Annotated in this window: 57 protein-coding genes and 1 tRNA gene (2 of these 58 only partly in view); 32 read left to right on the forward strand and 26 right to left on the reverse strand. The window is 70.9% G+C overall.

Features of this window, described 5'->3' with window-relative positions; genetic code table 11:
• Window positions 1-156: the 3' portion of a signal recognition particle-docking protein FtsY gene (ftsY, locus tag ACWEQG_RS18360; protein ID WP_452286057.1), read on the forward strand. Its footprint begins 1,026 nt before the window's first position; only the last 156 of its 1,182 coding nucleotides appear in the window; its start codon lies beyond the left edge, outside the window; its stop codon occupies window positions 154-156.
• A 44-nt stretch (window positions 157-200) separates the two neighbouring features.
• Here the strand turns inward: ftsY and ACWEQG_RS18365 are convergent, their stop codons facing one another.
• On the reverse strand, window positions 201-1,271 hold the full coding sequence (locus ACWEQG_RS18365; protein WP_363462561.1) for a PLP-dependent cysteine synthase family protein: 1,071 nt from the start codon (window positions 1,269-1,271) through the stop codon (window positions 201-203).
• Between the two features lie 307 nt (window positions 1,272-1,578).
• On the opposite strand from ACWEQG_RS18365, the gene ACWEQG_RS18370 reads away from it, so the two are divergent.
• A complete protein-coding gene (locus tag ACWEQG_RS18370; protein WP_363462560.1) occupies window positions 1,579-2,172 on the forward strand; it encodes a sigma-70 family RNA polymerase sigma factor in 594 nt (197 codons plus the stop codon).
• A gap of 78 nt (window positions 2,173-2,250) precedes the next feature.
• Here ACWEQG_RS18370 and ACWEQG_RS18375 read toward each other — a convergent pair whose 3' ends face one another.
• Window positions 2,251-3,087, reverse strand: coding sequence for a DMT family transporter (locus tag ACWEQG_RS18375; RefSeq protein WP_363462559.1), 837 nt, complete (start codon window positions 3,085-3,087; stop codon window positions 2,251-2,253).
• Window positions 3,088-3,152: 65 nt separating this feature from the next.
• Between ACWEQG_RS18375 and ACWEQG_RS18380 the strand changes: the two genes are divergently transcribed.
• The 4 genes from ACWEQG_RS18380 to ACWEQG_RS18395 all read left to right on the forward strand — a co-directional run bounded on the left by ACWEQG_RS18380 (window position 3,153) and on the right by ACWEQG_RS18395 (window position 5,738).
• Complete coding sequence (locus ACWEQG_RS18380; RefSeq protein WP_452286060.1) at window positions 3,153-3,767, forward strand: helix-turn-helix domain-containing protein; 615 nt, start codon at window positions 3,153-3,155, stop codon at window positions 3,765-3,767.
• 121 nt (window positions 3,768-3,888) lie between these two features.
• Window positions 3,889-4,194 (forward strand): hypothetical protein, encoded by a 306-nt coding sequence (locus ACWEQG_RS18385; protein ID WP_169984171.1) that lies wholly within the window; start codon window positions 3,889-3,891, stop codon window positions 4,192-4,194.
• A 34-nt stretch (window positions 4,195-4,228) separates the two neighbouring features.
• Window positions 4,229-5,047: a polysaccharide deacetylase family protein gene (locus tag ACWEQG_RS18390; RefSeq protein ID WP_452286062.1), complete on the forward strand. Its 819-nt coding sequence runs from the start codon at window positions 4,229-4,231 to the stop codon at window positions 5,045-5,047.
• 64 nt (window positions 5,048-5,111) lie between these two features.
• On the forward strand, window positions 5,112-5,738 hold the full coding sequence (locus ACWEQG_RS18395; protein WP_452286064.1) for a DUF2461 domain-containing protein: 627 nt from the start codon (window positions 5,112-5,114) through the stop codon (window positions 5,736-5,738).
• 16 nt (window positions 5,739-5,754) lie between these two features.
• On the opposite strand, the gene ACWEQG_RS18400 is transcribed toward ACWEQG_RS18395, so the two are convergent.
• The gene (locus tag ACWEQG_RS18400; protein WP_452286066.1) at window positions 5,755-6,465 is read right to left on the reverse strand and encodes a superoxide dismutase family protein; all 711 of its coding nucleotides are present in this window, start codon (window positions 6,463-6,465) and stop codon (window positions 5,755-5,757) included.
• A gap of 289 nt (window positions 6,466-6,754) precedes the next feature.
• Entirely contained in the window at window positions 6,755-8,608 is a 1,854-nt protein-coding gene (typA, locus tag ACWEQG_RS18405; RefSeq protein WP_363462554.1) for a translational GTPase TypA, read from the reverse strand.
• A gap of 317 nt (window positions 8,609-8,925) precedes the next feature.
• On the opposite strand from typA, the gene ACWEQG_RS18410 reads away from it, so the two are divergent.
• The 4 genes from ACWEQG_RS18410 to ACWEQG_RS18425 are packed head-to-tail and all read left to right on the forward strand — an operon-like array spanning window position 8,926 to window position 12,254.
• Entirely contained in the window at window positions 8,926-9,369 is a 444-nt protein-coding gene (locus ACWEQG_RS18410; protein ID WP_452286068.1) for a hypothetical protein, read from the forward strand.
• The gene (locus tag ACWEQG_RS18415) at window positions 9,366-10,589 is read left to right on the forward strand and encodes an NRAMP family divalent metal transporter (RefSeq protein WP_452286070.1); all 1,224 of its coding nucleotides are present in this window, start codon (window positions 9,366-9,368) and stop codon (window positions 10,587-10,589) included. The genes ACWEQG_RS18410 and ACWEQG_RS18415 overlap by 4 nt, the downstream gene beginning before the upstream one ends.
• 28 nt (window positions 10,590-10,617) lie before the next feature.
• Window positions 10,618-11,448: a hypothetical protein gene (locus ACWEQG_RS18420; protein ID WP_452286072.1), complete on the forward strand. Its 831-nt coding sequence runs from the start codon at window positions 10,618-10,620 to the stop codon at window positions 11,446-11,448.
• A 50-nt stretch (window positions 11,449-11,498) separates the two neighbouring features.
• Window positions 11,499-12,254: an alpha/beta hydrolase gene (locus ACWEQG_RS18425; RefSeq protein WP_452286074.1), complete on the forward strand. Its 756-nt coding sequence runs from the start codon at window positions 11,499-11,501 to the stop codon at window positions 12,252-12,254.
• 377 nt (window positions 12,255-12,631) lie between these two features.
• On the opposite strand, the gene ACWEQG_RS18430 is transcribed toward ACWEQG_RS18425, so the two are convergent.
• Window positions 12,632-14,068, reverse strand: coding sequence for an aldehyde dehydrogenase (locus ACWEQG_RS18430; RefSeq protein ID WP_452286076.1), 1,437 nt, complete (start codon window positions 14,066-14,068; stop codon window positions 12,632-12,634).
• A 242-nt stretch (window positions 14,069-14,310) separates the two neighbouring features.
• Here ACWEQG_RS18430 and ACWEQG_RS18435 point away from each other — a divergent pair, with 242 nt between their 5' ends.
• The gene (locus tag ACWEQG_RS18435; RefSeq protein WP_452286078.1) at window positions 14,311-15,207 is read left to right on the forward strand and encodes a coiled-coil domain-containing protein; all 897 of its coding nucleotides are present in this window, start codon (window positions 14,311-14,313) and stop codon (window positions 15,205-15,207) included.
• Here the strand turns inward: ACWEQG_RS18435 and ACWEQG_RS18440 are convergent.
• The gene (locus ACWEQG_RS18440; protein ID WP_452286080.1) at window positions 15,189-16,469 is read right to left on the reverse strand and encodes a GH1 family beta-glucosidase; all 1,281 of its coding nucleotides are present in this window, start codon (window positions 16,467-16,469) and stop codon (window positions 15,189-15,191) included. The genes ACWEQG_RS18435 and ACWEQG_RS18440 overlap by 19 nt on opposite strands.
• A 76-nt stretch (window positions 16,470-16,545) precedes the next feature.
• Here ACWEQG_RS18440 and ACWEQG_RS18445 point away from each other — a divergent pair, with 76 nt between their 5' ends.
• The 3 genes from ACWEQG_RS18445 (at window position 16,546) to ACWEQG_RS18455 (ending at window position 17,946) form a co-directional block, all read left to right on the forward strand.
• Window positions 16,546-17,190 carry a TetR family transcriptional regulator gene (locus ACWEQG_RS18445; protein WP_452286082.1) on the forward strand — a complete coding sequence of 215 codons (645 nt, stop codon included), beginning with the start codon at window positions 16,546-16,548 and terminating at the stop codon, window positions 17,188-17,190.
• Between the two features lie 100 nt (window positions 17,191-17,290).
• Window positions 17,291-17,533, forward strand: a complete 243-nt coding sequence (locus ACWEQG_RS18450) for a type II toxin-antitoxin system VapB family antitoxin (protein WP_452286084.1) — start codon at window positions 17,291-17,293, stop codon at window positions 17,531-17,533.
• The gene (locus ACWEQG_RS18455; RefSeq protein ID WP_452286087.1) at window positions 17,530-17,946 is read left to right on the forward strand and encodes a PIN domain-containing protein; all 417 of its coding nucleotides are present in this window, start codon (window positions 17,530-17,532) and stop codon (window positions 17,944-17,946) included. The genes ACWEQG_RS18450 and ACWEQG_RS18455 overlap by 4 nt, the downstream gene beginning before the upstream one ends.
• A gap of 17 nt (window positions 17,947-17,963) precedes the next feature.
• Here the strand turns inward: ACWEQG_RS18455 and ACWEQG_RS18460 are convergent, their stop codons facing one another.
• The 5 genes from ACWEQG_RS18460 to ACWEQG_RS18480 all read right to left on the reverse strand — a co-directional run bounded on the left by ACWEQG_RS18460 (window position 17,964) and on the right by ACWEQG_RS18480 (window position 23,791).
• Window positions 17,964-19,700: a hypothetical protein gene (locus ACWEQG_RS18460; protein WP_452286089.1), complete on the reverse strand. Its 1,737-nt coding sequence runs from the start codon at window positions 19,698-19,700 to the stop codon at window positions 17,964-17,966.
• Entirely contained in the window at window positions 19,685-20,440 is a 756-nt protein-coding gene (locus ACWEQG_RS18465; protein WP_363462542.1) for an ABC transporter ATP-binding protein, read from the reverse strand. Before ACWEQG_RS18465 ends, ACWEQG_RS18460 begins: the two co-directional genes overlap by 16 nt.
• Window positions 20,437-21,027 carry a TetR/AcrR family transcriptional regulator gene (locus tag ACWEQG_RS18470; RefSeq protein ID WP_452286091.1) on the reverse strand — a complete coding sequence of 197 codons (591 nt, stop codon included), beginning with the start codon at window positions 21,025-21,027 and terminating at the stop codon, window positions 20,437-20,439. The genes ACWEQG_RS18465 and ACWEQG_RS18470 overlap by 4 nt, the downstream gene beginning before the upstream one ends.
• A gap of 115 nt (window positions 21,028-21,142) precedes the next feature.
• A complete protein-coding gene (locus tag ACWEQG_RS18475; RefSeq protein WP_452286093.1) occupies window positions 21,143-22,054 on the reverse strand; it encodes an aldo/keto reductase in 912 nt (303 codons plus the stop codon).
• A gap of 45 nt (window positions 22,055-22,099) precedes the next feature.
• Entirely contained in the window at window positions 22,100-23,791 is a 1,692-nt protein-coding gene (locus tag ACWEQG_RS18480) for a pentapeptide repeat-containing protein (RefSeq protein WP_452286095.1), read from the reverse strand.
• Window positions 23,792-23,952: 161 nt separating this feature from the next.
• Between ACWEQG_RS18480 and ACWEQG_RS18485 the strand changes: the two genes are divergently transcribed.
• A complete protein-coding gene (locus ACWEQG_RS18485) occupies window positions 23,953-24,345 on the forward strand; it encodes a MerR family transcriptional regulator (RefSeq protein ID WP_363462538.1) in 393 nt (130 codons plus the stop codon).
• 50 nt (window positions 24,346-24,395) lie between these two features.
• Here the strand turns inward: ACWEQG_RS18485 and ACWEQG_RS18490 are convergent, their stop codons facing one another.
• Window positions 24,396-26,300, reverse strand: a complete 1,905-nt coding sequence (locus tag ACWEQG_RS18490) for an ABC transporter ATP-binding protein (protein WP_452286097.1) — start codon at window positions 26,298-26,300, stop codon at window positions 24,396-24,398.
• Window positions 26,301-26,528: 228 nt separating this feature from the next.
• Between ACWEQG_RS18490 and ACWEQG_RS18495 the strand changes: the two genes are divergently transcribed.
• From ACWEQG_RS18495 to ACWEQG_RS18505, 3 genes are all read left to right on the forward strand, one after another.
• On the forward strand, window positions 26,529-27,815 hold the full coding sequence (locus ACWEQG_RS18495) for an ABC transporter substrate-binding protein (protein WP_452286099.1): 1,287 nt from the start codon (window positions 26,529-26,531) through the stop codon (window positions 27,813-27,815).
• A gap of 79 nt (window positions 27,816-27,894) precedes the next feature.
• Window positions 27,895-28,779 (forward strand): carbohydrate ABC transporter permease, encoded by an 885-nt coding sequence (locus ACWEQG_RS18500; protein WP_452286101.1) that lies wholly within the window; start codon window positions 27,895-27,897, stop codon window positions 28,777-28,779.
• A complete protein-coding gene (locus ACWEQG_RS18505) occupies window positions 28,776-29,666 on the forward strand; it encodes a carbohydrate ABC transporter permease (protein ID WP_363462534.1) in 891 nt (296 codons plus the stop codon). The genes ACWEQG_RS18500 and ACWEQG_RS18505 overlap by 4 nt, the downstream gene beginning before the upstream one ends.
• A gap of 35 nt (window positions 29,667-29,701) precedes the next feature.
• Here ACWEQG_RS18505 and ACWEQG_RS18510 read toward each other — a convergent pair whose 3' ends face one another.
• Together ACWEQG_RS18510 and ACWEQG_RS18515 are read right to left on the reverse strand one after the other, a co-directional pair.
• Complete coding sequence (locus ACWEQG_RS18510; RefSeq protein ID WP_452286103.1) at window positions 29,702-30,760, reverse strand: LacI family DNA-binding transcriptional regulator; 1,059 nt, start codon at window positions 30,758-30,760, stop codon at window positions 29,702-29,704.
• 89 nt (window positions 30,761-30,849) lie between these two features.
• A complete protein-coding gene (locus ACWEQG_RS18515; protein WP_452286106.1) occupies window positions 30,850-31,635 on the reverse strand; it encodes an IclR family transcriptional regulator in 786 nt (261 codons plus the stop codon).
• 74 nt (window positions 31,636-31,709) lie between these two features.
• On the opposite strand from ACWEQG_RS18515, the gene ACWEQG_RS18520 reads away from it, so the two are divergent.
• Window positions 31,710-33,005: an MFS transporter gene (locus ACWEQG_RS18520; RefSeq protein ID WP_452286108.1), complete on the forward strand. Its 1,296-nt coding sequence runs from the start codon at window positions 31,710-31,712 to the stop codon at window positions 33,003-33,005.
• Here ACWEQG_RS18520 and ACWEQG_RS18525 read toward each other — a convergent pair whose 3' ends face one another.
• The 4 genes from ACWEQG_RS18525 to ACWEQG_RS18540 form a co-directional block, all read right to left on the reverse strand.
• Complete coding sequence (locus ACWEQG_RS18525; protein WP_452286110.1) at window positions 33,006-33,608, reverse strand: Uma2 family endonuclease; 603 nt, start codon at window positions 33,606-33,608, stop codon at window positions 33,006-33,008.
• A gap of 50 nt (window positions 33,609-33,658) precedes the next feature.
• Entirely contained in the window at window positions 33,659-34,198 is a 540-nt protein-coding gene (locus ACWEQG_RS18530) for a cysteine dioxygenase (protein ID WP_452286112.1), read from the reverse strand.
• A complete protein-coding gene (locus ACWEQG_RS18535) occupies window positions 34,195-35,106 on the reverse strand; it encodes an amidohydrolase family protein (RefSeq protein WP_452286114.1) in 912 nt (303 codons plus the stop codon). Before ACWEQG_RS18535 ends, ACWEQG_RS18530 begins: the two co-directional genes overlap by 4 nt.
• A 99-nt stretch (window positions 35,107-35,205) precedes the next feature.
• On the reverse strand, window positions 35,206-35,577 hold the full coding sequence (locus ACWEQG_RS18540) for a phage holin family protein (RefSeq protein ID WP_452286116.1): 372 nt from the start codon (window positions 35,575-35,577) through the stop codon (window positions 35,206-35,208).
• Between the two features lie 185 nt (window positions 35,578-35,762).
• Between ACWEQG_RS18540 and ACWEQG_RS18545 the strand changes: the two genes are divergently transcribed.
• The 6 genes from ACWEQG_RS18545 (at window position 35,763) to ACWEQG_RS18570 (ending at window position 40,269) form a co-directional block, all read left to right on the forward strand.
• Entirely contained in the window at window positions 35,763-36,038 is a 276-nt protein-coding gene (locus ACWEQG_RS18545; protein ID WP_346224662.1) for a hypothetical protein, read from the forward strand.
• Between the two features lie 60 nt (window positions 36,039-36,098).
• A complete protein-coding gene (locus ACWEQG_RS18550) occupies window positions 36,099-36,800 on the forward strand; it encodes a response regulator transcription factor (protein WP_363462526.1) in 702 nt (233 codons plus the stop codon).
• Entirely contained in the window at window positions 36,797-37,861 is a 1,065-nt protein-coding gene (locus tag ACWEQG_RS18555) for a HAMP domain-containing sensor histidine kinase (protein ID WP_452286118.1), read from the forward strand. Before ACWEQG_RS18550 ends, ACWEQG_RS18555 begins: the two co-directional genes overlap by 4 nt.
• A gap of 4 nt (window positions 37,862-37,865) precedes the next feature.
• The gene (locus tag ACWEQG_RS18560; RefSeq protein WP_452286120.1) at window positions 37,866-38,252 is read left to right on the forward strand and encodes an OsmC family protein; all 387 of its coding nucleotides are present in this window, start codon (window positions 37,866-37,868) and stop codon (window positions 38,250-38,252) included.
• A 1,274-nt stretch (window positions 38,253-39,526) separates the two neighbouring features.
• Window positions 39,527-40,126 (forward strand): hypothetical protein, encoded by a 600-nt coding sequence (locus ACWEQG_RS18565; RefSeq protein WP_363462523.1) that lies wholly within the window; start codon window positions 39,527-39,529, stop codon window positions 40,124-40,126.
• Between the two features lie 69 nt (window positions 40,127-40,195).
• Window positions 40,196-40,269: transfer RNA gene (locus tag ACWEQG_RS18570), tRNA-Lys, on the forward strand.
• A 58-nt stretch (window positions 40,270-40,327) separates the two neighbouring features.
• Here ACWEQG_RS18570 and ACWEQG_RS18575 read toward each other — a convergent pair.
• Window positions 40,328-40,789: a GNAT family N-acetyltransferase gene (locus ACWEQG_RS18575; RefSeq protein ID WP_452286122.1), complete on the reverse strand. Its 462-nt coding sequence runs from the start codon at window positions 40,787-40,789 to the stop codon at window positions 40,328-40,330.
• A gap of 195 nt (window positions 40,790-40,984) precedes the next feature.
• Here ACWEQG_RS18575 and nhaA point away from each other — a divergent pair, with 195 nt between their 5' ends.
• Complete coding sequence (nhaA, locus tag ACWEQG_RS18580; protein ID WP_452286125.1) at window positions 40,985-42,343, forward strand: Na+/H+ antiporter NhaA; 1,359 nt, start codon at window positions 40,985-40,987, stop codon at window positions 42,341-42,343.
• An 18-nt stretch (window positions 42,344-42,361) separates the two neighbouring features.
• On the opposite strand, the gene ACWEQG_RS18585 is transcribed toward nhaA, so the two are convergent.
• The gene (locus ACWEQG_RS18585) at window positions 42,362-43,537 is read right to left on the reverse strand and encodes a cytochrome P450 (RefSeq protein WP_452286127.1); all 1,176 of its coding nucleotides are present in this window, start codon (window positions 43,535-43,537) and stop codon (window positions 42,362-42,364) included.
• Between the two features lie 358 nt (window positions 43,538-43,895).
• Between ACWEQG_RS18585 and ACWEQG_RS18590 the strand changes: the two genes are divergently transcribed.
• The 3 genes from ACWEQG_RS18590 to ACWEQG_RS18600 all read left to right on the forward strand — a co-directional run bounded on the left by ACWEQG_RS18590 (window position 43,896) and on the right by ACWEQG_RS18600 (window position 46,144).
• A complete protein-coding gene (locus tag ACWEQG_RS18590) occupies window positions 43,896-44,132 on the forward strand; it encodes a hypothetical protein (RefSeq protein WP_169984128.1) in 237 nt (78 codons plus the stop codon).
• Between the two features lie 242 nt (window positions 44,133-44,374).
• Window positions 44,375-45,319, forward strand: coding sequence for an aldose 1-epimerase family protein (locus tag ACWEQG_RS18595; RefSeq protein WP_452286129.1), 945 nt, complete (start codon window positions 44,375-44,377; stop codon window positions 45,317-45,319).
• Window positions 45,320-45,676: 357 nt separating this feature from the next.
• Window positions 45,677-46,144, forward strand: a complete 468-nt coding sequence (locus ACWEQG_RS18600) for an ATP-binding protein (RefSeq protein WP_363462517.1) — start codon at window positions 45,677-45,679, stop codon at window positions 46,142-46,144.
• A 29-nt stretch (window positions 46,145-46,173) separates the two neighbouring features.
• On the opposite strand, the gene ACWEQG_RS18605 is transcribed toward ACWEQG_RS18600, so the two are convergent.
• A complete protein-coding gene (locus ACWEQG_RS18605; protein WP_363462516.1) occupies window positions 46,174-46,695 on the reverse strand; it encodes a shikimate kinase in 522 nt (173 codons plus the stop codon).
• An 86-nt stretch (window positions 46,696-46,781) separates the two neighbouring features.
• Between ACWEQG_RS18605 and ACWEQG_RS18610 the strand changes: the two genes are divergently transcribed.
• Window positions 46,782-47,051: a DUF6458 family protein gene (locus ACWEQG_RS18610; protein ID WP_346224674.1), complete on the forward strand. Its 270-nt coding sequence runs from the start codon at window positions 46,782-46,784 to the stop codon at window positions 47,049-47,051.
• Window positions 47,052-47,095: 44 nt separating this feature from the next.
• Window positions 47,096-47,488: a ChaB family protein gene (locus ACWEQG_RS18615; RefSeq protein WP_452286131.1), complete on the forward strand. Its 393-nt coding sequence runs from the start codon at window positions 47,096-47,098 to the stop codon at window positions 47,486-47,488.
• 48 nt (window positions 47,489-47,536) lie between these two features.
• Here the strand turns inward: ACWEQG_RS18615 and ACWEQG_RS18620 are convergent, their stop codons facing one another.
• The gene (locus ACWEQG_RS18620; RefSeq protein WP_452286133.1) at window positions 47,537-48,517 is read right to left on the reverse strand and encodes a helix-turn-helix transcriptional regulator; all 981 of its coding nucleotides are present in this window, start codon (window positions 48,515-48,517) and stop codon (window positions 47,537-47,539) included.
• Window positions 48,518-48,579: 62 nt separating this feature from the next.
• On the opposite strand from ACWEQG_RS18620, the gene ACWEQG_RS18625 reads away from it, so the two are divergent.
• Window positions 48,580-50,835 carry an ATP-binding cassette domain-containing protein gene (locus ACWEQG_RS18625; RefSeq protein WP_452286135.1) on the forward strand — a complete coding sequence of 752 codons (2,256 nt, stop codon included), beginning with the start codon at window positions 48,580-48,582 and terminating at the stop codon, window positions 50,833-50,835.
• Between the two features lie 4 nt (window positions 50,836-50,839).
• Here ACWEQG_RS18625 and ACWEQG_RS18630 read toward each other — a convergent pair whose 3' ends face one another.
• From ACWEQG_RS18630 to rfaE2, 4 genes are all read right to left on the reverse strand, one after another.
• Window positions 50,840-52,666, reverse strand: a complete 1,827-nt coding sequence (locus tag ACWEQG_RS18630) for a transketolase (protein ID WP_452286137.1) — start codon at window positions 52,664-52,666, stop codon at window positions 50,840-50,842.
• A 538-nt stretch (window positions 52,667-53,204) separates the two neighbouring features.
• On the reverse strand, window positions 53,205-54,197 hold the full coding sequence (locus ACWEQG_RS18635) for an SDR family oxidoreductase (protein ID WP_452286326.1): 993 nt from the start codon (window positions 54,195-54,197) through the stop codon (window positions 53,205-53,207).
• 10 nt (window positions 54,198-54,207) lie between these two features.
• Window positions 54,208-54,456 carry a hypothetical protein gene (locus ACWEQG_RS18640; protein WP_452286139.1) on the reverse strand — a complete coding sequence of 83 codons (249 nt, stop codon included), beginning with the start codon at window positions 54,454-54,456 and terminating at the stop codon, window positions 54,208-54,210.
• A gap of 10 nt (window positions 54,457-54,466) precedes the next feature.
• Window positions 54,467-54,682, reverse strand: the final stretch of a protein-coding gene (rfaE2, locus tag ACWEQG_RS18645; protein ID WP_452286141.1) for a D-glycero-beta-D-manno-heptose 1-phosphate adenylyltransferase. The gene runs 1,230 nt beyond the window's last position; 216 of the gene's 1,446 nt are visible here — the last part of the coding sequence; its start codon lies off the right edge, out of view — the gene reads right to left on this strand; its stop codon occupies window positions 54,467-54,469.

Below are 54,682 nucleotides of genomic sequence, written 5' to 3' on the forward strand. Positions count from 1 at the left end.
CTGACCAAGCTGGACGGCACGGCCAAGGGCGGCATCGTGATCTCGGTCCAGCGCGAGCTGGGCGTGCCCGTGAAGCTCGTGGGTCTCGGTGAGGGGCCGGACGACCTCGCGCCGTTCGACCCCGAGGTCTTCGTCGACGCCCTGCTCGGCGACTGACAGACGGGAAGGCGGTCGGGCCGGTGCTCCCGGCCCGCCCGCCTTCAGTCGCGCAGGAAGGCGCGCAGCTCCTCCAGGTGCGGGGCGATGTCGATGCTCTGCCCGGACAGCCAGCGCGGGTCGCCGTAGGTGTCGCGGTAGCGCTCGGCGCCGTCGCAGATCAGCGTGACCACGCTGCCGCGCTCGCCTCGCTGCCGCATCTCCCGGATGATCTGGACCGCCGCCGCGATGTTGGTGCCGGTCGAGCCGCCGACCTCCCGGCGGGTGACCTCTCTGACCCAGTGCATGGCCGCGATCGACAGGGCGTCCGGGACCTGCGTCATCCGGTCGATGACCGTCGGCAGGAACGACGGCTCGACCCGCGGCCGGCCGATGCCCTCGATCCGCGATCCGGCGCCGCCGTGCTCCTCACCGGAGATCCAGGACGGGTAGAACGCCGAGCCCTCGGGATCGGCCACGCACAGCCGCGTCTGGTGCCGGCGGTAGCGGATGTAGCGGCCGATCGTCGCGGAGGTGCCGCCGGTGCCTGCGCCGACCACGATCCACGCGGGCTCCGGGTGCCGTTCGAGGGTCATCTGCTGGAAGATGCTCTCGGCGATGTTGTTGTTGCCCCGCCAGTCCGTCGCCCGCTCCGCGTAGGTGAACTGGTCCATGTAGTGCCCGCCGGTCTCGGCGGCGAGCCGGTGCGACTCGTCGTAGATCGCCCTGGGGTCGTCCACCAGGTGGCACTTGCCGCCGTAGAACTCGATGATCTCCCGCTTCTCCGGCGAGGTGCTCGCCGGGATCACAGCGATGAACGGCAGGCCGAGCAGGCGGGCGAAGTACGCCTCGCTCACGGCGGTGGACCCGCTGGACGCCTCGATGATCGTGGTGGTGGGCCCGATCCAGCCGTTGGCCAGGCCGTACAGGAAAAGGGAGCGGGCGAGCCGGTGCTTGAGTGAACCGGTCGGGTGCACCGACTCGTCTTTCAGATAGAGGTCGACACCCCAGTGCGAGGGGAGCGGGAAGGCATGCAGATGAGTGTCACAGCTTCGGTTGGCGTCGGCCTCGACGGCCTGGATGGCGTCGGCCACCCAGGCCCTCGTGACCGGATCATGCCGATCCAGGTGGTTCATGGCGCCACTCTGGCACGTTGTCCGGCATGAACACCAAAGGCCCCGGCTGCGCCGACAGACAGTGAAACTTGCCACATTTTACTCTCGATTGAGGCTCCAGTGTTACGCTAATGAGACTTGTTCGGCTTGCGCGTGACCTGGCCGCGCGGGCCTGGTCCCTACATCGACGGTGCTGACCAGGCCGGACGAATTAACAGCGTGCTTAGGCCCCGATCGGCACGATGTCCTTGGCACAACGATGAACGAGCGACCTCGCATGTGTTCCGGCCGGACGGGTAACGGGGGAGAAGTTCCGTAGGGGGAAGAGATGATCTCGACCGACGAGCAGCGGCAGGCATGGTTCGAGCGTGAGGTCGTGCCGGTGACGAGCCAGCTCTACGCGTCCGCGATGCGTCTGACGCGCAACCCCGCCGACGCCGAGGACCTGGTTCAGGAGACCGTGGCCAAGGCGTTCACGTCGTACCACCAGTTCCGTGAGGGCACGAACCTCAAGGCGTGGCTGCACCGCATCCTCACCAACAACTTCATCAACGACTACCGGAAGAAGCAGCGCTCGCCCAAGCTGTCGGCCGCCGAGGAGATCGAGGACTGGCAGCTGGCCGCGGCCGAGTCGCACACGTCGACCGGGCTGCGCTCGGCCGAGACCGAGGCGCTCGACCAGATCCCGGACAGCGTCGTGATGAACGCCCTGCGCGCTCTGCCGGAGGACTTCCGGGTGGCCGTCTACCTGGCCGACGTGGAGGGCTTCGCGTACAAGGAGATCGCCGACCGGATGGGCACGCCGATCGGCACCGTGATGTCCCGGCTGCATCGGGGCCGCCGGCAGCTCCGGGGCATGCTGGAGGGCTACGCCCGCGAGGAGGGCGTCGTACGCATTCCCGAGCAGGCCTGCGCGGCCTGACGGCAGGCGGCGGGCGGGCCCCGGCTCGGGCGGGGCTCATGCGGCGGTCAGGAGTGCTCGAGCGGTGATGCGGAGTGCTCAGGCGGCGGCGATGAGGGCGATCGCGCCGAGCGCGAACCCCACGCCGGTGATCTGCACGGGGCTCAGCCGTTCGCCCAGGACGTACCGCGCGAGCAGCAGCGTGCTCGCCGGGTAGAGCGACACCAGGACGGCGACCAGGGTGAGCATCCCCCGTTGCGCCGCGAGCAGATAGAGCACGTTGGCGGCCATGTCGAGCACCCCGGCCATGATCGTCACCGTCAGGCTGCCGGGCACCGGGCGCAGGCTCCTGCGCGTGGCGAGGGCCAGCAGCGCGACCAGTGTGATCGACGCGATCCTCGCCCCTAGGAGGGGCCATGTGCCGGAGTCGGCCGGGGCCAGCTTGAGCAGCACGAAGAACCCGCCGAAACCCGCTCCCGACACCAGGGCGGCGATGATCGGTCCCGCCTTCGGGCCGCTCGCGCCGCCGCTCGGCTCGCGGCTGACCAGCAGGACGGCGAGCAGGCCGAGCGCGACGCCCACCAGTGCCAGGGCGGACGGCCGATCGCCGGTGAGCAGGCCGAAGACCACGGGGACGGCCATCGCCGTCGTCGCCGTGGTGGGGGCGATCACGGACATCATGCCGGTGGCCAGGCCGCGGTAGAACAGCACGATGCCGAGGGCTCCGGCGATCCCGGAGGCCATCCCCCAGGCCAGCGCGGCCGGGCTCGCGTGGCCCGGCAGGATCGGGAGCAGGACGGCGATCAGCAGCAGGCCGCCGAGCTGGGAGAGCACGACGACGGCCAGCACCTTCGAACGCCTGGTGGCGAGCCCGCCGAAGAAGTCGGCCGTGCCGAAGATCACCGCGCATGCCGTCGCGAGCACTGCCGCCGTCACAGGTCCCCCAAGAGATTGCATCAATAGTGCAATGGATTGTACTCAGAGATCACTATTGTGGACCCATGGCTGATCCTGAGACGATCGCTGCGGCCATCGCCGCCAACGTACGGGGCCAGCGGGCCCACCGGGGGATGACCCTCGACGAGCTCGCGGCGCGGTCGAACGTGAGCCGCGGCATGCTCATCCAGATCGAGCAGGGCCGCACCAACCCGAGCGTCAACACGCTCACCCGCATCGCCGACGCGCTGGGCGTCACCCTCGCCCGGCTGGTGGAGGTCGCCGACACGCCGGTCGTACGGGTCGTGCACGAGTCCGAGGTGGTGACGTTCCGGCACTCCGGGGGAGGATCGGCCCGCCTGCTCGTGGGGACCGACGCGCCCGCGATCCTGGAGCTGTGGGACTGGCGGCTCGGGCCGGGCGAGCACCACGACGGCGACGCGCACCCCGCCGGCACCCGGGAGATGCTCACCGTTCTGGAGGGGCGGCTCACGCTGACCGTGTACGGCAGGAGCCACGTCGTGGGGTGCGGTGACGCCGTCGTGTTCAGCGCCGACCGGCCTCATCGCTACGCCAACGAGCACGACGAGCCGCTGCGCTTCGTGATGGTGGTCACCGAGCCGCCGGAGCCACCGGATGTCCGGGAGCCGGACGATGGCGGAGAACCTGCAGATGACTGACGAGTAAGGGCTGCGTGGTGACGCTTAGTAGCCGATGATTACAGAATGAATCCGCAAGCGCCGCTCCAAGGTTGGGTACATCCCTTTTTGTGCGTGTCTGCTGTGCAGGGGGCGGTGGCCGGTGAGTGAATCGCGAGTCGCGGTGGAAAAACTTCGCGCGGAACTCGCCGCGCTCGGGGTGGCCGACGCCTACGAGATCGGTGACGAGGCTACTCTCTCCGTCTGGATAGGCCTGGTCGTGACCTTCCGTGAGGGCTTTTACCGTTGGCGCGAGGGTGCCGTGAAGTGCCGGCACCTGGGTACGGACCCCGCAGGATGCGCCATCCGGGTGGCCCGCAGGTACGCCGAACTCAAGGCGGACGTGCCGCCCTGGTGGGAGGAACTGGAAAAGGTTCTGCGGGGGGGATCGGCCGGAGGCTATCCGTAGCGTTCGTGGCCCCCCGCCTGCTCCGGGGGGTCGTATGCGGATCGGATCCGTTCTGCTGTCGTTGCTGCTGATCGGCGGATGTGGCCAGGTCAGGACCGTACCGGCCGCCGGGGAGCGTCCCGTGGCGCCGCATCCGCGCTTCGGCACGCCGGGACGTTTCGACGCCGACCTGCTGCGCTTCCGGCTGGCGGGGTCGCAGCGGGGAGCGCCCGGACCGCGCCTGCCCGCGATCCCGCCGCCCCGGCACGTCGACTGCAGACAGCACAAGTGCGTGGCGCTGACGTTCGACGACGGGCCGGCCGAATACACCGGGCACGTCCTCGACCTGCTCGCCGCCCACCACGCCCGGGCCACGTTCTTCCTGCTCGGGCAGATGGTCACGGACGAGACACGGGACTTCGTGCGGCGGATGGCCTCCGAGGGCCACGAGATCGGCAACCACTCCTGGGACCACGCCTCCCTACCGGGGCTGTCGCCCGACGGCCTGCGCCGCGAGCTCGACCGGACCCAGGAGGCCGTGCGGAAGGTGACCGGCGTGCGGATGCGCCTCATGCGCCCGCCGTACGGCGCGACGAACCAGACGGTCGACAACGAGACCAGACAGGCGGGCCTCGCGCAGATCATGTGGGCGGTCGACACCCTCGACTGGCTCAACCGCAACCCCGCCGTGATCACCCAGCGCAGCGCCGCGGCGAAACCGGGTGACATCGTGCTCATGCACGACATCCACGCCACCACCGTGCAGGCACTGCCCCGGCTGCTCGACGAACTCGACCGCAAGGGCTTCACGTACGTGACCGTCTCGGAGCTGCTCGGCGCCACCACGCCCGGCAAGAAGTACACCAACCGGTAGAAGGGCCACGGCCCGCGCGGTCCCGGTCCCGGGACTGTCGGTGGGGCGTGCGAAGGTGGGTGGCATGGGTTTCAGCGGGTTCCCTGACGAGGCGCTCATCTTCTACGAGGGCCTCGTCGCCGACAATTCGAAGGCGTACTGGACGGCCCACAAGGAGTTGTACGAAACCGGGGTCCGGGCGCCGATGCTCGCGCTGATGGACGAGCTGGAGCCGGAGTTCGGGCCCGCCCACCTGTTCCGGCCGCACCGCGACGTGCGGTTCGCCAAGGACAAGTCGCCGTACAAGACGCACCAGGGGGCCTACTGCGGAGTGGGCGTGGATGGCGTCGGCTACTACGTCCAGGTGGACGCCGACGGCCTCTACGTGGCGGCGGGCTGGTGGATGCCGGGCGACCAGGTCTCGCGCTACCGCGAGGCCTTGGACGACGACACCGCCGGGCCCTTGCTGGAGGAGATCCTCGCGGCCCTGCCCGGCGATCTCACGGTCGGCGGCGAGCGGCTCAAGACCCGCCCTCGCGGCACGCCGGAGGACCACCCCCGGCTCGACCTCCTGCGGCACAAGACGCTGCACGCCGGGCGGCGGTTCGAGCCGGAGCCGTGGCTGCACACCCCCGAAACCCTCGACCGGGTCCGCTCGACCTGGCGGGCGCTCGTCCCGCTGGTCGACTGGCTGCGGCGCCACCTGTCCTGACCGCCCCCCCGCCCGGTCAGCCGCGGCGCTTGACGACGCCGCAGCCGATCCGGGCACCGGCGTCCCCGGTCTTGCGCGTGGTCGTGTCCGGCCCCACGGCGCCGGTGTCGTCGGGGCGGTGGAAGTACCGGTCCGGGATGTGGGCGAGATTGTCCGGTCCGGCGTGCACCACGAACGCGCTTCCGTTGGCGTCGGCCAGCTGCTCCGGGGTGAACCTGTCGGTCACGAAGGACGCGGAGGCGGTGCCGTCCGCGGCCGCCAGCAGCGGCGGCATGTCCCCGGCCGTGTCCCCGTGCGCTCCCGAGCCGAGGTGGCTTCCGGCGCTGGAGAACGCGCTGCCCGTCGCGCGGTCCACGGAGCGGGGATCGCAGACGCCGGCGGCGTGGACGTGGAAGCCGTGGAATCCGGGAGCGAGTCCCCGCATGCCGACGCTGACCCGCGACTTCTTCGCGTCGTACCGCTCGACGTGCACGGTGCCCAGGACACGTCCCGCGGTGTTCCTGATGACCGCGGTGATCGGCTCGCCGGGGCGGGTCCGCGGTGCGAAGGCCCCCGTGGTGGAGGCTGCTGTGGTGGTGGTCCCCGTGGTGGTCGCTGCCGTGGTGGTGGTTCCCGTGGTGGTGGCTGCCGTGGTGGTGGCGGACAGCACCGGCACGGCCGGGGCTGCCGCGGCGGCCAGTCCCAGGGCGAGCCCGGCGGCCATGGCGAGACGGGTTGTGCGGGGCATGATCGCTCCTCCTCAGACGCTGCACTGCCTGCGACAGCAGAGCACGGCCGGGTGGGAGGGGGAGCGCGAACGACGTCATCTGTGCCCGCCGTTTACCCGCTCTTGCCGTCGGAGCCTCTCGTCGGCGTCGCCGCCGAAGCTCTGGAGCACGCCGCCGACCGGCCGTGACGACCGGCGGCGGCATCGCCGGATGCGTGACGGCGCCCGCCTTCCTGCGGGCGGCAGGCCGAAGCCCCCGCCGACCGAATCGGCGAGGGCTTCGGGTGAAGGAGCCTTCAGGTGAAGACGTTCAGCTGCCGCGCTTGGCGCGGGCGGCGGCGCGTCCCCGGCTGGACGAGTCGAGGACCGTCTTGCGGATGCGCACGGTCTCCGAGGTGATCTCCACGCACTCGTCGTCGCGGATGAACTCCAGGGCCTGCTCCAGGGACAGGACGCGCGGCGGGATCACCTTCTCGGTCTCCTCGCTGGTGGAGGAGCGCATGTTGGTGAGCTTCTTCTCCTTGGTGATGTTCACGTCCATGTCGTCGGAGCGGGAGTTCTCCCCGATGATCATGCCCTCGTACACCTCGGTGCCGGGAGAGACGAACAGCGTGCCGCGCTCCTGCAGGTTGAGCATGGCGAACGCGGTGACCTGGCCCGCGCGGTCGGCGACCAGCGAGCCGTTGTTGCGGGTGCGCAGCTCGCCGAACCACGGCTCGTACGTCTCGAACACGTGGTGCACGAGGCCGGTGCCGCGGGTCTCGGTGAGGAACTCGGTGCGGAAGCCGATCAGGCCGCGCGCCGGCACCAGGAACTCCATGCGGATCCAGCCGGTGCCGTGATTGGTCATGTGCTCCATGCGGCCCTTGCGTACGGCCAGGAGCTGGGTGACGGCGCCCAGGTACTCCTCCGGGCAGTCGACCGTGAGGCGCTCGACCGGCTCGTGCACCTTGCCGTCGACGACCTTGGTCACGACCTGCGGCTTGCCGACCGTCAGCTCGTAGCCCTCGCGGCGCATCTGCTCCACGAGGATGGCCAGGGCCAGCTCACCTCGGCCCTGCACCTCCCAGGCGTCCGGGCTCTCGGTGGGCAGTACGCGCAGCGAGACGTTGCCGACCAGCTCCTTGTCGAGGCGGTCCTTCACGAGGCGGGCGGTGACCTTGGCGCCCTTGACCTTGCCGACCAGCGGGCTGGTGTTGGTGCCGATCGTCATGGAGATCGCCGGCTCGTCGACCGTGATCAGCGGCAGCGGGCGCGGGTCCTCGGGGTCGGCCAGCGTCTCACCGATCATGATGTCCGGGATGCCGGCGATCGCGATGATGTCACCGGGCCCGGCCTCCTCGGCGGGCTTGCGCTCCAGCGCCTCGGTCATCAGCAGCTCGGAGATCTTGACGCGCTGGACGCTGCCGTCGGTGCGGCACCACGCGACCTGCTGGCCCTTGCGGATCGTGCCCTGGTGGACACGGCACAGCGCGATACGGCCGAGGTAGCTGGACGCGTCGAGGTTGGTGACGTGAGCCTGGAGCGGCGCGGACGGGTCGTAGACCGGCGCCGGGATCGTGCTCTTGATCGTGTCGAACAGCGGCTCGAGGTCGGGGGAGTCCGGCATGCCGCCGTCGGCGGGGCGCTCCAGCGAGGCCCGCCCGGCCTTGGCCGAGGCGTACACGATCGGGAAGTCGATCTGCTCCTCGGTCGCGTCGAGGTCGATGAACAGCTCGTACACCTCGTCGACGACCTCGGCGATGCGGGCGTCCGGCCGGTCCACCTTGTTGATGCACAGGATCACCGGCATCTTCGCGGACAGCGCCTTGCGCAGCACGAAGCGGGTCTGCGGCAGCGGGCCCTCGGAAGCGTCCACCAGCAGCACGACGCCGTCCACCATCGACAGGCCGCGCTCGACCTCGCCGCCGAAGTCGGCGTGGCCGGGGGTGTCGATGATGTTGAGGGTCATGCCGCCGTGCCTGACCGCCGTGTTCTTCGCGAGAATGGTGATCCCCTTCTCGCGCTCGAGGTCGTTGGAGTCCATGACCCGCTCGTCCACGTCCTGGTTGGCCCGGAACGCGCCGGACTGCCATAGCATGGCGTCGACCAGCGTGGTCTTGCCGTGGTCGACGTGCGCGATGATCGCGATGTTCCGCAGGTCGTCGCGGGTGTTCATAGGCATAGTGAAGTCTCGCTCTGGATCGTCGGGGTGTCGTCCGCGTCCCGGGACTGAAGCGAGACGCACATCCGCCGCATGACACGGCCACGCCATTTTAGTTGATCCCGATCGCCACCACGTGCCGACGGCGTACGGAACCCTCGATGCAAACGCCCGCGCGGCGATCGGCATTCCTCGCCGGTGAAAGGCTCCGTCTAAAGGCTCTCCGTCAGGGCAGGTGAACCGGCTGTGACGGATGAAGGCCTCGTGCTGCTGATCGCCTGGGCGGAGTTCCTCGTGCCGATCCTCGTCCTCGCCTATTTCCTGCTGCGGCGGCGCACATGATCCCGCCGGCTCGGCGGGTGCCGCTCGCCCTGCTGACGGCACTTCTGTTGTCCGGGTGCGTCAGCCCCGCGTGGGACGACCACGACTACGCGCTCAAGGCCGGGAAGACGGCCGAGTCGGCCGCCTCGGCCGTGCGGTTCGCCCGTTCCGTCGTGGCGTACCGCGACCGCATGACCGGGCCGTACGCCGAGGTGGTGCTGACCGAGGCGGTGCGCGACCTGAGCAGCGTGAACGACCAGTTCGGCGGTGTGCAGCCGCCCTCGGACGCCTCCGACCGGGTCAGGGACGAGGTGCTGCGCCTCACCGAGAAGGCCGAGAGCGAGGTCGAGGACCTGCTCATCCAGACGCGCAGGGACGGCGTGAAGGACCCGGCGGCGGCCGTACGGGACCTGGGCAGGCTCGCGAGCGAGCTGAACGACTTCGCGGAGAGGCACAAGTGAAGAAGTTCCTCGCGGTCACGCTCGGCATCCTGACGGCCTTCGGCGGTTTCGTGGACATCGGCGACCTGGTCGCCAACGCCGTCGTGGGGGCGAGGTTCGGCATGTCCCTCGCGTGGGTGGTGATCCTCGGCATCATCGGCATCTGCGTCTTCGCCGAGATGTCCGGCAGGATCGCGGCGGTGTCGCAGCGGCCGGTCTTCGACCTCGTCCGCGAGCGCATGGGCCCCCGCGCCGGGCTGGTCAACCTCGGGGCGTCGTTCTTCATCAACGTGCTCACGCTGGCGGCGGAGATCGGCGGCGCCGCGCTCGCGCTGGAGCTGGCGACCGGGGTCGGCTACCTGCTGTGGGTGCCGCCCGTGGCCCTGGTCGCGTGGCTGGTCATGTGGCGGGTGAAGTTCGAGACCATGGAGCGCGTCTTCGGGCTGGCGGGGCTCGGGCTGGTCGTGTTCATCGTGGCGCTGTGGCAGCTCGGGCCCGACTGGGGCGAGCTGTCCACGCAGCTCGTCCGGCCGCCGTCCGACGAGGGCGTGCCGACCTACCTCTACTACGCGATCGCGCTGCTCGGCGGGGCGATGACGCCGTACGAGGTGTTCTTCTTCTCCTCCGGCGGCGTCGAGGAGCGGTGGACCCGCAGGGACCTGGTCACGGCGCGGGCCAACGTGTTCGTCGGCTTCCCCCTCGGCGGCGTGCTGTCGCTGACGATCGCGGCGTGCGCGGCGACCGTGTTCATGCCGGTCGCGGCCGAGCCCGACTCGCTCGGGCAGATGGTGCTCCCGGTCGCCCAGGGGCTGGGCAAAGTCGGCCTCGGCGTGGTGATCCTCGGGGTGTTCGCGGCCACGTTCGGCGCGACGCTGGAGACCGCCCTGTCGTCGGGCTACTCCCTGAGCCAGTATTTCGGCTGGCAGTGGGGCAAATACGTGGTGCCGGGCCGCGCCGCCCGGTTCCACGTGACCGTGCTGGCCGCGGTGATCGTCGCGACCGCGCTGATCCTCACCACCATCGACCCGATCAAGGTGACCGAGTATTCGCTGGTCTTCTCGGCGGCGGCCCTGCCGCTCACCTATCTGCCGGTCCTCATGATCGCCAACGATCCCGACTACATGGGGGAGAAGGTCAACGGCAGATTCAGCAACGTGCTGGGAAGTTTCTACATGGTGCTGCTGCTCGTCGTGGCGGTCGCGGCCATCCCCCTGATGATCGCGACGAAGGCGGGGCAGTGACGACCCTGCCGGAGGAGGTGAGGACTCGTTGACCGAAACCGCACGGGTGCTGCACGCCCGCCTGCACCTGCTCGACCGGCAGGTCGTCAGGGAGAGCGACGACCGCCTGCTGTGCAAGGTGGACGACCTCGAGATGCGGCCCGGGGACCGGCCGTACGTCACCGCGATCCTGTCGGGCCCGCTCGCGCTCGGCCCGCGGATCGGCGGCCTGCCGGGATGGCTGATGACGGAGACCGACCGGCTCTTCCGGCGGGAGGAGCGGCCGGGGCCGTATCGCATCGAGATGAGCCTGGTGACCGAGATCGGCAGTGCCGTACGGGTGGCCGGCCACCGGCAGGACCTGGCGCTGGAGCGCTGGCTGACAAGGAACGTGATCGGCCGGATCCCCGGCGCCGCGGGGACCAAGGAGCAGGATGCTCCCGAAGGCGGCGCGCAGGATGCTCCCGAGGGCGGTGCGAGGGAGGCGCCGGAGAGGGCGCTCAGCGTGCGGGAGCGGTGGGAGGACAGGCCGGACGCCCTGCGGCTCGGCGGGCTGCTCGGCCGTACGGTCCGCGGCCCGGAGGGGGACGTCGCCGGTAACACGGTGGACGTCCGCCTCGTCCAGGACGGGCCGCTGCTGGCCGAGGTCCAGCAGGCGTTCCGGGCGGCCGGGCTGCTGATCGCCCGGCGCCGGGCCGGGCGGCTCTTCGGGTACGAGCGCGGCCCGGGGCTGTGGCGGCCGTCGCTGCTGGGCGCCCTCGTGCGCCGCATGCACGGCGAGATCCGCTACGCCGAATGGGACCAGATCGAGTCGCTCGACGACGATGAGATCAGGCTGGGGGTCCCCTGGGAACGGCTGCGGTCGACGGCCGATCTCTGATCGATCCCCGTCGCGTGGGGGGCGAAATGGCGGGAAATAAGGTCGGGGGCATGACTCTCGCTGCTGCTTTCGGGGCGATGCTGCGCACGGCGGACGGTGTCCGTATCGACGCCGCGCACACGCCCAACGGCTCACTCGATCTCGGCATCGTGGTCGCGCACGGCTTCACCGGAACGTGGAGGGGGCCGGACACCCGGCGCATCGTGCACGTCCTGTCGCGGTTCGGCGGCGTGGTGTCCTTCGACTTCCGGGGCCACGGACACTCCGGGGGCCGGTCCACCGTGGGCGACCTGGAGGTCCTCGACGTGGACGCGGCGGTCAAGCACGCGCGCTCGATCGGCTACCGGCGCATCGCCACCGTCGGCTTCTCGATGGGCGCCGCCGTGGTCGTACGGCATGCCGCGCTGCACGGGGGGGTGGACGGGGTGGTGTCGGTGAGCGGGCCGGCCCGCTGGTACTACCGCGGCACCAAACCCATGCGGCAGGTCCACTGGGCGATCGAACGCTGGCACGGGCGGCTGGCGGCCCGGCTGGTCAAGCGGACCAGGATCGCGGGCGGCGGATGGGACCCCGTCCCGCTACCGCCGTACGAGGCGGCGGCGCTGATCGCGCCCACGCCGCTGCTGATCGTGCATGGTGACCACGACCCGTTCTTCCCCGTGGAGCACGCCCACCAGTTGTACGAGTGCGCGGCCGAGCCGAAGGAGCTGTGGGTCGAGCCGGGCTACGGCCACGCGGAGGCGGCGGCCACCCCTGACCTGGTCCGGAAAATTGGTCAGTGGATTTCGCGAACCAAATCCGCATAAGGGTCGTCTATGAGGGTTGTGCGGATCCAGTGCCTCCCGAGCGGGAGGTCCGAGCGAGCCGGAGGGCGCCGCCGTCTGGACTGAGGAGCGTGCGGGAGCGAAGCGACCAAGCGCGACGAGGGACGTGCTCATCGCGTGCCTCCGGCTCGACCAGGCGGGAGTGAGCGCCTCGATGGCGAAGCGGGAGACACCGCACGGCCGATTGGGGGATCGGCGCACACCCTCAGCGGGTGTGGCCCAGCGTCGCGGGGGCGCGCTGGGCGGTTTCACCGGCCCGGTACGGCACACGCCGTACCGGGCCGGAGGGACGCGTTCCCCGGTGCCGGCCTCCGCGTGCAGCCCTGGCGTTTCAGCCCAGGCGTTTCAGTCCGTGCGTTTCAGCCCAGGCGGGCGATCGACTTGGTCTCCAGGTAGGCCGACAGGCCCTCGGGGCCGAGCTCCCGGCCCAGGCCGCTGGCCTTGAAACCGCCGAACGGCGTGTTCGGGTCGAGCGTGTGCATCATGTTGACGCCGTACGTGCCGGTGCGCACCCGGCGGGCGACGTCCACCCCGTGGTCGGTGTCGGCGGTCCAGACCGAGCCCGACAGGCCGTAGTCGCTGTCGTTGGCGATCCGCACCGCGTCCTCCTCGTCCTCGTACGGGATCACCGCCAGCACCGGGCCGAAGATCTCCTCACGGGCGATGCGCATGTCGTTGGTGGCCCCGGCGAAGACGGTGGGCGCGACGTACCAGCCCCGGTCGTAGGGCCGGTCGAGGCCGCCGACGACCGGCTTGGCGCCCTCCTCGATGCCCGACCTGATGTAGCCCTCGACCCGTTCCTGCTGCCGCCTGGCGACCAGCGGCCCGATCCCGGTGGCCGGGTCGGCGGGGTCGCCCACCTGCTGGCTTGTCACCATCTCGGCGACGGCCTGGACGACCTCGTCGTACCGGTTGCGGGAGGCGAGGATGCGGGTCTGCGCCACGCACGCCTGGCCGTTGTTCATCAGTGAGGCCATCGACAGGAAGCCCATGGCCGAGGGCAGGTCGCAGTCGTCGAGGATGATCGCCGCGGACTTGCCGCCGAGTTCGAGCGTGCAGCGCTTGAGCTGTTCGCCGCAGATCGCTGCGATCCTGCGCCCGGCGGCGGTCGAGCCGGTGAAGGCCACCTTGTCGACGCCGGGATGGGAGACCAGGTGCTCGCCCGCCTCGCGGCCTGCCGCGACGATGTTGACGACCCCGGCCGGGATGCCGGCCTCCTTGATCATCTCGGCGAGCAGGTAGGAGTCGAGCGGCGTCTCGGGGGCCGGCTTGATCACCAGGGTGCACCCCGCGACGAGCGCCGGGGCCAGCTTGGTCATGAGGACGAACTGGGGGACGTTCCAGGGGACGACGGCCGCCACGACGCCGACCGGCTCGCGACGGACGATCATCGGGCCGAACAGGCCGGGCCGCTCCTCCTCGACGGGGAACGTGGCGCCGAGACCGGCGAAATACTTGAGCATCCCCAGTGGCTGCGGGGCCTGGGCGAGCTGGGAGAACGTGATCGGAGACCCCATCTCCGCGGTGATGATCTCAGCCATCTCGGCCTGGCGGGTCTCGTAGATCTCCGCCAGCCGCCCCACGATCGCCGCGCGCTCGGCCATCGTCATCCGCGGCCAGGGCCCGTTGTCGAACGCGTCCCTGGCGGCCGCGACGGCCCGGTCCATGTCGGCGGCGGTGCCGTCCGGCACCCGGCCGACGACCTCCTCGCTGTGGGGGGAGATCACCTCGATCGTGCCCGTGCCCGCGGGGGTCACCCAGTCGCCCCCGATGAACAGCGTGTCGTGCTGCAGCATGCCTGCCTCCTGATCGGGCGCGCCATCGCGCACACAGAAAGACCGAATCATGTTCTGCTCTGCCTTGGCAAGAGTGGACCCGCGAAACGGGATCGGGCCAGGTAGGCGCGTCGACGGCGAACGGGGCACACGGTCGGAAATCCGGACGCTGTCCGCTTTGAACCCAAGAGCTTCTCCTGTTCCGGTAGCAGACCGTAAAGATCGTCTTCTATAGTTTCGGACCGAATCCGAGTGGAGGTCGCGTGCGGTCGGGACGCTGGGCCAGGCTGGCGGTGGTCACCACCGCGCTGCTTGTCGCATCGTCCGTCTCGGGTGCCCGCACCGCCGAGGCCGAACCGGACCAGCAGGCCAAGCTCCGCAAGCTCACCCAGGAGGCCGCGGCGCTCCAGAAGGAGTACCGCGGCGAGATCCTCAGCCTGGAGGACGCGAAGAGAGCCGCGCAGAAGGCCTCCAGCAGGAGCAGGAAGCTGCAGGCCGACCTGCGCCTGGCCCAGCGGCAGGTGGTGGCGTTCGCGCAGTCCTCGTACATGACCGGGGGCGTGGACGCCGCGCAGCTGTTCTCCCTGTCGGCCGACCCGAGTTCCCTGGCGATGCAGTCCTATCTGGGCACCGCCAGGATCGAGCGGCTCAACAGCGTCAAGGACCTCGTCGCCAAGCAGAAGAAGGCGGCCCTCGCGGCCGCCGGCGAGATCGACAAACTGCAGGCGCACATCAAGCAGCTCAAGTCGCGGCGCGGCGAGGTCGAGCGGCTGATGGCGAAGTACGGCTTCCAGACCCCCGACGCCGGCAGCGGACTGACCCAGCGCATGGTCTCGACGCGTAATGCGATCATGCAGCAGTTCCCGATGCCGTTCGGCGTCGGCTGCCTGCGCCCCGGCGACCCCGGGGAGCACGGCAAGGGCCGGGCCTGCGACTTCATGATGAGCAGCGGCGGCCGCATGCCGGACGCGGTGGCCAAGGAGCGCGGCGACGCCCTGGCCCAGTGGTGCATCCAGCACGCGAGCGAGTACGGGATCATGTACATCATCTGGCAGCAGCGCTTCTACGACATGCGCACGGGCGCCGGATGGCGGATGATGTCCGACCGTGGCGGCATCACCGCCAACCACTACGACCACGTTCACGTGTCGGTGCTCTGACCCTCCAGGAACTTCCGCAGCCAGTGGTAGGACGCCTTCGGCGTGCGCTCCTGGGTCTCGAAGTCGACGTGGACCAGGCCGAACCGCTGGTGGTAGCCCTCGGCCCACTCGAAGTTGTCCAGCAGCGACCAGACGAAGTAGCCCCGCAGGTCCACGTCCGCCCGCCGCATCGCCCGGATGTGGCCGTCGAGGTAGGCGATCCGCTCCTGGTCGTCCAGGCCCTCGTACGAGCAGCCGTTCTCGGTGATGTAGACGGGCGGAAGCGCGTCGCCGTACCGGGCCTTGAGGCCGTCGAGCAGCTCGCGCAGGCCGTCGGGGACGACGGGCCAGCCGAACGCGGTGGTGGGAACGCCGGGGATCTCCTCGAACCGGAACGGCAGGCCGTCCCCGCCGGGGCCGCCGATCCGGGTGGGGTTGTAGTAGTTGATCCCCAGCCCGTCGAGGGGCTCGGCGATCGTCTCCAGATCGCCGGGTCTCACGGGGATCTCGACGCCGAACGCCGTCAGGTCGGGGTAGGCGCCGGTGAGGACCGGGTCGTTGAACAGCCGGTTGTGCAGGATGTCGTACGTCTCGGCGGCGGCCAGGTCCTCGGGGGAGTCGGAGGCGGGCCGGACCGGGGTGCAGTTGTTGGTGATCAGCACCTGCTCCGCGCCGGCCGCCCGCAGCGCCTGGGTGGCCAGGCCGTGTCCGAGCAGCTGGTGGTGGGCCACCGGCAGCGCGTCGAACATGAGCGCCCGGCCCGGAGCGTGGATGCCCAGGCCGTACCCCTCCACCATGTGCACGAACGGTTCGTTGAGCGTGATCCACATGCGTACGCGGTCGGCCAGCCGTTCCGCCACGACGGCGGCGTAGTCGGCGAAACGGCGGGAGGTGTCGCGGCCGAGCCAGCCGCCCTCGTCCTCCAGCGCCTGCGGCAGGTCCCAGTGGAAGAGCGTCGGCACCGGAGTGATGCCGTTCTCGCACAGCGCGTCCACGAGGCGGTCGTAGAAGTCGAGCCCGGCCTGGTTGACCTGGCCGGCGCCGGTGGGCAGCACCCGGGGCCAGGCGATGGAGAAGCGGTAGGCGTTGACACCGAGACCGGCCATGAGCGCCACGTCCTCGGCGTAACGGTGGTAGTGGTCGCAGGCCACGTCGCCCGTGTGCCCGTCGCGGACCCTGCCGGGGGTGTGCGAGAAGGTGTCCCAGATGGAGGGCCCTCTGCCGTCCTCCGTGACCGCCCCTTCGATCTGGTAGGACGCGGTGGCCGTACCCCAGAGGAACATGATGCCGCCTCTCTCGACTAATATGAGCTGAACTCATGTTAGTCCGAGTGGTTGCGAAGCGGGAGAGAATGGCGGAATGACCACAGGGGGAGTGCTGCGCCGCCGGCCCGCCCAGCGCCGCAGTCAGGAGCGGGTCGAGCGCATGCTGGACGAGTGTGCCCGGCTGCTCGACGAGGTGGGGTACGCGGCCCTGACGACCAAGGAGGTCGCCCGCCGGGCCGAGGTGCCGATCGGGACCTTCTACCAGTTCTTCACCGACAAGCAGAGCCTGGTCCGCGCGCTCGCGCTGCGGAACCTGGAGGCGTACCTGGACCGGATCGCGTCCCGGCTGACCGTCGCGCCGCTGTCCGACTGGACCGACGCCGTGGACCTGGTCGTCGACGAGTTCGTACGGATGAAAAGGACCACCCCCGGCTTCGGCGTGGTGGATTTCGGCGAGGTGCTCGCCGCTCCCGGCGGCCCGGCCCTGCCCGGCACCCAGCGGATGCTCGACGAGGCCCTGGAGAACAACGTCGTCGTGGCCGACCGGCTGCGCTCCCTCGTGGTGGAGTCGCTCGGTGTGGCGCCGGGCGACGACCTGTCGCGCGCCTTCGTGGTCGCCGTGGAAGCCGCCGACGCCGTGCTCAAGCTGGCCTTCCGCGCCCACCCCGAGGGTGATCCCGACCTCATCGCCGAATGCAAACGCCTCGTCCGCCGCTACCTCTCCGACCACCTGGCCTGAGGCGCGTCGGCCTTCGGCCAGGTCTGGGCACGAAGTCACAAACGATATCTGTTTGAGATGTCAGATGGTATCGCTCAGTACGATGCGAGGAGGTGCCCGGATGAGCCGAACGGTTATCGATCTCGACGATGACATGGTCGCCGAGGCCATGCGGATTTACGGCACCAGAACCAAGGCCAAGGCGGTTCGGATGGCCATGGAGGAGGCCGTCAAGCGACGTCTGCGACTGGAACTGGCAGAATCGATCAAAAGCGGGGAGCTCGACCTCGGCGAGATCGTGGAGAAGACCGGTCCCCGCAACGCGGACGGCACCCTGCGGCGTCCCTCACAGGGCGCTGCGTGACCGACTATCTGGTCGACAAGTCCGCGCTGGCTCGCTGGGGCAACCCAGCGGTCGCGCAGGTGCTTGACGAACTGAGTGATCGTGGTCTGCTCGCCACCTGCGCTGCGATCGAGTGGGAGATGGTCTACAGCGCAAGGAACAAGCCCGATATGGCCCGTATTCGCTTTCTCCTGCGCGGGTTCAATTACCTCTACTGCGGTGACGAGCTCTTCGATCGCGTCCTCGACGTTCAGAGTGAGGCTCTGGATCGTGGTTTCCATCGAGTGCTTTCCCTTGCGGATCTGATCATCGCCGCCACCGCCGAACGGCACCGGGCCGTCGTGCTTCACTACGACGGTGATTTCGACATGATCGCCTCGATCACAGGTCAGCCCACCCGATGGGTTGCAGAGCCAGGAACCGCCGACCGCTGACACACGCGACGCCTGCCCTATCGGGACGGCCGTGGCCTGACGATCCACACGCCCGTGCCGTACATGGCCAGACCGAGCAGGACGAAGGCGGCGGCGACCGGGTAGCGCAGCCCGGGCGGCATGTAGGTGGCCAGGAACCAGCTGTGGCGCAGCATGCCGTCGGACACGAAGACGGCGGCGACGATGCCCTGCGGAACCAGCGGGATGGCGCCGAACCCGAAGCACCACCCGGCGATCGCCTTCTGCGCCTTCGGCAACTGTTCCAGGCGGGACGTCATCGCCTTCTCCGGTCTGCGGCCGGTCCGCATCGTGTCCAGCAGCTCGGGCCCGTGCGAGCGTAGCCGCCGCGCAGCCAGCAGGCCGAAGCCCCAGTAACACAGCGCGCCGGTCGCGACCCCGACGGCCACGCCCGCCCAGCCGTACCGGAGCGCCACCAGCCCCGCGGGCACGCCCGTCAGCAGCACCAGCGCGAGCATCAGATAGGCCAGCCCGGTCATGCCGCCGTCGTCCTCGCTGGTACGCAGGGGGTTGCCCGCGCGGCGATGCGGGTCGGTGCCGGGCACCAGCCCGTACACCGACACCAGCGGCACCAGTCCGGCCGCGCCGCCCAGCAGGGCGGGCAGCAGCGCCAGGACCAGCGGCCACGGTCCGCCGGCGATCGCGGTGAACACCACCGTCACCGCGATGCCCACCGGCGCGTGCGCCGACAGCCAGGCCAGCTGCCTGCCGCGCACGTCACTCGCGCCGGGGGTCATCAGAGTCAGCCACAACGCCGTGCCATCGGTTCCGTACAGGTTGGCGGTCATGGCGGCGGCCATCACGATGAAGATCGGACCCGCGTACGGCAGCATGCCGTCCCAGCCGAGGACCAACGGACTTGCCGCGAAGCAGACGCCGTACGACAGGGCGAAGATCAGCTGGTGGTTGCGTACCAGGTCGCGTGACCAGGTGCGCAGCTCCTTGGCGATGATCGCGCCGTTGACGGTGGCCGCGCGCATGGGACGTCTGCCGCGCGCGGACGGTCGCGCGGCCCCCGTACGTCTGGTGAGCAGGGCCGCCCACGCGCCCAGGAGCAGCGCCGCCAGCACGGCCAGCGCCGCCAGGGCCCACCACTCGCCCCGGACGGCCAGCAGGCCCCATCCGGAGGGCAGGTACCAGACCGCGGCGGGCACGCCCGTCTCGCCGAAGGCCACGAAGAGGACCCAGCTCTGCCCGAGCGCCGCCAGGATCGCGCCGTTGATCAGGCCGGAGGCGATCGCGCCCTGGCGTGTGCGCAGCGCCAGCCCGACCACCGCGACGGAGACCTTCGACAGCAGCACGAGAACGGCCAGTTGCAGGGCCATCGCCGGCAGGGCCGCCAGGGCGTTCAAGACGCCGAGCCGTGCACCCGCGACCAGCAGCCCGAGCAGGGCGGCCAGGCTCACCAGCGGGGCGAGGCCGACGAAGGCGGCGACCAGCAGTCCGGCCGCCATCCGGCGCGGCGGCAGGCCGAGGAGCGAGAAGTACTCCGGCCGCAGGGTCTCGTCGCCGCCGCCCATGAAGATCGGGCCGAGCATCCAGCCCAGCAGCCAGACCGCGTACGCGGCCGCCTGCAGGTCCGGGCTGGTGAAGGCCAGGTAGACCGTTCCGGCCGCGAGCAGCGCGCCGAGCGCGGCCCCCATGCCCGCGGTCTGCGCCCGTGTGCCGTGGAAGGAGTGGCGCAGCACCGCGACCTTCATCCGGGCCATGGTGAGCGTGGTCAGCGCGACAGCCACGACAACTCCTTGATCCCGTTGTCCCGGTCGCCGACGAGCTCGACGAAGGTGTCCTCCAGGGAGTTCGCGCCGCGTACCTCGTCCAGCGTGCCGGCGGCGGCCACCGTACCCTTGTCGATCACCGCCACGTGGTCGCACAACTGCTCGACCAGCGCCATGACATGGCTGGACAGGACGATCGAGCCGCCGCCCGCGACGAAACCGCGCAGGATCGTCTTGATCGTCGCGGCCGACACCGGGTCGACCGCCTCGAACGGCTCGTCCAGCACCAGCAGGCGCGGCGCGTGCAGCAGCGCGGTGGCCAGCCCGATCTTCTTGCGCATGCCGGTCGAGTACTCGACGACCAGCGTCTTCTCCGCGCCGTCCAGCTCCAGCACGGCCAGCAGTTCCTCGGCCCGCTGGGACACCACGTCCTTGGCCAGCCCACGGAGCAAACCAAGATAGGTCAGCACCTCACGCCCGGTCAGCCGCTCGGGCATGGCCAGCCCGTCGGGCAGCACCCCGACCATGGCCTTGGCTCGCTCGGGTGCGGACCAGACGTCCTCGCCGAAGATCCTGGCACCGCCGCCGTCGGGTCGCAGCAGACCGACGGCCATGGACAGTGTGGTGGTCTTGCCGGCCCCGTTCTGGCCGACGAGCCCGAAGAACGAGCCGGGAGGGACGCTGAGGTCGATGGCGTCGACGGCGAGCTTGTCGCCGAAACGCTTGGTCAGCCCGCTGATCTCCAGCGCTGGCGTCATGGTGTGCTCCGGGTGGCGAGGGAGAAGATCGTGGCCAGTTCGGCGGCCAGGGTGCGGAGATCGAGCTCGGGATCCTTCAGTAGGTAGCCGGGCACGGCGTCGACGGCGCCGCGGATCGCGATGGCCATGGGCCGCAGCGGGAAGTCCCGGAACTCACCGGTGTGCTGCCCCCAGGCCAGCACCTTCTCGATGTCGGTGAGCGCGGTGTCCTGTTGCTTGGAATAGGGGCCGTCGCGGTCATGGGTGATGATCTCCACGAGCGCCAGCAGGGGTTCGCGGTGAATGCGCATGAACTCGAGGTTCGTCTCGAAGTACACGCGTAGCGCGTCGGAGGCGGTCGTCTGCGCCAGGATGCGCGGCACCATCAGATCGGTGGCGAGCTTCACCACGTGGGCGACGACCGCATCGATCAGCTCGTCCTTGCCCCCGAAGTGGTACGAGATGAGCCCAGGGGTGATCTTCGCGAGTTTGGCGATCCTCGCCATCGACGCCTGCCGGTAGCCGAGCGTCGCGAGGGCCTCGATGGCGCAGTCGATGATCTGCGTCCGCCGGGCTTCCTCCGTGAACGTCCGCTCTCCTGAAGGCATGTTCAGGATCCTAAACGGCCGTTCAAACGAGCACAAGATCTATTCGCGGTTCCGTGACGGCGTGCTTCGGGAGAGCGGCCCCGAGGCGCGTGACGCGTCCCGGGGCCGTGCCCGATCAGGCGGGGGCGTCGAGGCGGGCGATGTGCTCCTCGTCGAGCTTGACGTCGACGATGATCTCTTCGAGCTGGGCCATCGAGCTGACGCCGACGATCGGGACGATGTCCTGCGCCCGCAGCCAGGCGAGCACGACCTGGTTGCGCGTCGCGCCGAGCTCGCCGGCCACCTCGTCCAGCACCGCCAGCCGCCTCGTGGTGCCCGGGTGGTCGTAGTACTCGGGCATCGGCTTGGCGGTGTACGCGCCCGCGAGCAACGAGGAGTAGACCCACAGCGTCAGGTCGCCCTCGGAGCGCACGTAGTCCAGCATCTCGTCGGAGACCTGGGTGTGGCCGCCTTCGGGCAGGTGCACCCAGGGCCGGGGGCGGAGGTAGGAGTGGCGGAGCTGCACGTGACGGTATCGAGTGCCGCCCCGCGCCGCCGCCAGTGAGCGGGCCCGCTCCAGCCGCCACACCGCGTGGTTGCTCGCGCCGACCTCCTTGGCCTTGCCGGCGAGGACCAGTTCGTCGAAGGCGGCGACCGTCTCCTCCAGCGGCGTCGACCTGTCGTCGATGTGCGCCCAGTAGACGTCGACGTGATCGGTGCCGAGCCGGCGCAGGCTGCCCTCGATCGCGGCCCGGATCACGCCGGCGGACAGGCCCTCGGCGGCGTCCAGCGTACGGGCGCCGGGCACGGCCGGGCGGGCGCCGCACTTGGTGCTGATCACCATCCTGTCCCGGTTGCGCCGGGAGGCGAGCCACCGGCCGATGGTGGCCTCGCTCTCGTCGCCGGTCGCGCCGTCGAACCAGAACGGATAGTTGTTGGCCGTGTCGAGCATCGTTCCGCCGCCTTCGACGAAGCGGTCGAGGATGGCGAACGAGGTCGCCTCGTCCACAGTGGTCCCGAAGGGGATCGTTCCCAGAGCGATTCTCATGCCGATCACCTTGCCGCCTGGAGCGCACTCCAGCGCAAGCGGCTCTCAGCGGCGGCGGTCGAGTGCTCTGCGGCCACGCGCCACGATGGTCTCGACGTCCCTCAGGTCGTCCATGTCGTGGGCCCTCGCCAGCGCTTCCTTGGCCTCGTCGTAGGCGTCCAGGACCGCGTTCCAGTCGACGTCGCCGGTTCTGTCCGTCAGGCTGTCGATCGCCTCGCCCAGCCGGGTCACGTTCTCCTCCTGGACGCTCTTGGCGTCCTCGAACCGGACGGCTCTCTCGGCGGCCCGCTCCCTGGCGGCCCTCTTCCGCCGCACCCTGGCCGTGACGAGCCCGGCGGCGATCCAGAAGACGACCAGGCCGGCGATGCCGAAGAAGACCAGCCAGCCGGTGGACATGCGGCTGGAGGACCCGGACAGGTCGAGGTCCTTGGCGAAGTCCTGGTTCAGCCCGGTGACCTCGGCGTCCTCGAACGTGGCGCCCCGCAGTTCGGCCGAGGACACGTCGGCGTCGGTCAGGGTGGCCCTGCGGAAGACCGCGTCCCGGTACTTGCCGTAGTGGAGGTACGCCCGGTCCAGCCTGGCGCCGGTGAAGTCGGCCTGGTCGGCCGTGACGCTGTTCATCTCCGCGTCGCGGAGGTCGGCGCCGGCGAGTCCGGCCCGGGTCAGGTCGGCGCTGCCGAGCGCCGCGCCCGACAGGTCCGCCCGGGACAGGTTCGCCCCCACGAGGTCGGCGCTGCCGAGCTTGGCCCGCCGCAGCCGCGCGCCGCGCAGGTCCGCGCCCTTCGCCTCGCGGAGCCTCGTCCCGACGGCGGAGACGTCGCGGAGGACGGCCCGGTTCAGCTTGACGCCCGACAGGTCGAGGCCGTCCAGCCTGGCGCCGGTCAGGTCGGCGCAGCTCAGATCGTCGGGAAAGTCCGCGACCGCGGTCAGGTCCCGTTCCCGGTAGTCCTGGCCGCTGCCGGGCTCGCACGACGGGTCCTGGGCGGGCAGGGCTCTGGGCACGCCGGTGCTCCCGGCCAGCCGGGCGTCCCTGACGTCACGCAGGTCGGCTCCGCTGAGGTCGGCTCCGCCGAAGTCCGCGCCGGTCATGACCGACTCGTACAGTTGCGCGCCGCTGAGATCCGCCTGCCGCAGGACCGTCCCGATCAACGTGGCGCCGTAGAGCTTGGCCCTCGCCGCCTTGACCCGGCTGAGGTCGGCCCGGCGCATGTCCGCGCCGTAGGCGAAGGCGTCGGTCAGGTCGACGCCGATCAGCTTCGCGTCGTCGAACTGCGCGCCGTACGTCTTGGCCCGCGTCATCGTGGCCCCGCTCAGGTCGGCCCCCTCGAAATGCGCGTAGTACGGCGAGGAGTCGTCCATCGTCGCCTCGCGCAGGTCGCTGCCGCGCAGATCCGCGTAGTACAGCTCGGCCTCGGAGAGGTCGGCCTCGCGCAGCCTGGCCCCGGCCATCCGGGCGTACCCGAGACGGGCGCCCTTGAGAGAGGCCCCGGTCAGGTCGGCACCGGTGAGCACGCTCCGCACGGTCAGGCCGTCCAGTCTGGCGCCCCGGAGGTCCGCGCAGGACAGATCGGCGGGCAGCGTGGCCCGGGTGAGGTCCCTGCCGGCGAGATGCGGGCCGCTGCCGGGGCGGCAGGGCGGGCGGTCGCCGGACGTCGCCGCGGCGGCCGGGGTCATCGGGATCGACAGCGCGATCGCAGCGAAAAGGGTCACCGTGCCGGCGATCAGGCGGAGGGGCATTTCTGTCTCACTGTCTTTCTCGGAGCACCACCCGGACGTTGACACCGGGTCGTAGGTGACAGGACCCGTTATAAAAGCGGCGAGTTGCGCCACGCTTGCGAAACACCTACAGCGCACAAAGCACACATGCGATCGAGACCCGATATGACAGGATCAATGGCGTGGCGGTGTACACACCTGGACAGGTCGTCGAGGAGACCGGGTTCAGCCTCGACACCCTTCGGTACTACGAACGGATCGGGCTGCTGGAGCCGGTCGGCCGCAACGCGGCGGGCCAGCGGCGGTTCAGCGAAGAGGACGTGAGCTGGCTCGGCATGATCCGCTGTCTGCGGGACACCGGCATGCCGATCGCGGAGATGCTGCGCTTCGCCCAGCTCGTACGGCAGGGCGAGCACACGATCGAGGACCGGATCGCGTTGCTGGAGGAGCACGACCGCAAGGTCGAGGCCCAGATCGCCGACCTGCGCCAGAAGCAGGGCGCGATCCAGCGGAAGATCCAGTACTACAAGGACGTGCGGACGATGCGCGACATGCTCCCCGAGCAGGCCTCCTGAGGTCGTGTCCCGCCGGTCCGCCCGTGCGCGGGCCGGCGGGACGGACCGGGTCAGGTCGTGCGGTAGGCCTCGGCCTGGAGGTTGTAGAGCTCGGCGTAGAGGCCGTCGAGGGCGATCAGCTCCTCGTGGGTGCCGTGCTCGCGGACCTTGCCGTGGTCGAGCACGTAGATGCGGTCGGCGTAGCGGACGCTGGCGAGGCGGTGGGTGATGAGCAGCACGGTCCTGCCGTCGGCGTGCTGCCGGATCCGCTCGAACAACGCGTGCTCCGCCCGGGCGTCGAGGGCGGCCGTGGGCTCGTCGCAGATCAGCAGGGGCGCGTCCCGGTAGAACCCGCGCGCCACGGCGATCCGCTGCCACTGCCCGCCCGACAGTTCGTGACCGTTCTTGAACCTGCGGTCGAGCAGGGTGCGGTAGCCGTGGGGGAGTTCGGCGACGACCTGGTCGGCGCCGGCGACCTCGGCCGCGCGGGCCACCTCGGCCTCGCCCTTCTCCATCCCCATCGTGATGTTGTGGCGGGCCGTCAGCGGCCACCGGGTGTGGTCCTGGGCGATGACCGCGATCCTGCGGCGCAGGCTGTCGGGGTCGACCTCGGACAGGTCGGCGTCGTCCCACCGGACGCGGCCGCCGTCCGGTTCGTACAGGCCGGCGAGGATCTTGGCGAGGGTGGTCTTGCCCGAGCCGTTCTCCCCGACGAGGGCCACGACCTCCCCGCGCTCGATGCGGACCGACACACCGCGCAGGGCGGGCGCCGGTGCGGCGGGATAGGAGAAGGTGACGTCCTCGACCGTGATGCGGCCGAAGCCGTCGGGGGCCGTCCGGTCGCGGGCCGCCGGGATGCGGGCCTCGGCGTGCGCGATGAAGTCGAGGAAGTCGGTGAAGTAGAGACCCTCCTCGTAGAGCCGGTTCGTCGCGTACATGAAGTTCGACAGCGACGTCTGGCCGGACCGGATCGCCAGCACCGCGGTGCCGGCGACCGCGAGCGGGACCGCGCCCGCCGCGAGCAGCAGGCCGAGCGCGACGTAGACCGCGCCCTGCCCCAGGCCGCCGAGCGCCTCGCCGAGGACGCGGGCGACGGTCTGCCGCCGCGCCAGGTCGAGCATGACGCGCTGCTCGCCACGGGCGACGGTGTCGAACATCCGGAGCAGGAAGCCGCGCATGGTGAACGTGCGGACCTCGGCGGCGGTGTCCTTGTCCGCCAGCAGCTCCTCGATGATCCACTTGCGGCGTCTGGCCGGGACGAGCACGAGGGCGGTCGTGTAGCGCATCCTGGCGGCCCGGACGGCCGCCCAGGCGTCGGGGACGACCGCGAGCAGGAGCAGGGGCAGCAGCACGGGGTGCAGCACGCCGAGCACGCCCGCCGCCGCAACGATGCCGACCAGGCCCGACAGCGTGTCGATGGCCGTGCTCACGACCATCTCGGCCATCTGCATGCCGCGCATGCGGGCACGCTGCAGCGCGTCGTGGAACTCGGGGTCGTCGAAGCAGACGAGATCGACCCGGCTGGTCAGCGTGTAGAGGCGCTCTTCCGTGATCCGGCTGACCTGGGGTTCGAGCCGGGACTGCGCCCAACCGGCCCCCGCCTGCAGGGCCGTGCGCGCGGTGGCGGCCAGGCCCACGAGCAGCAGGCTGGGCAGCGCGGCCCGGACCCGCTCCGGGGTGGGGCCGGCCTGGAACAGCGCGGTCAGCACGCCCGTGGTGGCGAGGAGGCCGAAGGCGGTGAAGACGCCGCCGAGTACGCTGAGCGTGATCGTGGCCACGGTGTCGCGGGGGCTCGCCTCCCAGGCGATGCCCAGTGCCTGCCGGACCAGCCGGGGCAGCCGCCGCGCCACCGTGAGGAAGCCCAGCCCCGCCATCGTTCCGTAGTGCCGCGCCCACTGCGGGGATTCGACGTCCGCCATGTCCGGCAGGTCGTCCTCCGACAGGTGATCAGGTCCCCCCTGTTGTGTCACCGTCATGCCTGCAGTGTGAGCGAGCGCGCCGACAATTTCCCGGCGTGAGTGACGGCCCTTCTTTTGACGCATGCCCCTAACACGGCGCCAGGACCCGTATGCAGAGACGTTATCGGCACAAACTTGACGACCTACCGGTGAAAGTGGGTTGATTGGGCCTGCTGACAACGTTGTCAGCCATATCTGTCTTCGGGGGCCCGAAATCCTCCCGATCAGGCTGAAGGGAAGGTTGCGATGAGACGACGGTGGATGGCGGCCGTCGCGGTCTCTGTTGCGGGTCTGCTCACTCTTTCCGCCTGTGGTGGCGGTGACAAGCAGGAGAGCGCAGGCGGTCAGGCCGCGCACAAGAAGGTCGAGGTCTTCTCGTGGTGGACGGGTCCCGGTGAGGCCGACGGCCTCAAGGCGATGCGGGACATCTTCGCCAAGCAGAACCCGAACTTCGAGTTCTTCGACGCCGCGGTGGCCGGCGGCTCGGGCGACCAGGCCCGCGCGCTGCTGTCCAGCAAGCTGCAGGCCAACCAGCCCCCGGACACCTTCCAGGGTCACGCCGGCGCCGAGCTCCAGGGCTACATCAAGAGCGGCAAGCTGGAGTCGGTGAACTTCCTGTACGACGAGCTGAAGCTGAAGGAGGTCTTCCCGCAGCAGCTCATCGACCAGATTTCGGTGCAGGGCCAGGTGTATTCCGTACCGGTGAACATCCACCGGTCGAACGTCCTGTGGTTCAACCCCTCGGTCCTCAAGGACGCCGGCGTCGACGGCGCGCCGAAGACCGTCGAGGAGTTCGTCACCGCCCTCGAGAAGGTTAAGAAGACCGGGAAGATCCCGCTGTCGATCGGCTCGCAGTGGACCCTGGTGCACCTGCTCGAGTCCGTGCTGCTCGGCTCGCTCGGCACCGACGCCTACAACGCCCTGTGGACGGCCAACGCCGACTGGTCCAACGCGAACGTGACCAAGGCGCTGGAGAACTTCAAGACCATCCTGTCGTACGCGGGCACGCCGCAGGACGACTGGCAGCCGGCGGCCAAGCAGGTCGCCGACGGCGAGGCGGCCTTCAACATCATGGGCGACTGGGCCTACGGCTACTTCCACAACCCGCCGGAGGGCGGCCTCGGCAAGGAGTCGCACAAGGACTTCGACTGGGCCGCGTCGCCGGGCACGGACGGCACGTTCATGTGGCTGTCGGACAGCTTCACGCTGCCGAAGGGCACGCCCAACCGCGACGGCGCGATCGCGTGGCTGAAGGTGGCCGCGAGCAAGGAGGGCCAGGACGCGTTCAACCCGCTGAAGGGCTCGATCCCGGCCCGCAAGGACGCCGACCAGTCCCTCTACAAGGACTACCTGTCCTGGAGCCTGGAGCAGTGGTCCGGCAGCAAGCTGGCCGGCTCGATCCAGCACGGCGTGGTCGCCAACGACGCGTGGCGCACCGCGATCACCGACGCGGTCGGCCTGTTCCAGCAGGACAAGGACGTCGCCAAGTTCCAGCAGGCGCTGGTCGCGGCGGCCAAGAACAGCGGTCAGTGACCTGATCTCCTCGTACGGCCCACGCTGCGGACAAACGGCGTGGGCCGTACTTGATCCCTGAGAGGTACATGTGACGCGGGTGCGCAGATGGCTGCCCGGGCTGCTCCTGGTGTCGCCGTCGATCATCCTCATCGCGGTCTTCGTGTACGGCCTGCTGGGCTGGAACCTCAAGCTCGCCATGACCGACAAGCACGACGAGATCGCGGAGATCCCCGGCAACTTCGTCGGGCTGGAGAACTTCACCGGCATCTGGAGCGAGGATCGCTGGGGCCTGTCGGTCCGGCACTCGATCGTCTTCACCGTGGTCTTCGTCGGCGGCGCGCTCGTCCTCGGCTGGCTCCTGGCCTTCCTGATGGAGAAGGGCATCCGGGCGGAGAGCGGCTTCCGCGCCGTCTACCTGTTCCCGATGGCCGTCTCCTTCATCGCCACCGGGGTGGTCTGGCGGTGGCTGATGAACAGCGCGACGGGTGAGCGGGCGGTCGGGCTCAACCGGCTCTTCCACTACCTCGGGGTCGACTTCCTCCAGTGGCAGTGGTTCCGCGACCCCGACTGGGGCATGGCCGCCATGGCCGTCCCGGCGATCTGGCAGATGTCCGGATACATCATGGCGCTTTTCCTCGCCGGTTTCCGGGGTGTGCCCGAGGAACTGCGGGAGGCCGCCCGGGTGGACGGCTGCGGCGAGTGGGGCGTCTACCGGCACGTTGTGCTGCCGATGCTGCGCCCGGTGACGCTGTCCGCGCTGATCATCCTCGGCCACATCTCGCTGAAGGTCTTCGACCTCGTCGTCGCGGTGTCGGGCAAGCAGCTCATCACCGACGTCCCCGCGACGTTCATGTGGACGGCGGTCTACGAATCGCACGACCCGGCGAAGGGCGCGACCATCGCGTCCTACATCGTGCTGTCCGTCGTCGTCTTCGTCGTGCCCTACCTGATCTGGGACGCCCGTAAGGGGAAGCGTTCATGACCGCGCACGTCGCCGAGAAGGCCCCGCGCACGGCGCCCGCCCGGGTCCGCGAGCGGGGCAGGGCCGCCGCGTGGGTGCGGCTCCTCCTCCTGCTGCTGTTCGTCCTGGTCTTCCTGATCCCGGTCTACGTGCTGCTGGTCACGAGCTTCAAGCCGCTCAGCGAGGCCGACCCGGCGCAGGCGTGGAACCTGCCGAAGGTGTGGACGACCGAGGCGTGGAGCGTCGCCTGGGAGAAGCTCGAGCCCGGCATCGTCAACAGCTTCCTGCTCGCGATCCCCGGCTCGCTGATCTCCGCGGCGCTCGGGTCGCTGAACGGCTACGTGCTGTCCAAGTGGCGCTTCCCCGGCGCGGACGTGCTGTTCACGCTGTTCCTGTTCGGCATGTTCATCCCGTACCAGGGCGTGATGATCCCGCTGGTGCAGCTCATGGTGGACGTGGGCGACGCGCTCGGCGTGCAGTTGTACGGCGGCATCCCCGGCCTGGTCCTCGCCCACGTGGTGTACGGCATCCCGATCTGCACGCTGATCTTCCGCAACTACTACGTCACGATCCCCGACGAGCTGATCGAGGCGTCCCGCGTGGACGGCGCGGGGATGCTGCGGACGCTGTGGTCGATCGTGCTGCCGGTCTCCGGCCCGGCGTTCGCCGTTGTGATCATCTGGCAGTTCACCTCGATGTGGAACGACTTCCTGTTCGCGGTCTTCCTCACCGGGCCGAGCTCGTGGCCGACCACGGTCATGCTCAACAACATCGCGGGCGCCGTGACGACGCCGTACAGCCAGCAGATGGCGGCGGCGATCCTGGCGTCCATCCCCACGATGGTGATCTACGTGCTGCTCGGCAGGTTCTTCATGCGCGGCCTCATGGCGGGCGCGCTCAAGGGCTGACCTCCGGGCCGAGGACGTCGGCCCGGCCGCATGCGTCAGCCCGCCGTACGGTCCCGCGGAGACAGGGGAGGGCGTTCGCCCGACCCCCGCGGGATCAGCCGCGTGGCCAGTTCGATCCTGCTGGCCGGCCCGTCGACCCCGGACAGGCGCATGAACAACAAGTCGGCGGCCGTGCGGCCCAGCCGGGTGGGATCCTGCGCCACCACGGTGACACCCAGCAGGTCGGCCAGCTCGAAGTCGTCGAACCCGACCAGCGCGAGTCCTCCGGCGGCGCCCGCGTCGGCGGTGTCCGTGAGCGACGCCAGCGTCCGCAGGGTCTCCACGGTGGCGCGGCCGTTCCCGGTCAGCAGGGCGGTCGGAGGATCGAAGGACGTGAGCAGCCGGGTCAGGTCGGCCCTCATCCGCGCCGGGTCCGGCGGCCCCATGGCCACCAGGCCCTCGTCGTACGGCAGGCCGGCCGCGGCGAGCCCCTGCTGGTAACCGCGCAGCCGTTCGGCGGCGGTGAAGATCCCCGGGGAGTCGCCGAGGAAGGCGATGCGGCGGTGACCGTGCGCGATCAGGTGGGCCGTGCCCGCGCGCGCCCCGCCCGTGTTGTCGCAGAGGACGGTGTCCGCCTCGCACCCCGCGCCGGGCGGCCGGTCGGCGAAGACCGCCTTGATCCCGGCGTCGAACTCGGGCGCGAGATAGGCGTGGTCCCTGCCCGCGGGCACGATGATCAGCCCGTCCACGCGGCGGGCGCAGAAGGCGAGCACGAGGTCGCGCTCGCGGGCCGAGTCCTCCCGGGACGAGCCGCTGAACAGCAGGTAGCCGTGGTGCAGCGCGGCGTCCTCCACCGCCCGGCTGAGGCTGGAGTAGAAGGCGTCGGCGACGTCCTCGATGACCAGGCCGATGCTCGCCGTACGGCCCCGCCGCAGGATGCGCGCGCTGTCGTTGCGGCGGTAGCCGAGCCGCTCGATGGCCGCCTGCACGCGACCGGCGGTCGCGGCGTTGACCCCGGGCTCGTTGTTGACGACGCGGGAGACGGTCTTGAGCGCCACACCGGCCGCGGCGGCCACGTCGTTCATGGTCGGACGGCCGCGTCTCGTCTCTCGCACGCAGGGATCATCTCCCATTTCTCGCGCCCTAGACAACGTTGTCAGTTTCATGATGGGAGATGGTCGGTTTTGTGGGGACGTGGGGTGCGTCAGGGGAGGTCCGCGCGGCTCGCTCCCCCGGTGGCGCGCAGGTCGGCCTCGATCCCTGCGGCGGTGGCGAGCAGCGGGGGCAGCAGGTCGCGGCGCGCGGACTCCGGCGTGGTCCGGCTGGCGTGCGAGGAGACGTTGACCGCCGCCACCACCCGGCCGTCGCGGCCCCTGATCGGCGCGGCGATCGACCGTAGCCCCTCCTCCAGCTCCTGGTCCACCAGGGCCCAGCCCTGGGCGCGTACCTCGTCGAGCGCGGTGCGCAGGGCTGTCGGCGACGTGGCGGTGTGGGGGGTCAGCCGCCGCAGGTCGGCGCGGGCGAGGTAGGCGCCGAGGTCCTCCGGGGACAGCCCCGCGAGCAGCACGCGGCCCATCGAGGTGCAGTACGCCGGGAAGCGGGTGCCGATCGCGATCGTCACGCGCATGATCCGGGCCGTCGGCACGCGGGCCACGTAGACGATGTCGGTGTCGTCCAGCACCGAGACCGACGCCGACTCGTGCACCTCGGCGGCGAGCCGTTCCAGGTGCGGCAGCGCGACCTCGGGCAGGGACAGGCTCGACAGGTAGGCGTAGCCCAGCTCCAGGACCCGGGGCGACAGCGCGAAGAGCCGCCCGTCGGTCCGCACGTAGCCCAGGCCGGCGAGCGTCAACAGGAACCTGCGCGCGGCGGCGCGGGTGAGACCGGTCTTGCGGGCCACCTCGCTGAGCGTCAGCTCCGGGCTCGCCGCGTCGAACGCCCGGATCACCGCCAGACCCCGGGCCAGCGACTGGACGTGCTCCTCCGCCATGGCCGCCCACCACCTCCCGACCGAACCCTAGCGCCGGACGGGGCTCGGGACACCGCGACGGTAGGGTTTGGCGGGTGACGAGGAGGATCGTGGTTCACCGGGGGAATGCGCTGCTCATCGCCGGATTCGTCCTGGCGGCGCTCAACCTGAGGCCCGCTCTCGCGGGCGTGTCACCGCTCCTCCCGGCCATCATGCGGGACCTCGGCCTCAGCCCCGCCGCAGGCGGCGCCATCACCACGGTGATGGTGGCGTGCCTCGGCCTGCTCGCTCCGGTCGCGCCCGCGCTGGCCACCCGCATCGGGCTGGACCGCACGCTGCTGGCCGGCCTGCTCGTCCTGGCCGCCGGCGTCGCCCTCCGCAGCGCGGACGGCGTGCCCGCGTTGTACTCCGGCGCGGCCCTGGCCGGTACGGCCATCGCCGTGATGAACGTCGTCATGCCGGGCCTCGTCAAGCAGCACTTCCCGGACCGGGTCGGGCTCTTCACCGGCCTGTACGTCTCGGTCATGGTGAGCGGGGCGGCGGCGGCCTCGGCGGCGATGGTCCCGCTGGCGGGGCAGACCGGCTGGCGGGCGGCGGCGGGGTCGGCGGCCCTGCTCGCGCTGCTGGCGGCGGCCCTGTGGTGGATGGCGCTCACCAGGGCGGCGCCGTTCCCCGCGCCCCGGGCCCGGGCAAAGGCGGCCCAGCCGGAGGTCCCCCCGGCCGGGGCGGCGCGATCGGTGGCGGGCCCGGAGCGGCCGTCGTCCCCGGAGGCACGCGAGGCCCGCCGTTCCCGGCCCGGCGACTCCGGCCACCGGCCGTACGCGGCCCTGCTCCGCGCGCCGGCGACGTGGCCGGTCATGGCGTTCATGGGGCTGCAGTCGCTGACCTTCTACGTCCTGCTGGCCTGGCTGCCCACCGTGTTCCAGGCCGCCGGCCTGCCCGCCGACGAGGCGGGATATCTGCTGGGCCTGACGAACCTCATGCAGATCGCCGCGGCGCTGGTCGTCCCCCTGCACGCGGGCCGGGCCCGATCCCAGGCGCCGCACGTGGTCGTGGCCGTGCTGCTGACCGTCGGCGGATATCTGGGGGTGCTGCTCGCGCCCACCACCACGCCGTGGCTGTGGATGATCGTCCTCGGGCTCGGCCAGGGGGCCTCGATCGCGCTCGCCCTGCTGATCATCACGCTGCGGGCGCCCGATCCGGCCTCGGTGACCGCGCTGTCGGCGGTCGCCCAGTCGAGCGGTTACCTGCTGGCCGCGATCGGCCCGCTCGCGTTCGGTCTGCTCCACGAGCTGTCCGGCGGCTGGACGGTGCCCCTGCTCGCCGGGCTGGGGGCGTGCGGCCTCCAACTGGTGTCGGGGATGCTCGCCGCCCGCCCGGCGCGGGCGTAGTCAGCGCGGCAGCCGTTCGAGGTCGATCTCGACGGGGAACGGGGCGTCGACCGCCAGCCGGGTGTGGTGGACGCCGGTCACCTGGTATCCGGCTCCGCCGGCGTCGAGCTCGTAGGAGTAGACGAACGGCCGCCAGCCGGTGCTCTCGACCCGCCAGAAGTGCGGGATTCCGGCCGCCGCGTAGTGCCGTGGCAGCGCGTCACGGTCGGAGACGGCCGAGTCGGGGCCGGCGATGTCGATGACCAGCCGCACCTCCTCGGCGAGGTAGCAGGTCCTCCGGTCGTCGGAGGCGGCGAGGTCGTCGACGAGGGACACGTCGGGGCGGGCGCGCCGCTCCGGCTCCAGCAGCACGTCCATCCGGTTGACCGCCACCAGGTCGCCGGGCGCCTGCGCGTTCAACGCCGTGCGCAGGCCGTAGGCCACGCGTTCGCGGAACCGTGTCTGGGAGCCGGTGGAGATGAGGCCGGCGTCGAGGCTGCCGGTGTCGTCCCCACCGTCCCGCTGCTCGCCGGCGGCGGGACGGGGCAGGGAGAGCCGATCGGGGACGCCCCCGGCCCCGTCTCCCGGACGAGGCTGCAGCCAGTCATCGAGCACGCTGGTCATGGCAGCAGCCTAGCGTCACGGTGGGTGATGGCCGAACTACTCGCACCGCCCTAAGCGGGGTCGAGTGGGCGCAATTCGTCCGCGTATCCGACCGAAAGGCGGCGCATGGTCCCGTCCTCGGTGATGGAGTACTGCCCCATCCGCCACAGGGGCGGGGAGTACGCGTGGATCGAGACCGAGCCGGGCGCCTCGCCGGTCAGCCGGTGGATGTGGTCGGGCCCGAAGGAGAAGGCGTCGCCTGCCACGACCTGCGTCTCCAGGTGGGCGCCGCCGATGCGCGGGTTGCACTCCTTCAGCTCACCGGCGACGACGCGGACCGCGCCGGAGGAGACGTCGTGGTCGTGCCAGCCGGTGTCGTCCCCGGGGCGCCAGCACAGCAGCCACACGTCCACGTACGCGTCCCGGTGCAGGGAGACGTAGTGGCGTCCCCCGTCCTCCGCGCCCTCGAAGCTGAGGTGGTGACGCCACAGCTCGGGCCGTGCGGCCAGGTCCTCTACCAGGGCGAGCAGTTCGCGGCGGTCGAGCGCGCGTGCGGGCAGGTCGGTGAAGGAGGCACACAGCGCGCCTTCCTGGATCGTGGGCGTGCTCATTGCGGCGACTCCTTCCGGGACAGCAGGCGGCCGGGATTGGCCACGCGGACGGCGTGATCGATGGCTCGTAGTGCGGGGTCGCCCGGGTCCGGCCAGGCCGACTCGGCGTACGGCTGGTCGCTTCCGGCGACGAGGACGTCGATGCCGAGTTCGCGGATCACCGCGTCGGCGGCCCGGGGTCCGTAGGACGACGTCTCGAGGAACAGGCCGGGGTCCACCAGGCCGCGCCCGGCGGCGCCCCGGCTCAACTGGCGCTCCCTGTGCAGCGGGGCCAGTCCGGCCAGCAGGGCGAAGCAGACCTTCAAGCGGGGATGCCGGGGCCGGCCGAACGCCTCGAACGCGTACCAGGCGGCGTGCATCTGCTGCACGTACGGCACGACGGCGGCCCACCACGCCGGGCCCGGGGCGGCGGCGGGGCCCGGGTGGACGAACAACGGCAGGCCGCGCTCCTCCAGCACGTCGAGCAGCGGGGCGGCCAGGGCCAGCCCCCGGGCGTCGCCGAGCGCGGTCGCCGGAAGCTGCAGCCCGGCCAGCCCCCGGCCGGGGGCGCGGTCGAGGACGTGCGCGAGCCGTACGGGGTCGGGGTCGGTCACCGGTGCGGCGGCCCAGGCGCCGAACGGCGCGGGCAGCGCGCGGGCGTCGGCGTGGTAGGCGTCGATGAGCGGCCACGCCTCCTCCGGCGGCAGGTGCTCGATGCCGAGCGGGCTCGACAGGGAGACGAGGGCGAGGTCGAGGTGGGCGTTGCGCTTGCGCCGGATCTCCACGTCGTGGTCGGCCGGATCCGCCTCGTACGGCGGCTCGCCGTCGAGGACGAGCGTCCATCCGTTCAGGAAGGGCGGGCGGGTGCGGCGGCGCAGCGCGTCGACGAGGGACGGCGTCCACAGGTGCTGGTGCACGTCGACACTCATCGGCCCGGCCTCTCCGAGAAGTCCTCATTCCCTACTAACAATACATGATTATCGGCCGGGTGTGACCCCGGGGCGGATCGCGACCCGCCCCGGAGCCGGTCAGTCGTCGCCGAGGATCATGTTGAGGATCCAGCTGATCACGCCGACGACGATGGCGCCCCAGAAGGCGGCCATGAACCCGTCGACGTGGAAGGGGAGGTCGAGCTGCTCGGCGAGCCAGCTCGTGAACAGCAGCAGGGCGGCGTTCACCACCAGGGCGAACAACCCGAGCGTGATCACGTAGAACGCGCAGCCGATCGTCTTGATGACCGGCTTGATGACGGCGTTCACGAGGCCGAAGATCAGCGCGACCGCGAGGAGGGTGCCGATCTGCTTGGCCGTGGAGCCGGCGCTGACGGTGATGCCGTCCACCAGCTTGGTGGACGCCCACAGGGCCGCGGCCACCACGATGATCTTGAGTATGACCTTCACCTCAAGAATCCTTCCACGGCACGGCAAAGAACGCGCGGCTCCCGTGTGGCCGATGCGGGCGGGGTCCGCGCCGGTGGCCGCGGGTGGGGTGGCAAAAAGCCCGTCCGCTTCCGGCGGTCTTTCTCCCGTGGCGGGGGTATAAGGGGCAAACCTGGGGGAAACCCACGAGTTGGGGGTGAGATCGAATGGACGTGGAAGAGCTCGAGTCGCTCCCCGCGAAGGAGCTGCACGACCGCGCCGTGCGCTACGCCGTACGGCACGGCGACCTGGGGTTCCTGTGGGAACTGCTGAAGGTCATCCCGGCGGCCGAGGCCGCCAGCGGTAACACGGGCGAGACCGCGAACGACCTCAGCAGGGTCTCGGCGCTGCTCAGCGACGCGATCGGGGCGGGCGAGGGCGAGCTCGGCGACGCGCTCCGGCCGGTCTACGTCGAATACCTGTCCAAACATCCCGACGCCTGAGCGCGCCCCGTCCCCGGGAACGCTCAGCAACCTCTCATCTCCGCACGTCACAATGGCGGCGTGGTCAAGACACAGGTGCTCGTCGTCGACGACGAACCCGAGGTCCGCGACGCGATCGCGCGGGCGCTGCGCGTGGAGGGATACGGCGTGGCGACCGCCGGGGACGGCATGGACGCCCTCGACGCCATCGACGGCGTCGCGCCCGACCTCGTGGTGCTCGACGTGCTCATGCCGGGCATGGACGGGATGGAGGTCTGCCGGGCGCTGCGCGGCGACGGCAACCGGCTGCCGGTGCTCATGCTGACGGCCCTCGACGGCATCGGCGACAAGGTGGCCGGGCTGGACGCGGGCGCCGACGACTACCTGGTGAAGCCGTTCGCGCTGGAGGAGCTGTTCGCCCGGGTGCGCGCCCTGCTCCGCCGCGCCGCGCCGCCCCCGGAGGCGGGCTTCGCCGACCTGGTCCTGCTGCCCGACAGCAGGCAGGCCCGGCGCGGCCGCCGGCTCATCGACCTGACGAGGACCGAATACGCCCTGCTCGACCTGCTGATCCGCAACGGCGGCCAGGTGCTGACCCGGCAGGTCATCCTCGAACGCATCTGGGGCTACGGCTTCCGGCCCGGGTCCAACCCGCTGGAGGTCTACATCGGTTACCTGCGCAAGAAGACCGAGGCGGCGGGCGAGCCGCGGCTCATCCACACCGTACACGGCCTCGGGTACGCGCTCAGGGAGCCCGCCGCCTCTACCGCCGGGGAGGAGCCGTGAAGCTCCGCTGGCGGCTCGCGATGGCCTCCGCCCTGGCCGGCGCGGTGAGCGTGATCGTCGTGATCGTGGCCGCCTACGCCATCACCTGCCGCCGGGTGGAGTGGGCGATGGACCACTACGGGACGTACGAGAGGTACGGCGACCGGCCTCCGAACGGCGTGCTGGCCGCCCTCGCCGACGTGGACGACCTGGGCTGGCCCTTCGTCGTCGTGGCGCTCGGCGGCCTGGTGCTCTCCGGGGGGCTCGGCTGGCTGGCCGCGCGGGCGGCGCTGCGGCCCGTCAACGCGCTCAAGGACGCCGCCGGACGGGTGGCCACCACCCGTGACCTCACCACCCGGATCGAGGCGGCGGGGGACGACGAGCTGAGCAGCCTGGCGCGCAGCTTCAACGCGATGCTCGACGCCCTGGAACGCTCCGCCAAGTCGCAGAAGCGCCTCGTCGCCGACGCCTCCCACGAGTTGCGCACCCCGCTCACCGCCCTGCGGACCAACGTCGAGCTGCTGATGAGGGGAGACCTGCCGCAGGAGGTCCACGACGAGGTGAGCCGGGCCGTGGTGAGCGGCCTGGAGGAGCTGACGGCGCTCGTCTCCGACGTGGTCGAGCTGGCCCGCGACGAGGAGCCCGCCGTGCTCGTGGAGAGCGTGCGCCTCGACGAGCTCGTGGAGCGGGAGGTCGCCCGGGCGGCCCGGCACTGGCCCTCGACCGCGTACTCCGTCTCGATGGAGCCGTGGGTCGTGCGGGGCGTGCCCGACCGGCTCGCCCGCGCCGTCGCCAACCTGCTCGACAACGCGGCCAAGTACAGCCCGGCCGGCGGCCTGGTCGAGGTGTCGCTGCGGGGCGGCGTTCTGACGGTGCGCGACCACGGCCCCGGCATCTCCGCCGACGACCTGCCGCACGTCTTCGACCGCTTCTACCGCGCGCCCTCGGCTCGGGCGCTGCCCGGATCGGGGCTCGGCCTGGCCATCGTGGGCCAGGTGGTGGACAGCCACGGCGGCAGCGTGTCGGCCAGCGCCGCCCCCGGCGGCGGCACGCTCGTCCGCCTGGCCCTCCCAGTAGGGTGAGGTCATGGGCTCTGTACGCGTCGAGCGGACCGAGGACGGGTTCGTCGCCCGCAACGAGCGGGGCGCCGAGATCGAGATGGGCACGGGCGACGGCCTGTTCAGCCCGGTCGAGCTGCTGCTGGCCGCCGTCGGCGGATGCAACGTCATGACGGTCGAGCCGCTCACCGCCAAGCGGGGTCACCGGCTCGTGAGGCTGGCCGTCGAGGTCTCCGCCGAGAAGGAGAGCCCGACCCTCCTGCGCTCGGTCACCGTGACGTACGACGTGGAGCTGCCCTCGGAGGACTCCGGCGAGGTCTTCGAGGCCGTCGCCGAGCGGGTCCACGAGCGTCACTGCACGGTGAGCCGGTCGCTCCAGAAGGGCACCGAGGTCCGGCTGGACCTCGGGAAGTAGCACGGCCGGGCGGGGGCCGCCCGGATGTAGGCCGGAAATCAACCTGCCGATGACGACTTCATGACAGGGCCCCTTGTAGTGTTGAAGCAGGTCCTCGGGAGAGGCCGACAGACTTTCTTGATAAAGGACGCGGATGGGGGAACCGCGTCCGGAAAGCGGGGGACCCGCCGGTGCCTTTGGGGAGGGCATTCCTGGCGGAACCGCTTTGATCCGGAGCCGGGCAGTTGGGGGACTGCCCGGCTCCGGCATTTCCGGGGTCCTCCACCCGTTCTCCCTCCACCCCCGTCCGGATGCCGGCCGCCTCGCGCGGGGGTCTGCCCGGCCCGGTACGGCCATCGCGCCGCCGAACAGGCGGCCGGACATCGGCACGATCATGACGGGGAACAGCAGGCCGCCGAAGGCGGGCCGGCCGCCCCGGACATCCCGCCGGGAGCCCTGACCGCCCGGCACATCGCGCCCGGCGACGACCTCGCCACCCGGGCCGCAGCGGCTCGCGGACCCGCCGCGGCAGGGCGTCGGGGTCCGCGGGTGCCCCGGGAGCCCGGACCGCCCGCACATCCCACCGCCCCGGCCGCCATGGACCGCGTCCGGCGTGCCCCCTTCACCCTGCCGTTCGCTTCGCCCTTGCCGTTCGCTTCGCCCTTGCCGTCCGGCTCCACCTGCATTCCGCCGGGACGTCGGTCTGTCATCCCCTTGCGCGCGTCTTCGCGGCAGGGAAAAGGGCTTTGCATTCGTAAACCCGGGAGGCTTCGTCTCGCCGTGCGTGCGCGCTTTTGCGGCGGAATGCTTTCCCGCGTCGTCTCCGGTGATTTCCTTGGTGTTCTCTTGCCGTACGGCCCGCCGATTTTGCCTCGCGCGGATCGGGCGCCCGGTCACGCACTGTCGGCATCGCCGCAGGCAGAGGGGCCGGCGATGGTCCGGCTTGGGGTAAACAGGGCCACGGGTAGATCTTCTGGGCGTTATGCGGCTTTTACTTTGCTCCGTCCTGACTCGTCCTGTAGTGTCCTGTTTGCCGCCAACCGGTGGCTGGTTTGGACTTGGAGAGGAGATCACCGTGGGTGACCCCACATCGACCTCCGAGCCGAGGCATTTCGGATCACACGTCTGACTCACGACGGCCTTCCGGCCGATCGCCATAGCTTCCGCGCACACGCCTCCGGGTGAACGACCTCTCGTACCCGGACACGTGGCCCGTCTTCGCGGTCTGCCGTTCGCAGGTCCCTAGATGACGCATGGCCATCCTCTGTCGTCTCAACGAAAGATCCCCAGCCCTGATGAAGACTCTGTTTGACCTGCGTGGCAACCGACGACTCTCCGCCGCGGCCTCGCTCGCCGGTGTGGTGGCCGTCACCGCGTCCCTTGTGGCCGCCGCGCCCGCGCCCGTCGAGCAGCCGGTCAACGAGGCCGCCAACGTCTCCGCCGCCGCCCCGGCGCGCGAGCTCGCCTTCGCCATCCCCGCGCACGAGGAGGTCCTGCTCCAGGGCAGCACCACCGGTTCGTACTTCTGGGACGACTCGTCGGGCCGCCAGGGCGACACCGGCCTGCCCGCCATCGGCAAGCCCATGCAGAAGGGCCTGTTCGCCAGCCCGAGCTGGCCGCTCGGCACCGAGGGCTACGTCTTCTACAAGGGAAAGAAGGCCAAGTTCTTCATCGGTGACCGCGGCCCGGGCGTCCCGTCCGACAGCGGCGTCATGCTGGACATCGACGGCAAGACCTTCGCCGAGCTGACCGGCACCAGCTGGAACGAGAACACGCTGACCGTCACCGGCGACCTCGGCCACATCCCGATCCAGTACGTCGTCACCAAGTGGGGCGACGGCCCGGGCCTGCGCGGCACGCCGATGCCGTTCTCCAGCGGCGCCTGGCGGGGCTGAGCTCCGAAATCCGATCACGTGGCGATGTGCGCGACCTTCGCGGGACTGCTAAGGTAACGGACATCGCAGGCGCCGCTAGCTCAGTTGGTTAGAGCAGCTGACTCTTAATCAGCGGGTCCGGGGTTCGAGTCCCTGGCGGCGCACAGAACGAAAGCCCAGGTCGGCGCAGCCGCCCTGGGCTTTCGCTGTTCGCCGGTCGTCTCATCTCCCCAGGAGCCTCGTCATGAAGACGCTGTTGGGGTCGGGCCGATAGTCGGCGAAGGGCTCGCAGTATTCGAACCCGAACTTCTCGTACAGCCGTCTCGCGGGCAGGAAGAAGTCGGCCGAGCCGGTCTCCAGGCTCAGGCGGGCGAAGCCCAGCCGCTCGGCCTCGGTGAGGATGTGCCGCAGCAGCAGGGAGGCGATCCCGCCGCGTTTGCGCGCCGTGGCGGTCCGCATCGACTTGAGTTCGGCGTGATCGGCGTCCAGCCTCTTGATCGCACCGCAGCCGACGAGGGCGTCGCCGTCCAGCACCGACCAGAACCTGATCCCGGGCGCGCGGAGAGCGTCGAGGTCGAGGGCGTGCTTGCTCTCCAGGGGGGTGATCGACCGCATCTCCCGGACGTGCTCCATGAGGAACTCGGCGATCTGCGGGCCGGACAGGTCGTCTTCGACGATTCTCATTTGTTCCGTTCATCCATCGGATCGACAGCACTGTCCCGCACTCTAGGCCGCCGCCGTGCGCTTCAGCGATGCCGAAGGCGTGGGGGAGGAAAAGGGCAGCAGGCAAGGATCCGGTCGATACGCCATAAGATGGACGCGGAGTGCCGGGAAGTCTGGTCGGCGGTCGTCGTAACCGAGCCCGGAAACGGAGCGCCCATGGCCTCTCCCCGCCGACTGTCCCTCCTCGGTCCCGCCTCTCGGGCCGAGACCCGCCGCATCGCCGACATCCTCCGCAAGGAGACGATCGGCGGCGCGCTGCTCCTGATCGCCGCCGTCGCGGCCCTCGTCTGGGCCAACTCGCCCTGGTCGGAGACGTACGCGGGGCTGCGCTCGGCCACGGTCGGTCCGGCCGGGTGGCACCTGGACCTCAGCCTAGCCAAGTGGGCCTCCGACGGGCTGCTGGCGATCTTCTTCTTCGTCGCCGGGTTGGAGCTCAAGCGCGAGTTCGTGGCGGGAGACCTGCGCGATCCCCGGCGGGCCGTCGTCCCGGTCGCGGCGGCCGTCGGCGGTGTGATCGTCCCGGCCCTGCTCTATCTGCTGGTCAACGGGCTCCTCGACGACGGCGCGGTGCGGGGATGGGCGACCCCGACGGCCACCGACATCGCGTTCGCGCTGGCGGTGCTCGCCGTGGTGGGGCGGCGCCTGCCCGCCGCGCTGCGCACGTTCCTGCTCACCCTGGCGGTCGTGGACGACCTGCTGGCGATCGCGATCATCGCGGTGTTCTACACGTCGCACCTGTCGGTGGTGCCGCTGCTGGCGGCGCTGGTGCCGCTCGGCGTCTTCACCGTGCTGGTGCAGCGGCGGGTGCGCTCGTGGTGGCTGCTGCTCCCGCTGGCCGGCCTGACCTGGGGGCTGGTCCACGCCTCGGGTGTGCACGCCACGGTGGCCGGGGTGCTGCTCGGCTTCGCCGTACCCGTCCTGCGCAGTGAGAAGGCGGGCGGCCCGGAGGCGGGACCGGGGCTCGCCGAGCACTTCGAGCACCGGTTCCGCCCCATCTCGGCCGGCGTGGCCGTGCCGCTGTTCGCGTTCCTGTCCGCGGGTGTGCCGCTCGGCGGGCTGGGCGGAATGACGAACCTGCTCACCGACCCGGTGCCGCTGGGTGTCATCGCCGGACTCGTCGTGGGCAAGCCGCTGGGAATCATGGCGGCCACCTGGCTCACCGCCCGCTTCACCCGTGCCGACATCGACGAGGGGCTGGCGTGGGTGGACGTCGGCGGGCTGGCGATCCTGTCCGGCATCGGGTTCACGGTGTCCCTGCTCATCGGCGAGCTGGCGTTCGGCCCGGGCACGGCCCGCGACGCCCAGGTCAAGCTGGCGGTGCTGGCCGGCTCACTGGTCGCGGCGCTGCTGGCGACGGTGGTGCTGCGGCTGCGCGACCGGGCGTACCGGCGGCTCGCCGAGGCCGAAAGCGCCGGATCCGAGGGTGCCGGATCCAAGCGTGCCGGGGCCGAGAGTGCCGGATCCGAGGGCGCCGGGGCCATGGCCATCGGCGAGCGGCAGTCGTACGGCGAGTGACACCGCGCCCGGTGGTTCTCACCACATGACGGGCAGCGTGTCGAACCCTCCGGCCAGCCTGTCGGTGTGCGCCCTGAGCTCCTCGTACGGCACGGCGAGCGCGAGGGTGGGGAAGCGCGCGAAGAGGGAGCCGAAGACCGCGCCCAACTCGACCCGCGCCAGGGACGCCCCTAGACAGTGGTGCGGCCCGTGGCCGAACCCGACGTGCGGCTGGGGATCGCGCCGCCGGATGTCGAAGCTGTCGGGGGCGGGGTAGACGCGCTCGTCCCTGTTGGCCGCCGGGGTGGACAGCATGACCAGCTCGCCCGCCCGGATCCGCACACCGGCGAGCTCGACGTCCTCGTGCGCGTAGCGCACCAGCCCGTGCTCGCTGGGCGAGGCGACCCGCATGATCTCCTCGACCGCGCCGTCCAGGAGGGAGGGGTCGCTCCGCAACGCGTCGCGCTGCTCCGGGTTGCGCAGGAACAGCAGCACGCCGTAGTCGATCTGGTTGACCGTGGTCTCGTGGCCGGCGAACAGCAGGCCGCCCGCGATCCTGGCGACGTCGTCCTCCGGCAGGGCGGCATTCGCGAGGTCGGAGTAGACGTCCTCGGCCGGGTGGTCCCGCTTGGTCTTGACGATCTCGTAGGTGTAGGTGTTCAGCTCCACCTGGGCGGCGGCGGACCGCTCGGGGTGACGCAGGTCGGTCATCGCCTCGGCCATGGCCCGGAACCTGTCCCTGTCCTCGTACGGCACGCCGAGAAGCTCGCAGATCACCTGGATCGGCAGCGGGAGCGACAGGCCGGCGTGCAGGTCGGCGGGCGGACCCTGCTCGGCGAGCCGGTCGAGCAGGCGTCCGGTCAGCGCCACGACCCGGTCCGACAGGCTCCGCATGCGCCGGGCCGAGAACGCGGGGGAGAGCAGCCGCCGCATCTGGGTGTGGACGGACCGTTCCGTGGCGTAGTCGCCGCTCGGGCCGCCGAGCAGGGCGTTGTTCGACAGGCGGGCCGCGCTCGGCGGGTCCGGGTGGGACCGGCCGAACCTGTCGTCGCCGAACACCTGCCGTATCTCCTGGTAGCCCGTGACGAGCCACGCCTCGTCGCCCATCGCGGTCGTGACCTTGGTGATCGGCGCCCTGCTCCGCAGTTCGTGGAAGCCGGGAGATATCTCCAGGACGTCCGGCCGGTCGAACGGCAGCCGTGGGAGTCCGGGCATGGGTGGCCTTCCTTTCGCTCGATGTCGGCCTTTCGAATCTCTCCCCTGACTCGCTGTCCGGCAAGGTAGTAAAACCATGTCCGGTGTGATCGGAGACGCGACGTTTGCCGCACGTCGCAAGGCCGTGCCGGGCCAGGGGCCGATGGGGAACACCAGCGTCGTTCCGCGGCGCGGCATGACACGGGTGGTACGGGAGGAACAGGACTCAAGTGGTGGTGAAGTCACCGCATCGGGCGGGAGATCTTCGTCGGGGCCGGGGTGGCGGCGCCGCCGAAGGGGGGAGGTCGCTTCTCACTACCAATCGTGTCCGGATGAGCACATCGTTGTCTCCCGGCACAGAGCCTGGAGGTGGTGACGAGTGCGGTTCTCAGCCGAGGACGCTGCCTGGAGACAACTGAGCAGCGAGTACGCCGGTCGCTGGTCGATCTGGAGGAGCGACGCCGGCCGCTGGTACGCGACCCGGCTGACCAGGTCGCTGTCCCGGATCGAGATGGACCGGGGCCTCATCATGACCGCATGCGGCGAGAGCGCGGAGGAACTGCGCGCGCTGCTCACCGCGCAGGACGGCCTGACGGGCCAGCCGCTCTCCTCGTGACGCCCAGGACGTGGGCCCGGACCGCCGGGCTCACGCCCGAGAGCCCGGCCGCGCGTCCGCCGCGGCTCACGAGCGGCCGGCATGCCCGGAAACCCCACCGGGCTCACGATCGAGCGGCACGTCCGGAAACCCACCCGGGACTCACGATGATCCGCGAAGGCCCGTCGCCCGCCCGCTTCGCCAGGAGGAGTGCCCGCCGGGCCCCCTGCGAGCGTCGCGGGACGGATGGGAAAATCCCTCTCATGACAGAACCAGCGGTTCGCGAACCCGTCCCCCCGACCGGCACGCAGCACACGATCGCCGCGCACGGATACGAGGCGACCGTCACGGAGGTGGGCGGCGGCCTGCGCGCCCTGACGTACCGAGGACGGCCGCTGGTCATGTCGTACCCCGCCACCGCGCAGCCCGTCGGCGGCGCCGGGCAGTTGCTGCTCCCGTGGCCGAACCGCGTGCGCGACGGCAGGTACGACGCCGACGGCGAGACCAGGCAGCTCGCGATCACCGAACCCCGGACCGGCAACGCCGCGCACGGCTTCGCCCGGCTGATGCCCTGGAGGGTCCTCGACCGGGACGACGCCTCGATCCGGCTCGGGCTGCGGTTGTTCCCCCAGCTCGGCTATCCCCACGTGCTCGACCTGACGGCGTCGTACGCGCTTGGCGAGGCGGGCCTGGAGGTCGAGGTGTCGGCCGTGAACGTGGGTGACGGCGTCGCGCCGTACGGCATGGGCGCGCACCCCTACCTCACGCTCGGGGAGGAGACGGTGGACGACGCCGTGCTGGAGGTGCCCGCGGCCGAGTGGACCCCCGTGGACGAGCAGAAGATCCCGATCGGCCGCCGCCCGGTCGAGGGCACGGAGTACGACTTCCGCGAGGGACGCCCCATCGGCGGCACGGTGCTCGACACCCCCTACACGGATCTGCGGCGCGACGCCGACGGGCTGGTGCGGGCCCGGCTGCGGGTGGCCGACGGCTCCCGGGGCGTGGAGTTGTGGGGCGGGCCCGGCGTCGAATGGCTCCAGGTCTTCACCGGGGACACGCTCGCCGAGCCGTACCGGCGGGCCGGAGTGGCGGTCGAGCCGATGAGCTGCCCGCCGAACGCCTTCGCGACCGGCGAGTGCCTGGTGCGCCTCGCGCCGGGGGAGCGGGTCGCCCATCGCTGGGGGATCACCGCCCTGCCGGCGGCGTGAGAGGGCACGCCAGAAGGTGCGCGAAAGGGTTGTTGCGGGTCACGGAGGACATGCGGCGCGATTCGGGCGTGCCGCATCCGGACTCCGGGACGGGCTGGATTTCAGTTATTTTCACGGCGACGCCGCCCGGGCTGGGGCGCCCCGCTATGACGGGGAAGAGGTCAGGAGCGCCGGACGTGGCGCCGCTGACGTGCGCACACGCGAGGTGGAGGAGAAACGCGCGGCATTCTTCCCCTTCGCGGCCATCACGGATCGGGCATTGACCGGAAACAATCTTGTTTCTTTGAATTCACATGACTGCGGTGCGTGCCGTATCTTGAGCCGTGGGAGCGCTCCCATGAGCCTAAGGAGGCGCGCGTGACTCTCCCCTTCGGTACGGCGCCGGTCAACCCGGCGCCCGTCTGGACCGCGGAATGCCTCCTGCCCGCCGTCGGCGCGAGCGTGGCGGAGGCACGCGCACTCGTCCGCCGCGAACTCTGCCGATGGGGCCTTGACGAGCTCGTCGACGACTGCTCCCTGATCGTGAGCGAACTCGCCTCCAACGTCGTACGGCACGGCGGCAACGTCTTCACCCTCCGGCTGGGCAGCAACGGCACCTGGGTGTACGGCGAGGTGTTCGACCAGGGCGAGGGCGTGCCGCACCAGCGCGAGGCCGACCTCGACTCCATCGGCGGGCGCGGCCTGCTCATCGTGGACGAGCTCGCCGACGACTGGGGTGTGGCGAGTGCGGGCCGGGGCGGCAAGACCGTCTGGTTCCTCGCCGGAGCGGGCAGCCCCCCATTGCTGCCCGTCGTCCCGTACCAGTCCCGCATCGCCGTCGGCTGAGCCGCCCGCGCCGAACCCGGCCCGGCGGCTCAGGGGGTCTTCGCGCCGTCGAGGTTGGCGAGCACGGTGGCCGCGATCTCCTCGGGCCCGTGCGTGGAGGGGTCCACGACGAGGTCCGCCACCTCGCGGAACCCCGGCAGCCGCGAATCGCGCATCTCGGTCAGCATGCGTACCAGGTCCGGTTTGAAGTGCGGGCGATGAGGGCTCGACTTCATCCGCTCGGCGAGCACCTCGGGCGGGCCGTCGAGGAACACCACGAAGGCGGGGGCCAGCGCGCGGCGCGTCTCCACGTCCTCGACCGTGCTGGCGGCGGCCGCGATGACCGGGGCGGGACGGTCGGCCAGCGCGTCCCGCAGCACCAGCGCCTCGCGCGCGTGCAGTTCGTCGGCGCCGACGTCGGCGGCCATCGCCGCGGCGGTCGTGCCGTACCTCGCCTGCAGGTCCGCGTCGCTGTCGCGCATGGGACGGCCGAGGGCGTCGGCGAGAAGCCGGGCGACGGTGCTCTTCCCCGCGCCCATGAGTCCCATCACCACAATGGGGATATCGGTCATGACTCGCATGTTGCCCTATGCGGGCACCGGCATGCGACGTTTGGAATCCGTGGGAGGGATAGAGCAGAAGGCGAAGGAGGAAAGCCATGACCATCGCCGGAAGCATCATCCTCATCATGCTGGGGGCCATCCTCACCTGGGCGGTCGACTTCACCATCGCGGGCCTCGACATCCAGGTGATCGGGGTGATCCTCATGGTGGGCGGTCTGGCCGGGCTGCTCTTCGGCATCTGGCGCCTGACGACGGTCCGTCGCAGGACCACCGTCACCGCCGCCGCCCCCGCCGCCCCCATGGACGCGACCGCCACCCGTCGCCACGTGTACGAGGAGCGGCGCTACGACGACCCCACCATCTGACCCCCTCCGACGGACTTCCGACGGTCTGAAGGGAGGCACCGACCATGCCAGGACGTAAGGAACTGCCCTCGACCCTGGAGCGCTCGCCCAAGGAGGCCCAGGAGACCTGGATCAAGGCCCACGACTCCGCCGTCGAGACGTACGGCGAGGGCCAGCGGGCGCACCGTACGGCGTTCGCCGCGCTCAAGCACTCTTTCGAGAAGGTGGGCGACCACTGGGAGAAGAAGGAGGGGCGCGGGCCGTCGGACGAGCAGGCGAAGAAGAGCACGCCGAAGCAGGGCAAGACGGCCGAGGGCGTCGACGCGAACGCCTCCAAGCAGCACCTCTACGACGTCGCCGGCCGTCTCGGCATCTCCGGCCGGTCCAAGATGACCAAGGACGAGCTCGTGGACGCCATCAAGAAGGCCAACCGCAAGGCGACCGCCAAGGCTCGCTGACCGCTCGCGTGCGCCGCCGGCAGCCCTCGTAAGGGCCGTCGGCGGCGCTCACCCGGGCGGCTCAGAGGGCCGGCCGGACGCGGCGAGGAGACGGCGGGCGAAGGCGGCGCAGCCTTCCCGGAAGTCCTCGGGCTCCACCACGGTGAAGTCCGCGCCGAGGCGGGCGAGGCCGGGGATGAGCCATTCCCAGGAGTCGAGCCACAGGGTGACGTGGGTCTCCCGCTCGCCCGGCCCCCGGTGTATCTCGGCGTCCTCGAACTTCAACGCGTCGGCCACCTGGTCGGGCCGCGCCCGCACGACGAGCCGCACCCGCCGCCGGTCCGCGTTGAGGCCCTGACGGAGGTACGCCAGGGCCGCGTCGGCCGGCAGGGCGCGGGGACCGTGCCGGACGCCGGTGCGCACCAGGTCGCGGACGCGGTCGAGGCGGAAGACCCGCCAGTCGTCCCTGTCCAGGTCCCAGCCGAGCAGATACCAGCGCAGAAGCAGATGGATCTGCCGGTGCGGCTCCACCCGCCGGCGGCTCTCCTCGCCGTGCCTGTCGCTGTAATCGAAGCGCACCACCTCCCGGTCGCTGATCGCCTCGGCGAGACCGGCCACGAGCGCCGCGTTCACCGGAGGTGCGAGCTGCCGGCCGGTCTCCAGGCTCGCCCGCAGCGCGGCCACACGCGGACGCAGCCGCGCGGGCAGGAACTGGTCGAGCTTGCCGTACGCGCGGGTGGCCGCGTCGTCGAGAGCCCCGTCCTCGCCGGAGCCGGTGGAGGCGAGAGTGGCGAGACCGAGCAACGCGGCGATCGCCTCGTCGTCGTCGAGGACGAGCGGAGGCATCGTGCGGCCCGCCACCAGCCGGTAGTAGCCGCCGGGTCCCGGCTGCGTCTCGACGGGATAGCCGTACTCCCTGAGCCGGTCCACGTCGCGGCGTACGGTCCTGGGGCTGACCGCCAGGCGGGTCGCGAGTTCCTCCCCGCTGAACGGCCGTCCCGTCTGGAGGGTCGACAGCAGGTCCAGCATGCGTCGGGTCACGTCGGCCATCCGCCCATCATGCCCGCGATCGCGGTCAGAATCCGGCCACATCTCCTCGTACGGTCGGGAGCATGGCCGTACCGCACATCACCATCAGAGGCGCCCGCACGAACAACCTCCACCGTCTCGACGTGGACATCCCGCGAGGCCGCCTCGTCGTCTTCGCCGGCGTCTCGGGGTCGGGCAAGTCGTCGCTGGTCTTCGACACGATCGCGGCGGAGGCCGGTCATCAGCTGAACGAGACCTTCCCCCCGTTCGCGCGGAACCGGCTGCCGAAGTGGACGCGTCCCGAGGTGGACCACATCGACGGGCTCTCGCCGGTGGTGGTGATCGACCAGCGGCGACTCGGCGGCAACGCCCGCTCCACGGTCGGCACGATCACCGACACCTGGACCTATCTGCGGCTGCTGTTCTCCCGGCTCGGCGAGCCCCACGTGGGCGAGTCGAACCACTTCTCGTTCAACGATCCCGCCGGGATGTGCCCCACGTGCTCGGGGCTCGGCGACGTCGTCGTCACGGCCGTGGACCGCATCCTCGACCTCGACAGGTCGCTGCGGCAGGGCGCGATCCGTCTCCCGGGGTTCGGTGACGGCAACTACTGGTACTCCCAGTACGCCGACATCGGGGTGTTCGGTCCGGACATTCCGCTGCGGGACTGGAGCGACGACGAGCGGGACGCCCTGCTGCACGGCGGTGAGGCGGCCGCACGGCTGGGACGGCGACAGGGACGGAGGCTGCCGAAGGACTACGAGGGCGTCGTCGAGCGGTTCGAGCGGATCTACCTGAAGACCTCCGACAACCTGTCCGAGCGCAAGCAGGAGACGATCCGCCGGTTCACCCGGTCGCAGGTCTGTCCCGACTGTGAGGGAGACCGGCTCAACAAGGAGTCCCGCGCCGTCACCGTCCTCGGGCACACCATCGGGGAGATGTCCCGTCTGGAGGTCTCCGAGCTCGCCGCGCTCGTCCGTCGTATCGACGCCCCGGGCGTCGCTCCCGTCGTCGCCGCGCTGACCGCGCGGCTGGACGCGATGTCGGCCATCGGGCTGGGCTACCTCAGCCTGGCCCGCGCGACGACGACGCTGTCGGGAGGTGAGTCCCAGCGCGTCAAGGTCGTGAAGCATCTCGGCTCCAGCCTCACCGAGATGCTCTACGTGTTCGACGAGCCCACCGCCGGGCTCCATCCCACGGACGTCGAGTCGATGACGAGGCTGCTGGAGCGGCTGCGCGACAGAGGCAACACCATCCTGGTGGTCGAGCACGACCCCGCCGTCATGGCCGTCGCCGACGAGATCGTCGAGATCGGCCCCGGGGCGGGGGCGGACGGAGGCCGGCTCGTCTTCCAGGGCACGTTCGCGGGCCTGCGGCGGGCCGGCACCCCGACGGGCCGCGCGCTCTCGCGCCCCTCACCGCCGAAGACGGCTCCGCGTACGGCGGAAGCCGTGATCACGGTGAAGGAGGCGGCGCGCAACAACCTGCGGCGCGTCACCGTGGACGTCCCCGCCGGTGTGATGACGGTCCTCACCGGCGTCGCCGGTTCCGGCAAGTCCAGCCTGGCCGCCGAACTCGTCGAGCAGCACGGAGCCGTCATGATCGACCAGCGGCCGGTCGGCGCCAACCGCCGATCCACCCCGCTCACCTACACCGGCGTCGCGCCGGCCATCCGCAGGCTGTTCGCCCGTCGCAACAGCGTCCCCGCCGCGCTGTTCAGCGCGAACTCCGCGGGCGCCTGTCCCACGTGCGGCGGTCTCGGGGTCGTCTACACCGACCTGGCCTTCATGGACGGCCAGGAGGTCGTCTGCGAGGCATGCGAGGGGCGGCGCTTCACCCCCGAAGTGCTCGCCCACACCGTCGACGGCCTGTCCATCGCCGACGTCGACGCCCTCTCCGTCGACCAGGCCAGGCACCGCCTGCCCGACGAGGCCGTCGACCGGGCGCTGCGGCACCTGTCGCAGGCCGGGCTCGGCTATCTCCGGCTGGGCCAGTCGCTCACCACGCTGTCCGGAGGGGAGTGCCAGAGACTCAAGATCGCCAAGGAGCTGCGCGAGGCCGAGGGGCCCGCCACGTACGTGCTGGACGAACCCACCACGGGCCTGCACATGAGCGACGTCGGCGGCCTGCTCCGGGTCCTCGACGCGCTGGTCGACCGGGGGCACACGGTCGTGGTGATCGAGCACAACCTGGACGTCGTCCGGCAGGCCGACTGGCTGATCGACCTCGGCCCCGGCCCCGGCAGGCACGGCGGGACCGTCCTCTACGAGGGGCACGTCGCGGACTACCCGCCGGACGCCGGGACGCCGACGGCCCGCGCCCTCGCCGCCCACCCCTAGGCGTTCACCCGAGCAGGGACAGGACGGCCTCGCGGATCGCGTGCCTGTCGATGCCGGCGTCCTCCAGTTGCTCCTGTGCGGTCGCGCTGCCCGGCATCCCCGACACGCCCAGCTTGCGCACCCGTACGGGCGATTCGGCCAGCGCGGCGAGCACGGCGTCGCCCAGGCCGCCCTCCGGCCAGTGGTCCTCCACCGTGACCACCTTCCCGGTCGCCTCCGCCATTTCCACCAGTTCGGGGGAGTCGAGCGGTTTGACCGAGTAGGCGTCGACCACGGTGACGGAGACGCCGTCCTCGGCGAGCAGGTCGGCCGCGGCCAGAGCCTCGTGCACGGTCACCCCCGCGGCGACGACGGTCGCCTGGCCGCCGGTACGCAGGATCTTGCAGCCGCCCACGGGGAACTCCTCGTCCGGGCCGTAGATCACCGGCGTCTCGCCCCGCGTCGTCCGCAGGTAGCGGACGCCCTCCATGTCGGCCATGTCCGTGACGAGCCGGGCCGTCTGGTTCGCGTCGCAGGGATACAGCACCGTGCTGCCGTGCACGGCGCGGAACGCCGCGAGGTCCTCCAGGCCCATCTGGGAGGGCCCGTCCTCGCCGATCGACACCCCGCCGTGCGACCCCACCAGGCAGATTCCGGCCCGGCTCACCGCCGCCATCCTGACGAAGTCGTACGCCCTGGTGAGGAAGGCGGCGAATGTCGCCGCGTAGGGGGTCCAGCCGCGGGCGTCCATGCCGACGGCGGCGGCGACCATCTGCTGCTCGGCGATGTAGCACTCGAAGAACCGCTCCGGGTGCGCCTTGGCGAACGCCTCCAGCTTCGTCGAGTCGGCCACCTCGCCGTCGAGCGCGACGACGTCGCCCCGCGCCGTGCCGAGCGCGGCCAGCGCCTCGCCGAAGGCGGTCCGCGTGGCCACCCGCTCGCCCACCGCGTACTTCGGCAGGTCGAGCACGCCGTCCGCGTACCGGTACGGCGTGGCCGAGGCGTCGGGCGGGGTGACCCGGACGGTGAGGGCGCGGGGCCCGCCGAGCTCGCCGAGCGCCTGGTCGGCGTCCTCCAGCGGCTTGCCGTGCTTGCCCTCGCGGTTCTCCACGGCAGACACACCGCGGCCCTTGCAGGTCCTCGCGATGATCGCCGTGGGGCGGCGCCGGGTGGCCCGGGCGTCCGCGAGCGCGTAGTCGATCTGGCCGGGGTCGTGGCCGTCGATCTCGATGGTGTGCCAGCCGAAGGCGCCGAGTCTGGCCGCGTACGCCCCGAGGTCCCAGCCGTGCCGGGTGGGGCCGTGCTGGCCGAGCCGGTTCACGTCGATGATCGCCGTGAGGTTGTTCAGCCCTTCGTGCCCGGCGTGCTCGAACGCCTCCCACATCGATCCCTCGGCGAGCTCGCTGTCGCCGCACAACACCCAGACGTGGTACGGCAGGCGGTCCAGCCTGCGCGCGGTCAGCGCCAGCCCCACTCCCACGGGCAGGCCGAAGCCCAGTGAGCCCGTGGCCACGTCCACGAACGGCACCTCCGGGGTGGGGTGGCCCTCCAGGCGGCTGCCGCGCCTGCGGAAGGTGAGCAACTCCTCTTCGGTGACTACCCCCGCGGCCTTGAGCATCGCGTACAGCAGGGGGGAGGCATGGCCCTTCGAGAAGATCAGATGGTCGTTGCCCGGGTCGGCGGGGTTCTCGACGTCCACGCGGAGATGACGCGCGAGCAGCACGGCCATCAGTTCGGCCGCGGACATCGAGGACGTGGGGTGCCCCGAGCCGGCGGCCGCGGCGGCCCGGACCGAGTCCACCCGGAGCTGGGCCGCGAGTTCGCACAGGAACCGGTAGTCAAGCTCGTCCATCGCCCTCGACTACCCCGGTAAGCCCCTTCGTATCACCGCAAAAGAGTCGTGCCTGGATATATCGGGATCAATCTCTATCCGTGCTCATGTGATCACCGTGCGGTGGTGGCTCCGGCATATCCCAAAGTGGGGGACGAACAAAGTCTGCGACCCGGAACGGTCATGGCGGCCCGCAGGGTGAGCGGGGGCCGCAGGGTGAGCGGGGGCCGCAGGGTCCGGCCGGGGCAAGAGGGCCCCAGGGTCCGGCGGGTCCGGCTGGCCCGGCTGGTCCGGCGGGGGTCTCCGGCTACGAGATCGTGCAGACGCCTTGCGCGGTCTGCACCGCTTTCGGCCCGACCTGCGTGTTGTCGGCGGCCTGCCCGGCGGGGAAACGGCCGGTCGGCGGGGGCTATGAGCCCTTCTTCGGCGCGCCCCCGATCTATTTCACGTCAAGCAGGCCGTCCGACGACGGGACGGGGTGGCGTGTCGCGGGATCTTCACGTTGACCGGACATGCGGCGAGCGGGTGTGTGTTCCACACCCGCTCGTGGCCGCAGGTGTCAGCGGCGGCGCAGGCCCAGGCCGGCGATGGCGGCGAGCCCGAGACCGGCGGCGGTGACCAGTCGGCGGTGCTGCGACATCCACAGCTGCACGCTGCGGGCGTGCGACCGGCGGTCGAAGCTGCCGTGCGCGCCGTAGTCCTTGTCCTCGTCCGCGGGTTCCCACAGGTTGGACACCCCGGTCGGCGCCTTGTCGCCGGTGAGCTGCGACTTCACCCCGGTTCTCGCGAGGTAGCGGTCGAGCAGGGCGGGCACCGTCCGCTGGCCCAGGATGGTGGCCGCGGTCATCCCGCCGACCCAGTACTCCTTGCGTTCCGGATGCCGGGCGGCGTAGACGAGCGCGTCGGCGGCGACCTCCGGCTGGTAGATCGGCGGCACCGGTTGCGCGTGCCGCCGCATCCGGTTGAGCCCCCAGTCGAACTGCGGGGTGTTCAGAGCCGGGAGCTGCACCACCGTGATCTTCACGCCCGAGTCCTCGGCGAGCAGTTCGGTCCGCACCGACTCGGTGAACCCGACGATCGCGTGCTTGGCGCCGCAGTAAGCCGACTGCAAAGGGATCGACCGGTAGGCCAGGGCCGAACCCGCTTGGACGATGACGCCCTTGTCGCGCGGCTTCATCATCTCCAGGGCCACCCGGGTGCCCCACACGTAGCCGAGGTAGGTCACCTTGGTCTCGCGCTCGTACTCCTCGGGGGTGATCTCCAGGAACGGCGCGAACACCGTCGTGAACGCGATGTTGATCCACACGTCGATCGGGCCGAGCTCGGCCTCGGCCCGCTGGGCGGCCTGGCGGACCTGGTCGTAGTCGGAGACGTCCGCGGCGAAGGTCTTCCCGGTGCCGCCCTCGGCCCCGACGTCCACGGCGGCGCCGGCCAGGCCCGCCTCTCCACGAGCGATGAGCGCGACCTTCGCGCCCTCCGCTCCGAGCTGCCGGACCACCGCGCGGCCCACCCCGCCGCTCGCGCCGGTCACCACGACGACCTTGTCCTTCAGGCTCACCGCGTCATCCTCTCGATTGCGGCCCGCCGCCGAGCCTCTTCTGCCTGCGCACGGCGAACGCCATGTAGATCGCGATGACGGCCATGATCGCCACGACGATCGCGGTCAGCACCCAGATGCGCCCCACGAAGGAGAGCACCAGTACGGCGAAACAGAAGACCAGGGCGAACGACGCGATACGGATGTGGATCACGTCCATCGGCGTCGCTTCCACCATGGGCTTGCCGGTCGGCGAACGTTGTTCTTCGGTCATGAAGGCCCCTCTACCCTCGAATCCGGTTCACTATCGCCGTGGTGGAGCGGTCCGGGACGTAACCGAGCACCCGCACCTCTCCGCCCAGCTCCCTGACCAGGTCCGCCTCGGGCAGCAGGTCAGGGTGGTAGTCGCCGCCCTTGACGTACACGTCCGGCCGGACGAGCCGCAGCAGCTCGGTCGGGCTGTCCTCGTCGAAGACGGTGATGTAGTCCACGCAGCCCAG

The organism is Microbispora sp. NPDC004025 (genome assembly GCF_053604425.1).

Excerpts from the sequence above, each read along its gene's own strand:
- ACWEQG_RS18515 (WP_452286106.1), bottom strand. The coding sequence starts at position 31,635 with ATGGCGGAGGAGCACGTCCAGTCGCTGGCCCGGGGTCTGGCGGTGATC.
- ACWEQG_RS18400 (WP_452286066.1), bottom strand. The coding sequence starts at position 6,465 with ATGCCCCGCACAACCCGTCTCGCCATGGCCGCCGGGCTCGCCCTGGGA.
- ACWEQG_RS18380 (WP_452286060.1), top strand. The coding sequence starts at position 3,153 with ATGGCTGATCCTGAGACGATCGCTGCGGCCATCGCCGCCAACGTACGG.
- ACWEQG_RS18395 (WP_452286064.1), top strand. The coding sequence starts at position 5,112 with ATGGGTTTCAGCGGGTTCCCTGACGAGGCGCTCATCTTCTACGAGGGC.
- ACWEQG_RS18495 (WP_452286099.1), top strand. The coding sequence starts at position 26,529 with ATGAGACGACGGTGGATGGCGGCCGTCGCGGTCTCTGTTGCGGGTCTG.
- ACWEQG_RS18595 (WP_452286129.1), top strand. The coding sequence starts at position 44,375 with ATGACAGAACCAGCGGTTCGCGAACCCGTCCCCCCGACCGGCACGCAG.
- ACWEQG_RS18430 (WP_452286076.1), bottom strand. The coding sequence starts at position 14,068 with ATGCTGCAGCACGACACGCTGTTCATCGGGGGCGACTGGGTGACCCCC.
- ACWEQG_RS18370 (WP_363462560.1), top strand. The coding sequence starts at position 1,579 with ATGATCTCGACCGACGAGCAGCGGCAGGCATGGTTCGAGCGTGAGGTC.
- ACWEQG_RS18480 (WP_452286095.1), bottom strand. The coding sequence starts at position 23,791 with ATGCCCCTCCGCCTGATCGCCGGCACGGTGACCCTTTTCGCTGCGATC.
- ACWEQG_RS18490 (WP_452286097.1), bottom strand. The coding sequence starts at position 26,300 with ATGACGGTGACACAACAGGGGGGACCTGATCACCTGTCGGAGGACGAC.
- ACWEQG_RS18630 (WP_452286137.1), bottom strand. The coding sequence starts at position 52,666 with ATGGACGAGCTTGACTACCGGTTCCTGTGCGAACTCGCGGCCCAGCTC.
- ACWEQG_RS18565 (WP_363462523.1), top strand. The coding sequence starts at position 39,527 with ATGAAGACTCTGTTTGACCTGCGTGGCAACCGACGACTCTCCGCCGCG.
- ACWEQG_RS18610 (WP_346224674.1), top strand. The coding sequence starts at position 46,782 with ATGACCATCGCCGGAAGCATCATCCTCATCATGCTGGGGGCCATCCTC.
- ACWEQG_RS18620 (WP_452286133.1), bottom strand. The coding sequence starts at position 48,517 with ATGGCCGACGTGACCCGACGCATGCTGGACCTGCTGTCGACCCTCCAG.
- ACWEQG_RS18640 (WP_452286139.1), bottom strand. The coding sequence starts at position 54,456 with ATGACCGAAGAACAACGTTCGCCGACCGGCAAGCCCATGGTGGAAGCG.
- ACWEQG_RS18615 (WP_452286131.1), top strand. The coding sequence starts at position 47,096 with ATGCCAGGACGTAAGGAACTGCCCTCGACCCTGGAGCGCTCGCCCAAG.
- ACWEQG_RS18440 (WP_452286080.1), bottom strand. The coding sequence starts at position 16,469 with ATGTTCCTCTGGGGTACGGCCACCGCGTCCTACCAGATCGAAGGGGCG.
- ACWEQG_RS18545 (WP_346224662.1), top strand. The coding sequence starts at position 35,763 with ATGGACGTGGAAGAGCTCGAGTCGCTCCCCGCGAAGGAGCTGCACGAC.
- ACWEQG_RS18475 (WP_452286093.1), bottom strand. The coding sequence starts at position 22,054 with ATGAGAATCGCTCTGGGAACGATCCCCTTCGGGACCACTGTGGACGAG.
- nhaA (WP_452286125.1), top strand. The coding sequence starts at position 40,985 with ATGGCCTCTCCCCGCCGACTGTCCCTCCTCGGTCCCGCCTCTCGGGCC.
- ACWEQG_RS18530 (WP_452286112.1), bottom strand. The coding sequence starts at position 34,198 with ATGAGCACGCCCACGATCCAGGAAGGCGCGCTGTGTGCCTCCTTCACC.
- ACWEQG_RS18575 (WP_452286122.1), bottom strand. The coding sequence starts at position 40,789 with ATGAGAATCGTCGAAGACGACCTGTCCGGCCCGCAGATCGCCGAGTTC.
- typA (WP_363462554.1), bottom strand. The coding sequence starts at position 8,608 with ATGCCTATGAACACCCGCGACGACCTGCGGAACATCGCGATCATCGCG.
- ACWEQG_RS18470 (WP_452286091.1), bottom strand. The coding sequence starts at position 21,027 with ATGCCTTCAGGAGAGCGGACGTTCACGGAGGAAGCCCGGCGGACGCAG.
- ACWEQG_RS18390 (WP_452286062.1), top strand. The coding sequence starts at position 4,229 with ATGCGGATCGGATCCGTTCTGCTGTCGTTGCTGCTGATCGGCGGATGT.
- ACWEQG_RS18445 (WP_452286082.1), top strand. The coding sequence starts at position 16,546 with ATGACCACAGGGGGAGTGCTGCGCCGCCGGCCCGCCCAGCGCCGCAGT.
- ACWEQG_RS18525 (WP_452286110.1), bottom strand. The coding sequence starts at position 33,608 with ATGACCAGCGTGCTCGATGACTGGCTGCAGCCTCGTCCGGGAGACGGG.
- ACWEQG_RS18585 (WP_452286127.1), bottom strand. The coding sequence starts at position 43,537 with ATGCCCGGACTCCCACGGCTGCCGTTCGACCGGCCGGACGTCCTGGAG.
- ACWEQG_RS18465 (WP_363462542.1), bottom strand. The coding sequence starts at position 20,440 with ATGACGCCAGCGCTGGAGATCAGCGGGCTGACCAAGCGTTTCGGCGAC.
- ACWEQG_RS18605 (WP_363462516.1), bottom strand. The coding sequence starts at position 46,695 with ATGACCGATATCCCCATTGTGGTGATGGGACTCATGGGCGCGGGGAAG.
- ACWEQG_RS18625 (WP_452286135.1), top strand. The coding sequence starts at position 48,580 with ATGGCCGTACCGCACATCACCATCAGAGGCGCCCGCACGAACAACCTC.
- ACWEQG_RS18450 (WP_452286084.1), top strand. The coding sequence starts at position 17,291 with ATGAGCCGAACGGTTATCGATCTCGACGATGACATGGTCGCCGAGGCC.
- ACWEQG_RS18560 (WP_452286120.1), top strand. The coding sequence starts at position 37,866 with ATGGGCTCTGTACGCGTCGAGCGGACCGAGGACGGGTTCGTCGCCCGC.
- ACWEQG_RS18425 (WP_452286074.1), top strand. The coding sequence starts at position 11,499 with ATGACTCTCGCTGCTGCTTTCGGGGCGATGCTGCGCACGGCGGACGGT.
- ACWEQG_RS18365 (WP_363462561.1), bottom strand. The coding sequence starts at position 1,271 with ATGAACCACCTGGATCGGCATGATCCGGTCACGAGGGCCTGGGTGGCC.
- ACWEQG_RS18410 (WP_452286068.1), top strand. The coding sequence starts at position 8,926 with ATGATCCCGCCGGCTCGGCGGGTGCCGCTCGCCCTGCTGACGGCACTT.
- ACWEQG_RS18535 (WP_452286114.1), bottom strand. The coding sequence starts at position 35,106 with ATGAGTGTCGACGTGCACCAGCACCTGTGGACGCCGTCCCTCGTCGAC.
- ACWEQG_RS18505 (WP_363462534.1), top strand. The coding sequence starts at position 28,776 with ATGACCGCGCACGTCGCCGAGAAGGCCCCGCGCACGGCGCCCGCCCGG.